We start from the raw sequence: 55,408 nt of genomic DNA on the forward strand, positions 1-55,408 counted from the left end.
CCCAATAATAGATTCACACTCTCGAAAAAGCCGGAAGACGGTTCTGATATCAGACAAAAAAAGCAAACCTTTAGCATGAATACTAATAATAATCTGCTGGCACCACAGGCGGAGGATACTCCCAAATGGTTTGGAAAAGATAAAGATATCAAGGACGAGTATAAAAGTGATCAATATTTAGGAGATTTCAGAAATAATGGAAAATTTGTAAGTCTCGTATATAGAGATCATGAGCAAGTAGATGGAGACATCGTTCGAATTTTTGTAAATGACGATGTTATCGCTCCACGAGTATTTTTAACGGCCAATTTCCGAGGAATTAAAATTAATTTGATCAAAGGATTTAATAAAATAGATATACAAGCTTTAAATCAAGGAGAATCAGGACCTAATACCGCTCAGTTTCAGTTATATGATGAATTAGGTAATTTAATCACAGGCAATGAATGGAATCTTACTACAGGTGTAAAAGCTTCTTTGATTGTAGTGAAAGATCAATAATACATAAAATCAATAATAGTAAAGAAAAGAGCATAGTGATATGCTCTTTTTTTATGCCTCTTTTTCAACTTTTCATTATTTTTTTGAGGGCATTTGTGATTTTTTGAAAAGATCCTGTACTAATAGTTTAAATACGAGCTCAAAATGCAAAAAGAGAGTGAATTTACTCAGATTGTTAAAGAACATGAAGGAGTAATCTATAAGATTACTTCCATATATACCGATACTCATGAGGACAAGAAAGATTTATATCAGGAAATTGTGTATCAATTATGGAGAGCATATGACAGTTACAGAGGAGAAGCTAAAATCAGTACCTGGATGTATCGCGTAGCCTTAAATACAGCGATTACCAGACTCAAAAAAGAAAAAAAACGAGGAGTTCAAATACCTATGGATTCCTTGGTTAAACGCAAAGTGGAGCCCTATGATGAAATATTTGAAGAGCGATTACAACTCGTGTATTCACACATAAAAAGACTCAATGAACTAGAAAAAGGACTAATGCTTTTGTTGTTAGAAGGTAAAAAATATGAAGAAATAGCATTAATTACGGGATTGTCGCCAACCAATGTAGGGACTAGAATTTCCCGAATCAAACAAAAACTGAAAACACAGATCATAAAATAAAGAAGTATGGAACTAGAAGAAATGCAGGCTGTTTGGTCTGAACTTAGCGACCAGTTAGAAACGCAAAAAAAGTTAACCAATAAAATGATCATTATGATGACTAAAGAAAAATATAGAAGTAAAATTAACAAGATTGCTATTCCAGAAATTTTGGGAACAGTAATTTGTTATGGAACTATTGTATTGATATTAGCCAATTTCAGTAGACTGGATAATTGGTACAACATGTTATCTGGATTGATATCTATGGCGATTCTTTTAATCTTGCCCGTTTTATCTTTACGATCTATTCATAGAATGAAGCGCATAGATATCGCAAAAAATAGTTATCAACAAACTCTTTTGTCTTATACAAAAGCGAAGAAAAGATTTCAAACTGTGGCTAAATGGGGATATTATTTGAGTTTTGTTCTAATGTTTGCCATTCTTCCCGTAAGTGCTAAAGTTTTGAATAACAAAGATCTGATAGCCGATTCCAAATCTGTATGGCCATTCGTAATAGCAATTCCATTAGCAATCGCTTTTGTAATCTTCTTTGCAAAGTGGGTAATGAGATCTTATAATAGCAGTATTAATGCGGCAGAAAACTTGATCAAAGAAATAAGTGAAGTTGATTAATAGTTGTTACACTCTATCTTTTTTGCGTATCTTGTTTCTAGAAAACAAAGTCACGCTGCATGAATAAAGAAAATGCGATTAAAGAATACAATCTTGAAGTTGGAAAAGTGACTTTTTATGACAATTACTTAATTATTGAAGTGGCAGAAGGCGTCTCTTTTGATTATCAAAAAGCTAAAGAACTCTCTAGGCTAACTAATCTACATTTTGAGGGTCGTCCTTTTGGTTATATATCGCACAGAATCAATTCGTATTCTATAGAAGCTACAGATTATACCAAAATAAAAGAAGTGTTCCCTAATCTGGAAGCATTTGCTGTAGTGGTTTTTAATCGAGTTCAAGAATCCAGTGTTCGAATAGAAAATATGTTCTTCGAAGATGGAATCATGACATTTGATGACCTTGTTACAGCAGAAGCATGGATTAGAGAACAACTCTCTTAAAATGGAATCTATTTTTACTGTTCGTTTTTGGTGTCCAGATAATTACCAAGATCGGTGATGGCATTATCCCAGAACTGTTCATAAAAATGTAACCATTGATTGATTTCTTTCAGCGGATTAACATTTGCATAACAAAACCGTTCTCTTCCTTGGGTATCGATATGTACCAACCCAGCTGTTTCTAGAGTTTTAAGATGTTTTGTAACTCCTTGTCTGCTCATATCAAACTGGCTAGAAATTTGTGTAATCGGTAATGCCGTAGCAGCAACTACCAAAGCATGAAAAATTTCTCGTCGAGTAGGATCTGAAACCGCTTTCAATATCTTAGTGATCTTATCCTGCATGTACTTCTTGAATTAGATATTTTTCTAGTTCGTTAACACAGTTTGTCCAACCACCGTCAAAACTACTAAACATCTTTACTGCGGTATCGCCTGGATAATTAGATATTCCAGAGTGTTTGAGGGATAATTTGGTTCCGCTATCAGTAGTTTCTAATTGCCATTTTACCAAAGTTTCTACCTCCGTGTCCTGCACTATCCATGTATATACTAAGGTATAAGGATCAGCCTCTTTCACCACACCAGAGATTTGAGTACAGTCTTCTCCAGAAGAGTAGAAGGTGTATTGGTATCCTGCTTCGGCTTTAAAATCTGCTTTAATAAACCAAGTAGATATTTCCTCGGCTTTGGTAATGGCGTTCCATACCTTGTCTATGGTATGAGTAAAAGTGTGTTCTTTGATGATGAAATCTTTCATTGTAATTTGATTTTAATTAAAAATGCAACTATATGGTTGCAAATATAAATCAATTCTATTAAAACGCAACTTTTCGGTTGCTTTTTTGTTTAAAACACATGATTTTAGAACTATAATGTTCACTAAAGTTTTGTCAAATACAGAAAAATAGAATATTTTGTGCTTATGGAAGAGATAATAAATTACTTTGAAACTATTCCCTCATCACACCGAAGCCTGATATTGGTAGGAGGGATCGCCTTTTTTTGGTTGATAGAATATGCAGCACCATTGTTTAAATTTAGTTACAAAAAGTTTAAACATGCCTGGCCTAATATTTTCTTTACGCTAACCACTATTTTGGTCAATTTTTTCTTGGCTTTTATTTTATTAAAAACTAGTGATTGGACGGTAGAAAATCAATTTGGCATATTGCAATGGTTACAATTACCTTTGTGGGCAACTATTTTGCTGGGTGTAGCCTTATTAGATTTGATAGGAGCGTGGTTGGCACATTATGTACAACATATGATCAAACCACTTTGGGTGTTTCATTTGATACATCATACCGATAATCATGTAGATACTACTACAGCAAATAGACACCACCCTGGCGAAAGTTTGATCCGTTTTATATTTACCACTTTAGGAGTATTTATCGTCGGCGCACCAGTAGGGATTATCATGTTGTATCAATCTATATCGGTCGTGCTGTCTCAGTTTAATCATGCCAATATATCCTTACCTAAAAAATTGGATGATGTTATCAGTTGGATTATTGTATCACCAGATATGCATAAAGTACACCATCATTATGTGCTACCGTATACAGATACTAATTATGGTAACATTTTCTCAATTTGGGATAGGGTATTTGGTACTTTTGCTAAGATTCGTAATGAAGATTTGGTATACGGCGTGGATACGTATCCTGATGTAGATTCTAATGCCAAAATTGGAAAGTTATTGAAACTTCCATTTGAAGGGTACCGAGCACCTGTTGGGGCAAAGTTTGAAACAGACAAAACAGAGTAATATCGAATGTATTAGCTATCGAGCATAAAAAAAGCTGAATGTTTTTATAGCATTCAGCTTTTTTACTAACTAACTCAACTTACTCTTATGCATATAGTTTCACTCGTTTCTGCATTACATATTCATATGCATACTCATTCGATGTCTGATCTAAAATAGTCTTGGGATTTCTAACCGCAATACTTATTTTCTTTCTTATATTTCTTAATGTCTTCATGGTAGATCTTTTTTGATTGTTACTGTTGAAATAATTACCTGTACCTTCTTTTAGTATTCCAAATGTATCCTTTGGTTGTTGGTAATTTTTTGCTGATTTGATTGTTATCTAAAGTTCTCATGATGTATATATTTTGATTGATTGATGAATGATTGTTTTTTTGATGATGATTATCTATATCTTCTTTTTGTATTCCAGATATATCCTTTTGTTGCTGGTAATTTCTTACTAATTTGATTGTTGTCTAAAGTTCTCATGATGTATATATTTTGATTGATTGATGAATGATTGTTTTTTGATGATGATTATCTATATCTTCTTTTGGTATTCCAGATATATCCTTTTGTTGTTGGTAATTTCTTGCTGATTTGATTGTTGTCTAAAGTTCTCATGTTATGATGGTTTTATGATTGATAAATATTTTTGATGATGATTATCTGTATCTTCTTTTCGTATTCCAGATATATCCTCTTGTTGCTGATAATTTCTTGCTAATTTGATTGTTGTCTAAAGTTCTCATGTTGTACTGTTTTATGATTGTTGTTTACCTGTAAGACAACGAAACTTTAATTTTGTTACAGTACTATGCATAAAAAGGTACTATTTTAACATTAATTAACAATTTTTGGGTGAAATTCCTCGAAAACAGGGGAGTAAGAGGCTTTTAAAAGTTTGTAGTTAGTGTCTTCTTCTGTATATATTCGAACATAATTAGCGTGATTAACACAAACTTTTCATAAAGTATATACAAGCAAAACGATTAAATGTTACATTTTAGAATGCAAAACTTTTGTTATAAAATAAGTATATGAAAAAATGGAGATATGGAATACTGCTTTTGTTCTTTATGACTTTAGGAAATTTCTGTTTTGCTCAATATAAAGAATCTGATTGGGCAAAAAGAGATACTTGGATGAAGGTAAATGAATTGATGAAGTTGGCTCACGTAGATCAGAGAAGTGTCGTAGCGGATATCGGGTGTCATGAAGGATATTTATCCATTCGTCTAGCAAATGAAGTTGGAAATTTGGGTAAAGTATATGCAGTAGATGTTCGACAAGACCGATTGGAACGATTAGATGAACATCTTAAAGACAGAAAATTGACAAACGTTCAAACAGTTTTGGGGGATTATGACAACCCAAAATTGCCATTGGGACAACTAGATAGCGTAATCATTATGGATACCTATCATGAAATGGAATCCTATATGACCATCCTCGAACATGTGAAAAAAGCACTGAAACCAGGAGGATATATTCTTATTCTTGAGAAATTGAAGAAGAATATGCGCGATAAGTCTAGAGACGAACAAACAGATGCACATACCTTATCGTCACAATATGTAAAAGCTGAACTAGAAGAAGCTGGCTTTGCGATTTCAGAAGAAATTGAAGATTTTGGGAACTGGAAAAATGAAAAAGATAAACAGATGTGGATTCTTGTCGCTACATTACCAGAGTAGTTAGATCTCGTTATTTATACTTCCATTTTATACCCTACACCATGAATGTTTGTGATTTTGATAGAAGTATCTCCATTCAATTTTTTCCTCAATTTCGAAATAAACATATCCAAACTACGTCCAACAATGACCCCTTGATCTTCCCACACCAATTTGATCAGTAGTTCTCTTTTGATAATTTGATTAGGGGTATCTGCAAAAATCTTAAGCAGTTCCGCTTCTTTGGTAGTAAGTTTTGTGACTTCATTGTTGTATTCGAGTAGTTGTTGCTCATAGAAAAAAGAGGTGTTACCTAATTGAAGCTTTCTTTGAGTGTCCTTCTTTTTATCTACAATCGTATACTTTATCCCTAGACCTATGGCAAGTAGTAATCCTATACCTATTAGTATCCATAATACAGGTGTAGTAGTAGCATCTGTATTATTCGTAGAAACTAGCTGTGCTTTGGGAAAGATAACTCGAATTTCATAACAATTCCTGGGTATTTTACGACCTATACACGGAACTATATTCTGTTCCTGTACACCACTGATCTGATAACTGTATACCACTTCAGAAGAGCGGCATTCGATAACCTCGATGATATGATCTTTCCAAACTTCTGAATTTGAGGTTAACCGTTTTGACTTTTCGGTTAATACATCTGGATCTATAAAAAGGTTTTCTTGAAAAGATAAACGATATTCTTGATCATTAATTTTTGTAATAGGTAGTATTCTGGATACCGAATCTTGATTAGACAAGAGTAACTCATTACCTAATTGTCGTAAACTAATTTTAATTTTCTCCGGGATATACTGATTTTCTTCTTGTGCATGATTGATCAATATTCCTGATAAAAAAAACAGGATAAAGGCTAGTCTATTGATAATTAGTTTTTTATGGAATGTATAGAGCGTCAATGAATATGTTTTTACAATTTGGTTACACTTTTTTACAATTGATTTGAAAAGTATACACCTTTCCAATTTTATATTGAAAAGGCGTTCAAAATTCTCAATCAAATTATAATAAAAAATGAAACTAAACACAGAAAACATGAAGAATTTAAAAATAGCATTGTATACGATAATTATGGCTGTATTGATATCTGCATGTAAGAAAAGCAGTACTATTAATCCATACATTACTACCACATCTGGTCTTCAATATATGATACTGAAACAAGGTATAGGAGCTTCTGTATCTTCTGGACAAGAAATTTTGATTCACGAATCCACAAGGTATCAGAATGACTCGTTAGTCTTTTCCTCAAGGGATAATGGAGAACCTTTAAAAATTTTGGTAGGAGGTAATCAGGTAATAAAAGGTCTTGACGAAGGCGTAGTAGGCATGAAAGTAGGAGAGGTACGTAAACTTATAGTACCACCAGCTTTAAGCAAAAGGACTGGTGAAGTTCGTTTTCCACATCCAGATTCAACATTGGTGTATGAGGTGGAGTTGATCGATATTGTGCAAAAACAATCCATATTGCCTGAAAAAGGTCAGGAGATACCTATTGATACCCTGGAAAGTAGTATTAAATGGACAGGCTTTTATGCATTAAAGCTGGATAAACATTTTGGTACGGTAAAATTCAAAAAAGGCAATTGGATAATGCACGAAGGAATGATCACAGGAGGGGAGTTCCTAATGGATATGGAAACGATTACCAACACCGATGGGAAATACAATGAAATGCTCGTAGATCATTTAAAAAATGAAGATTTCTTTGAGACTTCGGTTTATCCGTTATCAAAATTGAAAATCAATCGGATTGATTATTCGTTGCATCCAAAATTTAATATTGAAGCAGAGCTGACCATAAAAGGAATCACACAACCCATAGAATTTACCGGAGAATTTAATGTCATAAAAGGACAAACCGTATTTACTTCCAAAATATCGATTAATCGAACACGCTGGAATATCAAATACGGATCCGGTAGTTTTTATGATAATCTAGGAGATGATGTGATATCAGACACCATAGAATTTGATGTAATCATCTATGGCACCCCTAGGGGATGTTAATATCTTGATTCACCTCGTTTCCCTTTTTGATGGGACTTAGTTGCTTCATCTCTGTTTCATCATATATTCTTGATTTAATCACAAAACGAACACCAAGGGGGATTTCCAGAGAGAAACTAGCACCTCGGCCGGGAGCAACATCTACAATAAGTTGTGTGTGTTTCCAATATTCAAACTGATCACTAGACATGTAAAAATCACAGTTATGGATAGTTCCCAACCAAATGTCGGTTTCATTGATCAACAATTCACCCTTTTCAAAACACATCGGGGAGGAGCCATCGCAGCAACCTCCGCTTTGATGAAACATCAACTCCCCGTATTGTTTTTTCAGGGTATCCACTATGGCAATAGCAGCATCACTAATAAGAACCCTTTTTATCATTTTTTAATAGTTTAGAAAAAGCCTAATGCTTTTTTATCATAAGAAATCAACATATTCTTGGTTTGGCGGTAGTGACTGAGCATCATTTTATGATTCTCTCGCCCGATTCCAGATTTCTTATACCCTCCAAAAGGAGCATGTGCTGGGTAATTATGATAACAATTTACCCAAACTCTACCGGCTTTTACCGCTCTGGATATTTGATAAGCCTGGTGCATATCCCGTGTCCAAACACCTGCTCCAAGTCCATACAAAGTATCGTTGGCAATTTCTATGGCTTCAGCCTCGTTTTTAAACGTAGTTACACAAGCTACCGGACCGAATATTTCTTCCTGGAAAACGCGCATTTTATTGTTTCCTTTAAGTAAGGTCGGTTTTACATAGTATCCTTTTTCAAGTCCTTCAATATATGCTTCCTCACCTCCGGTTAGCACTTCACAACCTTCGTCTTTACCAATATTGATGTAGTTGAGTATTTTTTCGAATTGATCATTAGAGGCCTGAGCTCCCATCATGGTTTGAGGGTCTAGCGGATGACCTAATTTGATAGCTTCAGTACGTTCGATAATGCGCTCAATAAACTGATCATAAATATTTTCTTGTATCAATATTCTGGAAGGACAAGTACATACTTCGCCTTGATTCAATGCAAACATTACGGCGCCTTCAATAGCTTTGTCAAAGAATTCATCATTAGCATCCATGATACTCTCAAAGAAAATGTTCGGAGATTTCCCTCCTAATTCTAGCGTAACTGGTGTAATATTTTTAGATGCGTATTGCATGATTAATTGCCCAGTAGTGGTTTCCCCTGTAAAAGCAACTTTATTGATTCTAGGGCTAGAGGCAAGAGGCTTACCTGCTTCTGGACCAAAACCATTTACCACGTTCAATACACCAGCAGGGAGGATACCTTCTATAAGCTCCATCAATATCATAATCCCTACGGGAGTTTGTTCGGCAGGTTTCAAAACAATACAGTTACCCGCTGCGAGTGCAGGAGCAATTTTCCAAGTGGCCATCAGGATTGGAAAATTCCATGGAATGATTTGTCCAACCACACCCAAAGGTTCAGGAATGTTAATGGATACGGTTTGGTCATCTAATTCGCTGGCAGAACCTTCTTCGGCGCGAATTACTCCAGCAAAATACCTGAAGTGATCAACTGCTAGTGGCATATCCGCAGCCAGAGTTTCTCGTACGGCTTTTCCATTATCCCAGGTTTCTGCTCGTGCAAGGGTTTCCAAATTTTCTTCGATAACATCGGCTATTTTCAGAAGACAATTACTTCTAAAGGTTGCCGAAGAGTTATTCCAGTTGGGTGCCGCCTGCCATGCAGCATCAATAGCAAGTTCGATATCTTCTGAGGTGGATCTGGCAATTTTAGTAAAACTGGTGCCGTCTACCGGAGAGACATTATCAAAATATTGTCCTTTTACCGGTGCAGTCCATTTACCATTGATGTAATTGTCGTATTGGTCTTTAAAATTAGGCTTTTCTATCCTGCTTTTGGGGGATGCCTGAGAAATACTCATAGTTTTGATTTTAGAGTTGAAGATGAAGTAAGAAATGTAATATGTGTGTGTTTTGCCAAAAAAAGTGAAGCTTCCTGACAAGAAAAGGTCTATGCTTAAATATACATTTTTTTAAAGGATTTATAGTTAAGAATGCTGTTAATATTATGCCTTAATTGTGTTATGTAATTGTTTAGCTGAAGTTGATATTAATGAGTATTGTGTTAAAATAATCTTAGAGTAGATGTATTTATTTGATATATCAAATATATTTGTATCAAATAAATATGTATGAATATTGAAATTCCGACTCAGGTAGTTTTTTATAAAATTGAACGTGCTATAAAAGAGTACAGGAAGTACGCTCAGAAAAGAATATCAGAAACAGTAAGTGACATCACTGTAGATCAAGGTTTAATCTTATTATTTCTGAAACATTACCCAGAGCTATCACAAAAGGAAATTGCTGCATTGGTATTTAAAGATAATGCCTCTATGACCCGTATGATAGACTTGATGGTGAAGAAACAATACTTAGTTAGATCGCCCCATAGTGAAGATAGGAGGAGATATAACATTGAAATTACTACCAAAGGAAAACAAATATTGGAAAAGTTGCCTCCTGTTATTATAAAGAATCGGACAACTGCCTTAGAAGGAATAACAAAAGAAGAAATTGATCAAGTCGAAAAAATATTAGATAAAATCATTACCAATTGTACAACAAATCAATAGTATTAACCTAAAAAAATAGTATTATGCAAAGAATTCTTGCGCTTGCAAAACTAGCTTCACTTTTAATAGCGTTTTTATATCAATCAATCAATTACGGACAGACACCATATCACCAAACAGTAGAGAAAGTTCAAGAGCTACTGGAAGCGAACTATATTTTTTTGGATAAAGCAAAAGAAACCAATGCCCATCTTGATAAATTAATGAAGAATGGTAGTTTTGAGGGAAAGACACCTAGTGATTTTGCCAGCTTTCTTACCCAAGAAATGAGAAGTATAACCAAAGATAAACATCTCCGTTTTGTATGGAATAAAGAACCTCGTAAATCAAGTAAAGAAGAGCCTTCTTTTAAAGATAATTTTAGTCGGTATAGAACTCCTATGCTAAGAGGCTTTAAATTGATGAAAGGAAATATTGGATATATAGATTTGGCCTATTTTGGCGGTGCTCCTTTTCATACTTCTAAGATAGATCAGGTAATGAATGAAATGCAAATTGCCGATGCTATAATTATAGATATGAGAAGAAATGGAGGAGGGAGCCCAGTAACCGTGAACTACTTGTCCAGCTATTTTTTTAATGAAAAATTGTTGTTGAACACGATATATTCTAGGGCTAATAATCATTCTGAAGAAATGTGGGTAGTAGATACAAAGGGGTTAAAACGTCCAAACGTTCCCGTTTATATCTTAACTAGTAGTTATACTTTTTCGGGAGCAGAAGACTTTTCTTATACCATGCAAAGTAGAAAAAGGGCAACCGTTATTGGTGAAGTGACGGGTGGTGGAGCACACCCAACCAGATATCATGGTATTGACGGGACGGATTTTGGAATACGTATTCCTTTTGCCAGAACCGTAAATACGGTTACCAAAACCAATTGGGAAGGAACGGGAGTAACTCCTGATATCAAAATGAATGCAGATGAAGCATTAAAGAAGGCGGAAGAACTAGCCAAACAAGAAGCTATAACATATAGTAATACACTTTTTAATCCTTTGGAGAATGCTATTACCACGCTAGAAAAGGATAATAAAGAATTGATTAAACAATTGGAATATTTAATCACCTCAGGAATTCTGGATGAGTTCGAAATCAATGGGTTAGGATATTCTTATTTGCTAAGAGGTCAAAAAGATACTGCTATTGCAATATTTAATGCAAACACCGTATTATTTCCGGATTCAGCAAATGTTTATGATAGTTATGCAGAAGCATTAGCAACAAACAATCAAAACGATTTAGCATTAATTAATTATCAAAAGGCTGTAAAAACTGCAGCCAAAAATAATGATGACCAATTAGAGTTGTTTCAAAACAATTTAAAAGCATTTCAAGAAAAAGCGAATTAGACAAAGTGCCTACCCCATTGAATTGCGAAGACCAGGTTTTACTTTAAATCTGGTCTTTGTTTTTATAAGGAATTTGCTATTCCATTAGTATATTTATAGGAAATATATTTTATGATACAAATTGATCTCGATCAGAAGGTGATTTTGGTCACGGGAGCATCGGACGGAATTGGTAAGGCTATTGCAGGGTTTTTGATGAAGATGGGAGCTACCGTTGCTGTGCATTATAATACCAATAGGAGTGCTGCAGAAGCTTTGGTAAGTAGCTATAACACTAATTCTAAGGCTTTTCAAGCAGATTTGGCAAATCAAAATGAGGTGATATCCCTTTTTGAGGCCGTAGAAAGCGCATTTGGTAGCATTGACGTAGTAGTTCTAAATGCGGGCGTATTTCAAGCACATTCTACCAATTTGGATACAGAAGAGTGGTGGAGTATCTGGAAAAAAACTATAGCTATTAACTTACATGCTGTAGGGTTATTGACCAAGCTTGGGATTGATCATTTTAAAAAGAATGGAGAGGGGAGATTTATATTTATTGGGAGTAGAGCAGTATTTAGAGGAGAAACCGAAGAGTTTTTGGGGTATGCAGCTTCAAAAGGAGGGCTCGTTTCTTTAGCCAGGAGCGTGGCCAGATCTTTTGGAAAGGATAATATCAAGTCTTTTGTACTCTCACCTGGTTTTACAAAAACACGAATGGCGGAGGATTTTATAAAAATATACGGAGAAGAGAAAATATTAAATGAAATTTCATTAAATGAACTCACCACACCCGAAGATCTTACCGCCTTGGTTGGATTAATGTGCAGTGGTTTGATGGATCACGCTACAGGCGCCACCATTGATGTCAACGCTGGGAGTCACATACGATAACTCAACAAAATTTTCTTTACCACCAGGTTTTTCTGAAAATAGATTTTCTATTTTCCCAAATACTACGGTTTTGCATTTTGATGAATGAGGCACTGTAATCTTCTAGTTTTAATAACTCTATACCGAATTGCGAAAATCCAGGAATAAGTAAAGGGTTAGCCTGAAAATGCCACCATTCTGAGCTTAGATATTTTTTGTTGCTTGGTCTGGTGTATCCTCTTCGAGGTGGGATTGGATAGAAACCATATTTCTTTGCGGTACTCGTAAAATCAACAAACCGATCCTTAATTTTAACTTTTTTATCCTTACCAGATCCCCAGCTATCCCAATAGGTAGCTTCAATTTCAATAAGATCCCCTCCGCTGGCACGACAATATACTTGCCAATAACTTTCAGGATTAGCACCTTTGTTTTTTACCATTACAAAAGGATCTGTCTTTGGAGAGAAAAAACCAGAGTTAACAGACAAATCAAAGGCAAGTCCTGGGTAATGCATCGATTTGGCAGATCTATGACTGCTTACACCTGCGGTTAATGATCTTTTACCCCCACTACTGGTAATTTTACCGCCACGATCTACAATTTCTCGTCTTAATAGGTTGTATTGTCTTGCAGCATCTTCTCGTAATATAAAATGATCAAAACCTTCAATACCTCCAATTTTGTCAGCGTCGCATCGCACCCAATTTAATTTATCGGTATTGGTTACATAAGGATACTGTAGCTCCCAAAGTGTTTCTGGACCGATGATACCATCGGTATAAATACCCGCTTTATCTTGAAAGTCAATAATATGATTTTTTAAATTTCGGTTTGTCACCGATTCATCGTCCTCAATGATCTTATGAAATAGTAAATGTTCTTGTACTGCAATGAGAAAAATATCGTCGTAAGCCATAATATATGTGTTTCAAAAGTTGGTTGTCTGCACCGCCCAATAGGACATGCAAAATGTGAGGTAATTTGACTCTTCTAAGATAACTATTTTGATCGGATATTTTTTTGCCAGGGATGTGATGTTTACACTTATTCGTAGTATTTGTTTTAAAGTCAATCGTTTAAATCATATTTTTTATTCTGAAGAATTCACAGTACCTTTAGTATTAACAATATTTTTACACAATTAAAACCAATTTTTAACTCACTTAATTCACTCTTAAAACCATGAAAAAAAGTGCAATTCTGTTGCTTATGGTGGTATTTACCATAAGTAGCACACTATTCGGGCAACAAAATAACCAACAACTCGCAGAAACGTATTTAAAGACCAAAGGAGAAGTTATTTTTGATTTTGTAATTGCTGACAAATCAGAACTCAGTACAATCACCAAAGAACTAGCAATTGTTCATTATGACGATTTCACAAGAACCGTGAAGGTAATGGCCGATGCTGATCAGTTTGCTGCTTTTTTAGCCAAAAAAGTTCCTTTTACCTTACATTCAGAGGATAATGTAATAGGGTATAGGACCATGACATCGGATCTCTCTGTAAAGGCGGCTACCTTTCCTCTTACAGCCTATCCAACATATGCTGACTATGTGAGCATTATGAATGATTTTGCTACAAATAATCCAACGCTATGTCAGGTAGAGAACATAGGAGCTACAACAGAGGGCGATAAATCTATATTATTTGTAAAATTATCAGATAATGTAGCCAGTAATGAACAAGAACCTAGGGTTATGTACTCGGCAACGATGCATGGAGATGAACTGGCAGGATACCCTATCATGCTAAATCTTATTGATTTGTTGTTAACCGCTTACAAAGATACTTCGCATCCTCGTCATGCAGAGATCAAAAATCTTTTGGACACTAGCGAAGTATGGATCAACCCTTTAGCAAACCCAGATGGTACATTTAGAAATAGTCCTAACAACACCTCTGTAGCCAATGCGACTCGGGGTAATGCAAATAATGTAGACCTCAATAGAAATTATCCAGATCCAGATGATGGTCCAAACCCGGATGGGAATGCCTATCAAGTCGAAACCTTGGCGTTTATGAATTTTGCAGATTCTAAACATTTCACACTCTCGGCAAACTTCCATGGAGGTATAGAACTTATAAATTACCCTTGGGACACCTTTGCTGGAGCACATCCTGATGAGGATTATTTTATACATATTTCAGAAGAATATAGGGACTATAGTCAGGCAAATAGTCCAGCAGGGTATTTTGACGCCTTAAATAATGGAATTACCAATGGATACGATTGGTACGAAGTACAAGGAGGGCGACAGGATTATCAAACCTATTTCAAAAAAGGGAGAGAGGTAACTGTCGAGTTGTCTAATGCTAAGACGCCTCCTGCCAGTCAGCTAGTGAACTTTTGGAATTATAACGAGGATGCACTTATTGCATACTTAAAACAGGTTACCTACGGAATTCGTGGTGTAGTCACCGATGCGATTACTAATCAACCCTTGGATGCCAAGATCACTATTATCGGAAAAGAAGGTTTCGAATCCTGGGTACCTACCGAATTACCTGAAGGAGACTATTATCGACTAATAAAAGCAGGAACTTATGATATCAAATACGAAGCAGATTGTTATGAGCCTCTTACCGTTACTGGGGTTGCTATAGCCGATTTTGCAACTGTAGTGCAAGATGTACAATTGAATCCTATTGCAGGCCAAGCTCCAGATGGTTTGCAAGCAACCAGTATCCAAACTTCTACAGCAACTTTAAACTGGAATTCTAGCACTGGTGCTACCTACGATGTAAGATATCGAGAAGTAGGAACCACAAACTGGACTACAGTTGCTACGGCTACAAATAGTTTGGCACTAACTAATTTGAATGCTATTACAGATTATGAGGCTCAGGTACGAAGTAATTGTTCAGGAGGAGTGAGTTCTCCTTACAGTGCTTCTGTTACATTTACTACTACCGATGTTCCTACCTGCGCTGGAGTTAGTATTTTTCCTTACACAGAAAGTTTTGAAACCGATCTAGGAGTGTGGACCAATGACACAGGAGATGATATAAATTGGACCAGAGATTCTGGGGGAACACCTTCTCAAACCACAGGACCGTCTTCTGCTCAGGATGGTAATTTTTATTTATATCTGGAAGCTTCTACTAATGTGTCTCCGCCAGGAAGCCCAAATAAAACAGCAATTTTGAATAGCCCATGTATAGACTTATCCAGTTTATCGGGAGCCACTTTAGAATTTGGATATCATATGTATGGAGCTACTATGGGAAGCCTTGAAGTATTGATCAGTAATGATGATGGAGTAAATTATACTTCTTTATGGTCCCAAAATGGAAATTTAGGAAATTCATGGAACCAGGCTTCATTAGATATTTCATCATATACGGGATCTGTAGTAAAGGTTCAGTTTAAAGGAGTAACAGGATCAAGTTGGCGTAGTGATATGGCTATAGATAATATACGTGTTATATCTTCTACAGTGGATACCGAAGCACCAACTGCACCAACAAACCTGGTTTCTTCTAATATTACTTCCAATAGTGTTACCTTATCTTGGGAAGCAGCAACAGATAATATTGGTGTTACCGCCTACGAAGTATATCAGGGAGCTAATTTAATCGCTACCGTGGATGGTCTTGTTCATATAGCCAGTGGATTGGCACCAAATACTGCTTATAGCTTTTCTGTTATTGCCAAAGATGGAGCAGGAAATAGTTCACCTTCAAGTAATGTCATTAACGCGACTACGATCGATGGTGGAATCACGTATTGTAGTTCACAAGGGAATAATGTAAACTATGAATATATAGATTTGGTGGCCTTAAATCAAATTAATAATCCTACGGGAGCAAATGGAGGGTATGCGGATTTCACTGCTCAAATAGCAGATGTACCCTATGGTTCTAATTCAATTACTTTGAGTGTTGGTTTTGTGAATACTGCCTACACTGAGTTTTGGAGTGTTTGGATCGACTATAATAAAGATGGAACCTTTGATGCTGCAGAACAGGTTGTATCAGAATCTACTAATAGTAGTGCTGATCAAACCTATACTTTCTCAGTACCAACAACTGCATTATCGGGTAATACCAGAATGCGTGTGTCTATGAAATACAATTCAGCACAAGGACCATGTGAAACCTTCACTTATGGAGAAGTAGAGGATTACACCGTAAACATTGGTGGTGTGGTGTCTAAAGGAAATGACATTGCACAAATACCTTTATCAAATAAGGTTAATCTTTATCCAAACCCAATCTATGGCAATACGCTACATATTGGAGGTTTACAGCAGTTAAAGGATGCGAATTATCAAATATTTAATTATGTGGGACAAAATGTACTACAAGGTCGAATGATGGAAGTGAAACAGATAGACGTATCCACATTGCCTAATGGAGTATACGTTATCGAAATCAGTAAGGAAAAAAATAAATGGACGAATCGATTTATTAAAATGTAACGAGCAATATAATTATGTAGAAAACGGGCTTTGATAATACTTCAAAGCTCGTTTTTTATTGAACCTCAAAACTCAGCGAGTATTCGCTAACTGCCGAAGAAGATAATTCTCCTACTTTTCGATCAAATAATCGATCCAAATTATTTCCTGCAAGATCTTCTAGTTTAGGATTAAACAAAATAATGTAACTTTCTTTAAACCAGTTTTTTAAAGGGTTGAAAGATAATGTAGATTCTTTGTTTGAAAATTCCCAATCTCCTTCGATTGGGTTATTGTTGCTATCCACAATTTGCATGCTTTCTATGGTGCTTCCGTAATCAAGAGATTCTTTACAATCAATGATTAATTTTGACTTCGTGTTGTGCTTTGGAGGGGTAATTTTCCAGCTATTAATATCAGGCTGTTGGCGATCTGCTTTAACAACTCGAAATTGTTTAGTAAAATGATCCTTCATTTGTACTCCAGCTTGATCTTTTATTCCGGAAATGACTAATGTATACATTTTGCCCTCTTCAAAGACAGGGCCTAATTCCTGATTAGGAATTAGATCTCGTTTTTGCCTGCCTGGTTCTATCCAAACGGTAAGAAGTTTACTATCCTCACTTATCAACGCATTGGTAAAATCTAATACCGCTCTTGGTATGGTATCTCCGGATCTATTCAGAAAATGAATATGATCATAGATAGCAGTTTCATTAATGGGTTTTGAAAACTGAACATACCATTTCAAAAGATTTGCGGGCACTTTATCGGCTGATGGATAAACCCCTTTTACAGATAGAAATTGATAGTCATCCGGGATTTTCAGGTGAAAATATGTATAGGTTCCATTATACACAAGGGTATAATCTTGTTCCCAATTGAATGGCACAAAAGGAGTAAAGCGAATTTGACTCTTTTCTTGGATAGTTTTGCCCAAAATAGCTGTCCTAGTCTTCGTTATCTCATCTTCTGGAAGATGACCGCGGTATACTTTTAGCACTTTGTTGGGTTCATCAATTTCCTTTATGATAATATGATTTCTGCTAAAACTAAATTCCGGAGATGCTTGAGAAAACATCTCCGGAATAGAACAGATTATAAATAACAATAGAAGTAGTAATGCTTTTTTAAAATGAGTTCTCATTGGCGTTTTTATTTTGATAACCACCAAGGACTCCCATGTTTTAGAGCTAAGTTGCCCGAAGACTCTCTTTGAATCATAACAAATCCTTTATCATAGGCATCTAATTGTTGTACATTCACAAACGGCATATTTACATAATCTACACCTACTGCAGCTCCTTTTATGGTTACAGGCTCTGTCAAAGAAGCCTTAAAAGATTCTAAATCATCAAAATCTAATCTCATCAAAGGTCTATTCGAATTAGAGATCAATAGATAATGGGCATTATCACTTTTTACTTCAACAATATCTAAAGGAGAGTTTCCGCTACCTAATTCGGCAATTGTTCTTCCTTTGGTGTGTTCTCCTGGCTTAACATCGCTCATAGGGAAAACTACAAGAGGAGTGCAAGTGTAAGCTGCAACGATATGTGGAACTCCAGCAATATCAGCTGTCAAAAATGTTTTGATAGGAGCGTGGGTTTCATATTTTCCATGTGCTGCGTGATAAATTTCTAAAGAACCGTAGTTCTGTTTTTTGTTAAAAGGAAAATCAATAGAGCGAAACGTAGAAGCAAATTCCTTATTACTTAGTCCGGATAACAATACTTTTCCGTTGGTATACTTGATATCGGCTACTGCCCATCTGCGAAGTTGTCGTCCGCGACGATCTTTTGCTTCATTAGATACAGGATCTGTAATTTCAGATTTGGTAAAAGATACATTATCCAAAGCAACCGCTTTTAATGCATTGTTCTCAACTCTTAGAAGTAGAGGGTTTCCAGATCCATGCATTACAGAAATGTAAATGTTGTTGTTTTCTGGATTAACCACCATATCGGTGATTTGTATCTGATCTATTGCGGCACCCAGCATGTCTGCTATTTGCTGATCAAGTTTGTCTATTCTTACTTTAGAATTGTCTGCCTTTGCATGAGCGCTAAGATCTATAGCAACCACCTGAGCAGATTTACTATCTCCAATAAATAAAATTCCTTCAGGACCAAAAGTCATGGCATTGATAGCAGTTACTTCTGGATTGCCCGCTGTAAAACCAGCTTTTAAAGGAGAGGTTTCATTTGCAAAAATAGAAGTAATAGAAAGTAATAAGGAGATAATAATGACGAGTAATGTTTTCATGATATAGTAATTAGAGAGTGACGAATTTCTCTAAAAGTATATAAAATGAACCGGGGCTAGAGTTAAAGAAATACCAAAAAACGACTTGCAGCAGTATTAAATATATCTTAAAGCCAACAGGTTACTGTATAAAATAGGAGTAGGGTGCAGTAAAATATGGATCAAATCATAGAAGAAATACTGAAGAGATCTATTGCTCTTTAAAATCTATAATGTCTTTAATATCCACCTCCATATAATCCGCAATTCTTTTAAGACGAGCAAAATCTTTGGCTAGGTCTTTTCGCTTTACAACATAGTCTCCAGCTTGAGGACTTACACCAAGTGCCTTCGAAATTCCGTAAACAGTTTTCGAACCTTTACTTCTTTTTAGCAGTTTATTTAATTTTTTGTTAGCCATTATTATATATGATAAAAGGAATCAAATATACAAATAAATTTTTATTAAAAAAATATTTGATTATTCAAATAATCTTTGTATATTTGAAACATAGAAATTCAAATCATCACAACTATGAAACTTGTACTAACTATTGCGCTATTTTGCTTGACTTTTGGAAATGTATTTGCATCAAATACTGAAAATGAGAAAGAGAAGACGGAACGTAAAAAGAATGAAGGAGAAGATAGCTACAGAAAGAAAAATGCACACTCTGTTAAAAAGTGGAAAATAAGTATTGAGTATACTAATGGAGGAGTGATCTCAAAAACAATTTCTGTAGATGCAAACTCTGAGATAAGTGCTTTAGAAGCAGCTTTTGAAGAGGCTGATAAGTACTTGAAAAAAGAAAGAAAAGTAAAAGACTACACCATCACACCAGTAACCGATTCTTATGTACTATTAGCTGGATACTAACAATATAATTAATACCCTGAACTTACCTATATTCTAAGGAAAATGACTCCCCGTTGTTTTCCTTTTTTTATTCTAATTAATTTGCCCAAACATTAATGAATTGATACTTTTAGATAACTAAGAAATAATCTATATAAGTTCACACATATTATTTATTAACCATGGATAGCGTAGAAAAAGGAGTAAAAGAGGTTATTGCTCAAAATAGCCGATATGCTTTTGACGAGATAGAATTAACAGATCCAATCGATAAGTTTATTTCTTCATTTATGGCAGATCGTTTAGCCAGGGAGCTAAAACGAAAGTTTTCGCAGGTAAAAACTACAGAACTCACTAATGATTTATTTACCGTTCTGAAAAGAATACAGGATATAGTAACCAGAATTAACGCATATTCCAATTAGTTATGAAAATCTTAAAATCGATTTTGATATTGTTTGCAATTGGATGTATTGCGAACACCTATGGACAAGAGCGCCTTTTTTCTTTAGGGTATGGTAAAACTTTTGTATCCAACGATTCAACTACGGTGAGTTTGACTTTGGACTTAAATAGAATTCCTGGCCAAAGCGAAAGGGCAGGAGGGTATTATTTTGTAAACGAAGTATTGGGAGAAAAAGGTTGGGGATATTATATCAAACCCTCTATAGATGTAAACATCGGAAGTGGCATCTCTAGTGCTCCAAACAATGTTTCTTTAGGGATTCCTGTAGGGTTGGTATATGATTTCAAAAAAACTACAATTGGTTTGTTTTCATTATATCTAGAGGGAGCTCCAGAAATGATAGCCGACAAAAGCTTTAAAAACAATTTACATTATCTTTCTTTAAATGCATATATCAAATATGAATTTCTAAATGATGCTATTTTGATCAATTTCCTGGCTGGAGTGACCAATGCAAATGGATTTAGAAATCAAATAGAGGTAGATAGTGAACAGTATGGCAGGATAACTTTACCCTTGTTTTTGAGAGCCAATTTTTGGAATGCAGTTTCTCCAAAGGATCGAAAATACAAAAGGATCAGCTGGATCAGTACTTTTAAATTTAATCATGTTTATGCCGATGACTTACTGGCTTCAGAGGATGATACGTATTTCTATTTTAGTAGTAAATTTGATGTGTATGTAACTCCGAATATAGGATTTAATGTTACCTACTTTAATGGTCAGGAAGAACCATTATTCAGGCGTAACAATGCAATAAGTTTTGGGATCACACTGGCTCGATAATTATATTTTTTCATCTTCGTTCATAAATTCACTCCACATGGTGTTTTCCAAAGCAATAATATTTTCAACTCTGGTCACCAATAGATGAAAAGGATCTTTCTCATCTCGGTAATTTCCGGATAAGGTCATAAACATATATTTTTCGCGGTTCAGTGCTTCAGCTGTAGAACGGTATTTGACCCACTTTTCCTGATATTTCATTAAAGCGGATACTCCTGCAATGATAGCCACCAACATTCCTAATACTCCAATCAGATAATTCAAATACAGCTGATCAGGATGTGTTTCAGAAAAACCTGCTGCAAAGGGAATAAAGGCAGAAAAAATAATAACCAATCCACGAGTCCCTAAGTGCATTTTTTTATTGATCATGCTTTTTGCGCTATACCAATGCAATTGATTATCAACTCGTTGTTTAATATATTCTTCTTGGTTCATATCTAGGTTTTAAGAGGTTTGTTTTTAAGAAAAACTAAAATATAAATATAAGGCTATTATCGATGATTTGTTTTGTTTTATTTTAACAGAAATCTAGTTACTTTTAGCTACTCATATCGTCAGTCATTGTAATAACTTTTAAATATTTATGGATACCATATGGTGTCCAAATTATTAACCATACAAAATCATAATGAGTAATAGGCAAGGTGTTTTTATTAGTTACAGCAAAAAAGATGCAAAATGGCTCGACCTGCTGAGGGTACATCTTAGTTATCTGGAACGAGAGTATCAATTTACGATTTGGGAAGATTCCAAAATTGAAGTTGGTGCGGATTGGCGAGATGAAATATACAAAGCACTTAGCAATACCAAAATAGCCATCCTTATGGTAAGTGCTAATTTTATTGCTTCCGATTTTATAAATAATGAAGAGCTTCCTGCATTACTAACAGCAGCAGAGCAGGAGGGAGCTTACATATTTCCCATCATTATTAGTCATTGTATGTTTTCTGATATAGATGCCATATCAAAGTTTCAGACCGTTAATCCTCCCACAGAACCTTTGGTTGCGATGGATGATGGTCAAAGAGATGCGCTTTTTGTAAAGGTAACTCAAGAAGTAAAAAGAGTATTATCGCTTCCTACAAATGATTCTTCTTCTCCGATCGTTGATAACCTTCCTTCATTAGAAGAATATCAAGCAGCACTAGTAAGAGCCAGTGTTATTTCTGTATTTAGAACGTATGCTGAAGAATTAGGATTAACTATTAAACAAGTATACGAACGCTCTAAAATAGAAAGAAGAAAAAATGTTGTACGTGTCATCCACGAATTGGAAGCACTAGGTATCCTAACTAAAACTAAGGTAGAACAACTTTCGTATTATAAAATAACCGATTTTGGCACTACTTTTATAAAAGAATACTATACTATTTGAGTCTTGTTTACAATACTTGGTTGGCTCGCCTTAATTACTCCTGTTTTACGTCCTGAGCGAGACGGAACATAAAGCAAACCAACTCAAATACAAACTTACGTGGCCACCAATGGTCATTAAACTTCTCTTTACCAAATCTGTAAACTTTTCTGTTATAAGGGTATTAATAATCCTTCGCCAGACGGTACGGTAAATTGAAACAGTCAATGACTGATGTACTGCCAACGTCCCAGGATCATCACCTAGTTTAGTATGTAAGATTGGTTTGTACATGATTAAACATTTAAAAATTAATATTCCTTTTTTTTAGAGCAAATCTTGTGCCGAAAATCACAATCTATTTAGGGGTATACATTGTTAATTTCTTAACTATGAATGGTTTATCTAATATCAACTTGTGAAACGTACTTTTTTGCTCACTATAGAGCATTAAAAACAATTGGTTTTATTAGATAATTTATAGCAATGAATTTTGATCGTACCCTTCTAAAAATGGGCACTTTGGAACTATGCCCTGAAGAAAGGATGGAACAAAATAGAATCAAGAAATAATGGATACATTTGTTCTAAATTTTATGTTGCAAATTTACGATTTTAACAAGAAAAATAAAAGAGTATAAACCGCCAATCTTTTGTGGATTTACAGTATAAAAATTTAGAAATCAGAGGGCTTATATTTTAGAAAAATGGTCTTGTAAAACGATTTGATTGGTTTTTCTATCGGTTATTGTAAGTTCTTTTATTGATCCTGCACCTAAAAAACGATATCGGATACCTACAAATTTCCCTATAGGCTCATGATAGTTATTACTATACACTTCCTGATCTTCAATGTATACAGTAACTTTATTATTTTCAACGTTTATTTTTAGTTTTTTGAAATCGGATAAATCTGTTCCTAACGAAGATAAATCATGTTCTTTTCCTGTTACATAAACATCGTTGAGCATAAGATTAATATCAGACACACAACCAGGTATAGAAAAAGGAATTATCATAGCGCCAGAACTTCCTAAGACTACGATTCGAAGAGTTTGACAAACTGCCCACTTTTCGTTATATATATTTTTCACCGTAGTTTCAATAGTCATATCATCTCCAGACATATTAAAATCTTTAACCAAGTGGAAGGTAGAGACAATTGGATTCTTATTATCACTTATTTCATTAATAAAAGTATCGGAAAATGATAAAGGACGATTCACGGTATCGTTAACATCGATATATTTAGGAATGGGTTCGTAATCTATCGTCCCCATCCATTCATCTAAAGCGATAAACAAATCATGTTCTTTAATAATTTTTCCATCGACTAGTAATTTCGCTCTAAAATATCCTGGATAATAATAGATCCCTGTGGCTTGTTTTTGTTTAGGTTTTACTTTTACGGTTTTGGTTCTGTCCCAAAATTGTTGAATATAAATACTATCTGATGTGATTTCATCCAAATTCAGATCAAATACTACAGAATTAGGTAATCCTTTGGAAATAGGTCTGCTTTTGAAATGGATTTTTGAAAGGTCTAACGGTGGGATATTATCATTTTCGGTACTCACCATAGAGAAGAAAGAAATAAAGGCAAAGGTCATAATCCCCGCAGCTGCAACAATAATTCCCATATTTTGAAACACCTTGTCTTTTATCCAGGATGGTTTCTTCTTTGGCTCTTTCTTGTTTTTAAAGGCTCTCCAGTTTTCATATCCTGCAAACTTGGATAAAGTATTAAGTGTACTAATGCTAGGGGCGTTTTGATATTTTACTTTACCCCAAACTCGTTTTAAGGTGGTTGTACTGAGGTTAACCTGAGTCTCTTTTTGAATATGCTCACTCAATTCAATAAATACATCATTATGCCAAGAATCTGAAGACCCCCAATCAAGACGGTTCTCAATCTCTAGCAGACATTGCTGTACTAAATGATATTCTGGATACCTATTCATAGACACTAACAAAATTGATCAAAATTTATGACTTGAACAACATTGAACGAACTTGTACGAACTTGTTTTCGTAGTGTACATCTAATCTTCGAATTTTGAGATCAACAAACAACAAAAAATGATGATACGAGCAATTTTAATTTTGATTTTAAGTACTTTCTTTTCTTTTAACATATACGGACAGCAGAAATTTCCCTTGGATACCGTAAAATGGGAGATTAATGCTCAATCTTATGTGCTAGAAAGCTATAAAGGGAAAGATGCATTATATATGCAGCGAGGTATGGCTGCATTGAAGGATGTTACTTTTTTGAATGGTACAATAGAATTTGACGTGTTTCTGACCGAACGCCAAGGGTTTCCGGGAGTTCGATTTCGGGCAGTGGATGCCAATAATATGGAGTCTTTTTATATACGAGCCCATCTCCCGGGTAAACCAGATGCTAATCAGGGTACTCCAGTGATTAATGGTCTTTCTCCTTGGCAATTGTATTTCGGCCCAAGTTACTCTGTTCCCTACGAGTATAATTATAATGATTGGACCCATGTAAAATTAGTGGTTAATGGGAAAAGAGCACAAGTGTTTTTTGACTATTCAGAAAAACCTCATTTATGCTGGAATTTGGTCAGAGAACCCAAAGAAGGAAGGGTTGCTATTAGTGGAGGTGGTCCGAATCCTATGCATTATGCCAATTTTACTATTGACAAGACAGCTACTCAATTGGTGGATTTCAAAGTACATGAAAGAAAACCTATAGATGGATTGGTCCCGGCATGGGAAATTTCAGATAAGTTTGAAGAAACACAGTTGGACAATTTAGCTAACATAAAGGGATTGATTACTTCTCGAAAGTGGTTAGGAAAAGTACAAATAGAAGAAGGTATCGCTGCCAACATCGCAAGAAAAGTATTGCTAAGAGATGGGACCAAAAAGAATACAGTTTTTGCAAAACTTGAGATCAACTCAGATAAAGAGCAAACCAAACTATTCGAATTTGGATATAGTGATAGGGCAGTGACTATACTCAACGATCAACCTATTTATAAAGGAAACAACAGATGGCGGTCAAGAGATTACCGATATCTAGGAACTATTGGCCTTTTTGATACTGTATATCTAAATCTAAAGAAAGGAAAAAATATTCTTCTACTGGCAGTTTCCGAAGATTTTGGAGGTTGGCTAGTAACGGGTAAGTTTACAGATCCTTCGGGTGTTGTGGTGAACTAATTTTCTTATTATAAGGCAAAAAAGGATGACTCTTTGGAATATTAAAAACTAAAGCCTCGACGAATCGAGGCTTTATGATGGAGTACGGATACTTAAGATCGCTAGATACATATCCGTACAGGCAATGGGGCAAACAGGCCCTTACTTCTAGGATCTCCCAAATATATCTTTTGGTGGTACTATAGCTACTTTTTGTTGATAATCAAACCAATACAGTTCTGTATTCGATACTGCACATAGTTCATTGTTTGAATTAAAAAAGCGACTTTTTACATAAATTTTTGATAGATCTTCAGCAGTACTTAAAAATTCCATGTTTAGAAAAAAGTCCTGAGTAAACATGAGATGTTTTTGATAGGTAAATTCTTCCTTACATTTTTGAAGTCTAACTTTCAAATGATCTAGTTTTCTTTTAGAATACCCTTTTTCGAATAGAAAACTATCCAAAATAGCATATATATACGCTTGATAGGCACTACCATGCATGATCATAAAATCATCAACATCTTTTCCCGTTACTTTGTATTTTTTTCTGATCATAATAGGTGGTTTTACTCATTAGATTCTTGAATGGCTTTCAGTTTCTTTTTCTTGTTTTTTCCGAATTGAAATGCTCTAGAAATATTAAAACCTAAATGCACATCTCCCTCAAAAAAATCGTCTGTAGATTCGGTAATAAAACTTTTCTCGATCATAGTAATAGAATTGGAAAGAATGATTTGAAATACGTGTCCACCAGTTTCTATATCTATTCCAAATGCCAATGAGTTAGTAGTATCTATAGATTCTAAAGGATTAACGGTATAGTGATATTCACCATTTAGGGAAATTCTTTTGGTTAATTTGACACGTCCACCAATTCCAACAGCAAAAATACCATGAGGATCTTCTTGTATAGCTACTGAGTTTCTATAGACGAAGCTTGGCATAATTTGTAAAGAAAATGCAGGACTAAATTTTCTTGCTAAAAGAAGCTGAGAGGTATAAAACAAACGATCAGTCTCGCTAGGTTCGTTTCCTGGTTCAAAATCGTCGACACTTCTGTATACGACACTCCCAAATGCAGATACCGAAATCGGGAAGGCGTTTTTACCAATTCCTTGCTTGAGGAGTTTGTATTTGAAAAATGCATCATAGGCCTTTTCGAAACTGCTTCTACCAACTCCTATCATTAAATCGTCTGTAAGACCGTACTCAAAGCCAAAGCGTATATTGGATTGATCCAAACCAAATAATTCATCAAAACCTGAGTTTACTCTTCCAAAACGGTGAGATATGATAAACTCGAGAACACCTTTCTTTCTATTTTCGACAGAATGCCCATTAAGTATTCTTGTCCCCTTAAAAGTAGCAGTAGCATACTCTTTGGTTTGCGGAGTCTCTTCATCAAGTATGTCAAAGAGGTCTTCTTGCGCATGCATCATATTACCAATACTAAGAATGGTAAAAAGAATAATTAGTTTTTTCATATTATTTGGTATACGGTTGATGATCTAAGTTGAAGGTTACTTTTATGGTTTTTGCAATGTTGTTGACTACCACCGATGGAATTTCAATGTTGAAATCCGCTACCTTTACAGGAAAATCTCCCTGTAGAGAAATATTGCCCTCTGTCTTTTTAATTTTCGCTTTGATGACTGTTGGTTTGGTAACACCATGAATGGTTAAATTTCCTTTGATGGTAACTTCTGCATTATTCTCCAATGTGTTGAAATTGCTTAGCTCCCCTTTGAAGGTGGCTTTTGGGTACTTATCTGATTCTACATAATTTTCATTAAAATGTTCTTGCATTAATGCCTTCTCGAACAGGAATGATTTCATTAATATGGAGATAGCAATTGCTCCGTTGTTGGTGTCAATAATACTAAGTACCTGGTCATTTTCTGCCTCGATATCTTCTATGGGAGAATGGGAGAAAAAAGAAACATGCCCACTTTTTGTAAGAAACTTTTCTTGTCCATAGCTCATTACCGTAAACAAAAGGCATACTAAGGTTGTTATAATTGATTTCATTTGTTGTGAATATTGGTTTTAATTAATAATGATACTTTTTACAAGAATGACGTCCATTAAAAATCCAGTACAAACACCTTTGATTTGTATGGATTGTCCTTTTTGTAATTGCGTTATTTCGTGATTTTTGTCCGTGTCCAAATGACATAGAACACTACCAAATGCATCTTCACTTGTTAGTGCTATGATACTTTTGTCCTGTGCGATATTGATATCTTCTATAGTACCGGTTACCTGAATGATTTGTTCCAAATATTTGGTGTTAGCTTCAGTTTCATTAGTTAAAAAGTCTTTGAACAAATCGTTAGAATCGATAACGATTTGAGCATCGGTATTACTAATATCCAAGTGTGGTTTGGAAAACATAGAGATGCTAATAACAATTCCAATCGCGGATATAAAAAGAATGACACCGAAAACAACTTTACCCTTACTTATCATATTGATGTTTTTTTAATTGTTTAATGCGCCGCTATCGATCCAGCATCTGATAATTTCTATTTCTTCATTACTTAAAGAACCGCCAATGGGCATTCGTCTGCTCACCACCTGGGCTCTTACTCTTGCAGCATTATTTCTAATACTTTCAAAATTGCGTAGATCAGGAAATTGATTTCCGTTATGGCATTCGATACAATTGTTGTCTATTATTGGTTTTACCTGTGTGGCAAATGATGTATCTGGATTACACTCAACTATTGTTTCTGTAATTTCCTCTTCTACATTATTATCACAGGAAACTAGGATAAGACTAGTGAGTACTGCTAATAGCAGTCTATGTATTTGTAAATAATTTTTCATGATTAAGATTTAAGAAAAAGAGGAAGAAAAAAACTCGTTCTTCCTCTTTCTAATCAACTAACTAACTACTAAACTAAATATGAACTCTTCTTAATTTGCTGGTGCGGTAGGAGTATCCGCGTTTGCGATTGGCCATACCCCTGGGGCAGGAAAATTGATTCCAAAATTATCCCCCCTGGTCACATCCTGCCCAAAGTAGTATAATGGCCATCCTTTATATGTTATTTGCTGAGAACCGTGAACATCTATGGTTCCAAAATCGTCAGCATTCAGAATACTTGGTAATCTATCAATGTCGATGTTAATGATCGGCCACACAGCATTGTTTGAAAAGTCTTGGGCCGTGAAATTATTAACACCATTGGTGTCATTCATAAAGGTATATATTGTTCTTCCTGTGAAATTGGTCATGTAAAAGGTAAGTCCATCACCAGGTGTATAATCACTTGTGAAGTTGATCAAATTTCCATCACTATCTCTCCCTACCAATTGAGCTTCGGCGTACATTAGAGAATAATCAGGCTTTGCGATGTACCAATTGTTACCTACTTGATCTCCGTTGGTATCTCCGGCGGCATTATCATTTGCAAAGTAATATAATGGCCATCCTTTGAATGTAGTTTGCTTTTCTCCATCTTCTCTGGTGATTTCTCCAAAGTCTGAAGCTTCCAGGCCGTCATCAAGAGTTAAATCGGCTGCATAAAAAATTGGCCATGCTCCTAAACAACCATCCAAACATCTGGAGTCTCCTTTTACATCTCTGGAGAAAAAGTATAACGACATACCTTCAGAATCGGTAAGGATATTACCAAAAGTTGCATCTGTTGCAAGTCGAACTGCATTTTGCTGTGCAGGTGGGTTTGGTTGCTCATCAGAGTCATCACTACTACAACTAAACAGTACAGAAATTGAAGTGAACAATACTAAAATACGATTTTTCATTTTTATTCGAGTTTTAAAGATTTTGTTCAGCAAAGTACCGTAAACACTGGCCCTATATTCAAAATAATATATGCGAAAGGGAAAATTTGGCGTTGAAAAAGGAAAAAAAAGCATTGAATAAAACGCTGTTTTTTCACTTTTGAAATAAATGAATGGAAATGATTAAAATTGAAATGAAGAAAAAGAGAATCCGTAAAGAAATTTGGTTATATGCTTAACCATTGTCTAAATTCCGCTGCTTTGTTTTTGCTAATCACAATTTCTACATCTGCATCTCGGATCAAAATTTTGAGTTGACTATTACCATATTTAATAATCTTTTCGATAGCAGCAATGCTGATAATAAATTGCCGGTTAGCTCTAAAAAATAAAGAGGCATCAAGACTAGAAAACATATCATCCAGGCTGGTGTTGCTGGTGGATTTTTTCCCATCAAAACAAATTACATAGGTAATGGTGTTTTCGGTATAGATATAAGAGATTTCATTGATAGCCGTCGGGATCAGTTCATTTCTTAAATAGGTTAAGATTCTCTTTTTACCAGTTTCTAATGTAATATCAGGTGATTCTTGAGAATCGTCTTCGTCGGTTTCTTCTATTTTACGTTGGTAGGCTACCAAATCACTATTCAGTTTAGAAAGATTTACCAACTCACTTTCTAAATTGGTGTTTTTCTCCTCCAACTGCTTTTCATAATAACTACCTATCATACGGACAGCAAAAAAGGAAGACAAGATGATCAATCCTCCCATAATTGCAAATATGGTATAGAAACTGGTTTTAAGTTTTTTTATTTGTGTAGAGATCTCATTAAGGTTTACATGAGCAGCAACGATCAAATCCGAATCTTTTACCGGAGAAATATATACGATTTCAGAATTAAAACTATTTAAAACTTCGTCATCTACTGTACTTTCACTTTTAATATTGGTGAGTAATTCATATAACTTATCAGAGCTATTTTCTTCGTTCAATGAATTCAAAAGTGATTGATCTGAGCTTACTTTTTGTCCGACTTTAGTTTTATCTGGGTTACATACTTCTTTACCAGACCAATTAAAGACACATATAAATGAAGCTTCGGTATGTGTGTTTTCTATAGTGTTTTGAATATTGTTTATTACCACATTTCTATCAATACCCCCTGCAAGTTGATAGTTAATCAATTTAGAAATTTCATTTGCTTCTCGTTTACTAGACTCTAATTGAACTTCTATTAATTGATTTGCGCTTACTTTTATAAAGTATTTGATACTTAGAGAAGCAATGATCAAGAAAATGACCGATATAGATATAAAGGTTAAAAAATATAATTTGTCTTTTCTCATTTATCAGGTTTACGAATCAGGGGTAATATCCTGGCGGTCTGGTTTAGTTTTTTATTGAGGTAACTAAAATAGTATAATTTTTCAGGTGTTTTTTCTAAACGTCAAATAATTGTATTTGACTTAAGGACCTTTTTTCCTTTTTTAAAAGGATTTTTTCTACTTGACAAAAGTTTATAACACCACTATATGATCTGGATTGTTCTTTTGTACTCAAAACAGATTTTTAATTATAAGCTAATCCTATGAAATCCATACTTCTTTGTAACCCTTCCTTAATTTATATGCTGCTAAATTATATTTTAGTAGTACATTATCGTAATTTTACTGGTAGAATCGACCTTATATCCTTCGATGAATAGAAAGCTAAGTATTATTGGTTTTATTTCAGTACTCTTCTTGTTACTGATATTGTATCTGGTTTTTACAAACTCGAAAGACTCTTATATGGAGATGAATGCCGTTTCTGCGGATATAACAATAAGCTCAGAAGAATTGGTATCATCCTTTATGATTGATGAGAGCACGGCAAATTCAATGTACAGGGGAAAAGTAATAGAAGTAGAGGGAATTGTAAAAGATGTTACGTTTCTAAACAACAGAAATACAGTTTTTTTGTACGGAGACAACAAATATTCTAGTGTTATTTGTGACATGTTTCCGAATCAGGAAAGTGAAATTAGAGATTTAAAAAAAGGTCAAAAAATAAAGATAAAGGGAGTTTGCAAGGGATTTCTGAAAGATGCTATTTTACTTAATTGTATGCTGATTAACACAACAAATCAATGAATAAACTGATCATTCTGATATTCTTATTTATCAATTTTACCAACTTTGATACCGAGTCGGATCAATTTATTACCCGACAGGGGCAGGTTTCTTTTTTCTCATATACATCGGTAGAAAATATAGAAGCCAAAAACAATCAAGTTCTCAGTATAATTGATATTTCTAAAAATGAAATAGCAGTAAGCATGCTCATGAATGCTTTTGTATTTAAAAAATCACTAATGCATGAGCATTTTAATGAGAGCTATATCGAATCGGACTTATATCCTAAAGCTACTTTTGAAGGAAATATTGTTGATTTTGATCCTTCAGAGTCCGGGATACAAACGAGAATGGTTAAAGGAAATTTAACCATCCATGGTATTACTAAAGAGGTAGAGATTAAAGCTACCATCGAACGAGTAAATAATGTGTTTGTTTTGAATGGTGATTTTGAAGTGGCGGTCAAAGATTTCGATATCAAGATTCCGCCCATATTAGCGCCTAATATCGCAAAGGTTATATCCATTAAATTCAAATTTGAATATCAACATTATGAGAAGTAATATCCATTTTTTGATACATATATGTGTACTGTTCTGTTTGAATGTATCTATCCAGGCACAGGATTTATTGGATAAACTGGAACAGGAATATCCAAACGCTCCTCAATATCAGTTAGCCACGTTTAAAGCGAGTCGTATTTCTATTGGACATTCTGTAGAAACCAGAAAAAAGGGAGTGTTAGAGCTGCAGGCGTTTACGAGATACTGGAATATTCCGAACTCTAGCGGTCAAAGTTTTGTAGCTGACAAAATGGGAGCTCGAATAGGATTAGAGTATGGTATTTCGGATAAACTGACTTTTGGTGGTGGTTGGAGTACGCTGGACGGTATTTTTGATAGTTTTTTGAAATACAAACTGATTAGGCAACGTAGTGATGGCAAAGGTGCACCAGTGAGTCTCTCTTTGTTTCAGAATATAGCTTACAGAAGTGAGCGTAATCCACCACTTATTGATATCAATCGCTTTGATAATTTTCAGGACCAACTAAGTTTTACAACACAATTATTGTTAGCCAGAAAATTTACTCCTCAATTTTCTGCACAAATATCGCCAACATACATCCATAGAAACTCTTCGGCGTTTGCAGACGATCCAAATAATCAATTTGCCATTGGAGTAGGAGGACGATACAAAATAGGAGGGCATGTTTCTATTGTATCCGAATATTACTATCTGATTAACCCATTAGAATCTATTACTACCTACGATGCTTTTGCTCTAGGTGTGAATTGGGAGCTAAGTGATGTAATGCTACAATTTAAATTGACCAATACCTGGTTCTTTTCTGAGGAAGCATTTATTACTCAAACCCCTAATAATTTCAATTTCAATGATGGAAATTTAACGTTTGGGTTTAATGCGATTTTTGTTTTACATCTAAATCAAAAGGACAAAATAGATACTGACTAAATCTCTGAAATCATCAATTTTCATTCAACCCATTTCTTCCAAAAGATAAAGGGCGATAAAAAACAAAACAAAAATTACGGTGGTAATAATTTTCAAAACGTCTCCATTATTTTTTTTCATAGCTCGTGGTGTGTGAATTAAAAAAATGTGACGTTGCGTTTACGTACTGAAATATATTAGTTTATAGTCAAATAGCCAATTATTTATGGTTAATAAATAGTTGTCTATACCTAAGAATATCAATATTGAGGTAAAATCATGGTTTTAGTTGAGATGCTTTTAGTTCAAGAAACACCTCAATAGCATGTAATTCTTCTTGGGTGATAGGACTTTTGTTTTCGATTCTATTCTCAATCCCTTCGATATGATCATGAATTAATGTAGCATGCCAATCTTTCCCTTTATCCAAATCAAAAATGGCAATTGCTGCAGGTTTATGAGATTCTAATGAGCTTTGATGACAACTACCACAAAAGGTGATCAGAACCTTTCGAGTAATTTCTGAAGATTCTTCAAAAGAACCTTTGTTGGTTTTGATAGTTTCTGTTTTTGCAGGAATAGTAACCAAAACTGGTTCCGTTTCAGCGGTATTCATATCTCTAATACACCTATGTAGAAGAAACAAACTAAGAAAGCAAAGAAGGAATGATATTTTGATGTGTTGAAACATGTCCTAAACTATTGATATATAGTATGATATAATTTCTTAAACTTATCATAATTAACATTGCATTATTGCCAAAATCCTCATAATTATTCCTTTAAAAAAAGGAAACAGTTATTGGGAATTGTAAAATTGATCTAAAGGTTTTTGGGTATAATTATGCCAGATTTATTAATAATTTACTATTTTTAATACATATTGAACAATATAAATGAATCTTAAGCCCCTCATTTTGAGTTCAAACTTCATATCGTCAAAGCTTAAAATTACCCCGATTAAGTTTTTTAAAATTTTTAAACCTACTTATATATGAAGAAGATTTTAGCTATTGACGATCAGCAACTTATTTTATTATCCCTTGAGAAACATTTGACCGATTTAGGTTTTAGCATTCAGTGCGCAAGCAGTGGAGAAGAAGGATTACAAATTTTTGATACTTTCGACCCTGATATGGTCATTGTAGACATTAACATGGATGGAATGTCTGGTTTGGAGGTGATTAAAAATATTAGACACGATAAAAACTCAGATGTTAAAGTACTTGTACTTTCTGGTAACACCAATGAAGATACGATTATAGACGGATTTGATTTAGGTATTGATGATTATATGAAAAAACCATTATCACTCAATGAAATGTCGGCTAGAATTTCGAGAATACTTGGTATAAAACTTCAAAAAAAATCAGAATCAGATGCTAAAGGAAAAATGCTACAAAGAAGATGCGTTGGTGTGGTAATTCCTTGTTATAATGAAGAAACTCGTATATTGAGTAAGGAGTTTACCGACTTTGTACATAGTAATTTGGGATATCATCTTTGTTTCGTGAACGACGGAAGCACAGATAATACCTTAGAAGTACTCCAAAATTTGGCAAAAGGTAGAGAGGATCATATCAGTGTATATAACTGTGAAAAGAATGGGGGTAAAGGAGAAGCTGTACGACAAGGCGTATTGCACCTTTCGCAAGACACGCAATTAGATTATATAGGATATTTGGATGCTGATTTATCTACTGATTTTCAGGATTTTGATGATCTGGTAAAAACGATAGAGACTTCAGATTTTAAAATTGTTAGCGGATCTCGGATGAGTAGAATGGGAGCCAATATAACCAAAGAATCGGCTAGAAAAATCATAAGCAAGACCATTAATTTGATCATTCGAAATATCTTGGGGATGTCTTTTAATGACACTCAATGTGGTGCCAAGATTATGGAGCGGGAAATCGTAAGCGAAATGTTTAGAGAAAAGTTTATCACCAAATGGCTTTTTGATGTAGAGATCTTTATGAAGATGAGAAAGTACTACGGCAAGGACAAAGCGATTTCATATATCTGCGAGCAACCTTTAAAAAGATGGATACATGCGGATGGATCAAAATTATCCATGAAAGATTCTGTTAAGATTGTTGGGCAATTAGCTCAAATAGCATATTACTACAATTTTAAAACAAAAACAGTCGTCATTCCGGCTACCTGACAAATTAGGATTATATAGTTTTTAGATACTCTGTGATCACTTTCAAGATACTTTCAAAGTCATCTTGTAGTTCATAACTGTTTTCTTTTAAATGATTTTCGTAATCAGTTGCTATGTTGTATCCTTTTTCTAAACCCAAGAAACCAATTTTATGCTTCAATTTATGTACATCTTCTGCAGCTTTTGTAATATTTCCTGCTGCTAAGTTGAGAAAATATTGTTCTTTTTCTACGGGGAATTCTCTTTTGATAACACTGAAAATTTTTTCTTCAAAGACTGGATCACCACCAGATAATTTTTGAATTTCAGAAAGATTGGGTTGTTCCATGGATAGGTTTTTAGATATACTTAAAAATACAATTAAAATTGAAAAGGAACTACCAAAATAAATGAGATTTAAACAGATCACAATTATTGAATTATTTTATATCATTTCCAGGATACCGTTTGATTTTTTAGTCTGACGGAATGATCATTTCGACATTAATTGCCTTAGTTTTTAACGTATTTCGTTGAATAATCATAAAACGAAGTACGATGAAAAAAGTGTATAAAATATTAAAGTGGGTAGGAGTTACTATCCTAGGTCTGGTTATTATATTAATTAGTTTTGGTTTCTGGTTCAAAGGACTAATTCCTCCTAGAGATCAAAATTTGAAAACTACCAATGTTAGTGACTTAGCATATCTTTCAGAAAATGTAATCCCAAAAAGAGGTAAAATTTTAGCTGTAGTTACTAGTATAGATAAGATGGGAACGACCGAGAAAGAGACAGGATATGAATTAAGCGAACTTTCTAGAGCTTATTATGTATTTACTGCAAATGGTTTTGAAGTGGACATTGCTAGTACATTAGGAGGAAAGCCTCCGGTAATTATAGATGATGAAGATATGGGAGCATACGATTATGCTTTTCTAAACGATTCTATCGCACAGTACAAAACAAGTAATACGATCCCTATTGAAAGGGTGGTTCCAGAAGATTATGAAGCCATTTTTTTTGCAGGAGGGAAGGGGGCTATGTATGATTTTCCTGATAATCCCTATATCCAATCTATAGTGAGTAATTATTACCAATCAAACAAAGTAGTTGGAGCCGTATGTCACGGACCAGCAGCATTGGTAAATGTTACCTTGGATAATGGAGAATCCTTATTGAAAGGTAAAGAGGTAAGTGGGTTTACCAACGATGAAGAGTTACTATTGATTTCTGATGCAAAAACTATTTTTCCATTTCTTCTACAGGATAAAATTGAGGAACAAGGAGCAAATTTTGAAGAAGGAGTTATGTATTTGGATAACGTTAGTCATTCAGGTAATTTGATTACAGGACAGAATCCATGGTCTACCTGGACACTAGCAGAAACCATGATTCAACAAATGGGATATACACCAAAGCACAGACAAATTACTGATGAGGAATATGCGGTCCAGGTATTATTAGCTTATCATACAGATGGAAAACAAAAGGCTAAGGAAAAAATAAACACACTTATAGTGTCAAAACAGAAGCCTATAAATCGAGTTTTGATTGCTAAGCATAGCATTTTGGCAGCTATGAAAGGAGAAGTAGGGAATTTTTATAACCTATTGAATTTGGTATCGTATGTTAAAAAATGTGAAGCAAAAACTAACAAAATATAAGTACATTTGATAAAAATGATCTATTGGATTTCTTAGATATTCTCCTTATCATCATTAGCAGTGCAGGACTTTTGCATGGTCTGTCCTTTGCCGTATACTTATCTTTTTTCAAAAAAAAGAAGACAACAGCCAATCTATTACTTGGGCTGTTGTTGGTTTTTATGGCGTTCAGGATCGGAAAATCAGTGTTGTTGCATTTTGGAGATGATCTGGAACCCATATTTATTTTTATCGGTTTGGCTTTCTTATTGTTGATTGGTCCTTTGTTGCGTTGGTATGTAATTGCAATGACTCGTCCCAATTTTTTGCTTCCCAAAACCTATTTTCTAGAATTGATTCCGTTTGTATTGGTGTTTGTTTCTAGCTTTATGGTCACCAATAGTTGGTTTGATGAAAATAACAGAACTGCAGTTATCGTATTTGGAAGTGTTCTTATAAGTATCTATCTGCATTTTGCTTTTTATATTATTGCTTCGGCTATATTGATACGACAAATGAAGAAAAAACATCAGCATACTTTACTCACTAAATTTCAAAAATCAATACTTCAATGGTTATCATTGTTGATTGTTGGTTTTGTTATTATTTGGATTTCTTATGTTTTAAATATCATAGAGAATACAGTCCCTTATATTGTTGGACCTATTATGTATTCTGTGGTTATCTATTTTTTAAGTTATAAAGCTTTTCAATTAAAAGCTACCGATGTAGACGGAAATGTGTTTAAAGAAAACAAGGATATTCAGTTATTTGATCAACTATCACAATTTGTAGTGAAAGAAAAAAGGTATCTCGAACCAGATTTTTCATTATCCATTTTAAGTAAATTGATAGGGAAGAGCACTCAGAAAACTTCAGAAGTCATTAACCAATATGCGAATCAGAATTTTAATGATTTTATCAATTATTACCGCATACAAGAAGCTAAAAGCTTGTTGAAAAAGGATAAGGATCAACTGTTAAAAATAGCTTCTATTGCATTTGATGTAGGGTTTAGTAGTTTGTCTTCATTCAATGCTGCTTTCAAAAAATTCGAAGGTGTGACGCCCTCAGCATATAGAAAAGAGAGTGTATAAAAAGAAGGATTATGTGTTTTTTTCAGATGGAAATAGACTGTATTTAGTTGAGAGTTAAAAAAATAAATTTGGAACATACCCCATAAAAAACATTTCTTTGTACCACAAAATGACACAAAATAGCATACATATCGCGCCGAAATCACTGTTTAGTCAGTGTGATTATCGAGGGATTAATGAATTATCCATTCGAAACAGGACGTTATGTAGCCATTTTTATAAGTGATTTAAAGTAAAAACTAGATATAACTACAGGCGTCCAAGAAATTGGGCGCTTTTTTTATGAATTTTTTTTAGCAAAATGAATAAAAGTTAATTAGCACATAAAAATTAGCCTTTGGAAAGTAAGCATCAGGGAGACAGACTATTGCGAAAATATCCAAAATCCGTTGAAAAACGGACAGGGATTCTTATATCTCATTTTAAACTTAAGTAATTGATAATCAACAAAATAAATCTAAAAAATATTTGGAGATATAAAAAAAACTCTCATCTTTGCATCGCAATCAAAACAAGAAATAAGTAGTAAGATTGCTTAACAGTAAAAACAATTTTAAAAAACAAGAAAATGATACCGAATAGTTCGCAACATATTTTAAATCCGCTCTTTGTTGAGAAAAGAGAGTATTGTTCTGATGCGAACAGAATAGGTGTCTATTTTATAGAAAAAATGATAATAAGGATATAGCTTATTAAACATTGATATATAAAAGAGGCGCCCAAATAAGGCGCCTTTTTTTATACATATCGTTCATTGACATATTGAAAACCAAACACATTGACGTGTAGCTTAATTGGAGAAAGCACTCGGCTTTTAACCGAGGTGATGTAGGTTCAAATCCTACTACGTCAACAGTATGGAGGTAGTCCGGATGGTCGAGGACACTGTCTAGAAAACAGTCGGGTGTAAAAGCTTCAGGGGTTCGATTCCCTTTGCCTCCGCAATAAAGATACTGTAGCTTAATGGTTATCGCCGATGAGCTGTTAACTCTCAAGATGTAGGTTCGAGTCCTACCAGTATCGCAAAGACAAGGTGGCTGAAAGGTTAAGGCTACAGACTGCAACTCTGTTATTTATGAGTTCGAATCTCATCCTTGTCTCAATGATTAGAATAGTATCAAATTTGTTTTAAAAGGAAGTATTGAGCAACTGGTTGGCTCGCCGGACTGTAAATTCGGTCTCTTCGGAGCGTGTAGGTTCGAGTCCTACTGCTTCCACCATTTAAAAGATTTCCCCATTGGGGAATATAGTACCGTAGCACAATGGCTAGTGCACCCGACTGTCTCTCGGAAGGTCGCGGGTTCGAATCCCGTCGGTACTGCAAAGCATACCGATGAGATGAGAAGTTTATCCTGAGTTCTTCAATAAGTTTAGACAATTTTGGTCGAAGGGAATCCCGTCGGTACTGCAAAGCATACCGCGGTATGAGAAGTTTATCCTGAGTTCTTCAACAAGTTTAGACAATTTAGATCGAAGGAAATCCCGTCGGTACTGCAAAGCATAACGATGGGATGAGAAGTTTACCCTGAGTTCTTCAACAAGTTTAGACAATTGTGATCGAAGGAAATCTCGTCGGTAATGCGATACTTATCTGGGGGTATAACAATGGTAGTTTACCCGCCTTGGACGCGGGAGGTTATAGGTTCGAGTCCTGTTCCCCAGACAAATTGCTCTGTTCGTATAATGGTTTAGTACACCTGACTTTCTATCAGGAAATAGGGGTTCGATTCCCCTACAGAGTGCTAGATGAAGTACTGTAAATACTTCAAAATATCAAACGCAAGGATGGCGGAACCGGAATACGCGCCTGATTTAGAATCAGGATTTTGAGAGTTCGAATCTCTCTCCTTGTACATTGACCTGTGATGTAATTGTAGCATCCAAGACTTTGACTCTTGGTGTAAAGGTTCAAATCCTTTCAGGTCATCAAATGGTGTCCCTAGCTTATCTGGTAAAGCATCCCACTGTGAATGGGAAGAACAGGGTTCGAGTCCCGGGGTACACCCAAAACAAAGGTTGTACCTATACTTTTATTGTCTACGCAAAATAATTGCGTAGTGTCGATACATCTTTGTCTTATCAATGTAAACGGAAAACAAATGTAAAGGGAAGAATTAGAAGTTTACTGTAGTTGCCCTACTACCGTTTTGGGGTAGGTAGTAGGGCTAGGATAAAGAACTTCTTTAGCTCAAGACTCAGCGCTGATGGTTACCTTTTAATTATTAAAATGAAAAATTATGACAAATTCATTACTTGAAGATAATAATCTAGATAAGTTTTTGGAAAACAATAGAGAGTTCTGGTCGGCATTAGAAACAGAATGTGTAGCAGAATGTTGTGGTATAGACGCATATGATTTCTCTAAAGAAGCTATTAAAGAAATCATTAAATCTTTTGATTCAAATAGAATATTAGGTGATTTAAATACAGTAATTCAATTTATTGATGTATCAAAATCAGAACATATGCATAGTACTATATTTAATTATTACGCAACGAAAAAAGAAAGTATTGAATTATTTAAAAATATCAAGCAGGTCTTGTTGAGTGTTTCTGTATAGCACCATTGTATGAAGTATTGCATGATTTGTATGATCACTTCATATGCAACTTGACTTGAAGGTTCGACTATCACCAAAAATAGTCCACCATTCTATGGGTCGCGGGTTCGATTCCCGTCTTTAGCTTGAAGTAAATCTTCAGTGGCTAATGTAGCTCAGTTGGTTAGAGCAATAGATCGTTTCTGTGGGTTCGAGTCCCACTATCCTTTGTGGATATGGCGGAATTGGTAAACGCACTAGACTGAAAATCTAGCGAAACAGGCACTTTAATGCCTCTTTTATTTGCACAGGTTCGATTCCTGTCGAGACCACTTTTTAGGTTTCGTAGCTCAGTGGCTAGAGCACTACACTCATAATGTAGGTTATAAAGCTAGGCTAACTTTTAAAAATGGCCCCAGCCGTCTTGCTGTAAAATAGGACAAAAATGATGATGGCAAATCAGTTGTTAGGGTATTCATACCAAAACAACAGTCTGGAACGTACTTTGAACTATTGGAATTGTTAGTATTTGAAATAGCTACTTTTTTGGATTCAGGTTTTAGAAACAAATGATTTTTCTAAGATGATTTCTTCTTTGATCTCTTTTCACAAAACTGGTTGTTGGATGATCTAACACCCCAATATTTCCGTACCGGAAAGACGATTTGCTCTCACTGTTTTTCTTAGAAATTAAAAATTGCGTAAGGGATAGCAGTGGCATCCTTTTTACATAGAAGCCTGAGGCTCTCGAAGGCTAGTATGTAAAAAGATAAATCGAATAGCCCGACCCAAAGGGATACGCCCAAAATATACTTCGAGATAGCGCCATACCCGTAGCTCTGGATTGAAGTAGACAAGGTCTCCGTTACAGGAATTGTCATCTAATAAATGTCTAATTAAAAAATGAAAAAATGAAAAGAGTAAGAATCAACGCGGGCAAAGTAGGTTTGGTTTTCAAAAAGGGAGATTATCAAGGTGTAATCACTAAGGGAATCCACTGGTTAGGATTTAACGAAAGAGTACTTCAGTATGATCTTACCAAACCATTTGCTGCTCCTATAGCGCTAGAACTCTTGCTAGAAGACAAAGCGTTGGAGGCCATGCTATACGTGATCGAAGTAAAAGATAACGAGATCGTATTAATGTATGAAAATGGTAATTTCAAAAACACGTTGGCAGCTGGTCGATACGTATTTTGGAAAGGATTGATGGATTACGAATTTAAGAAAGCAGACCTAAGTAAGATCTACATTACCGAAAAAATCGATAAGTCATTGTTCAGCCACTATGCATTGACCAAATACATTAGAGCTTTTGAAGTAGCTGCATACGAAAAGGCTGTTTTGATTGTAGACGATGTATACGCAAAAACTTTGGAAAGTGGTACCTATCGTTTCTGGAGAAATGATACTTCAATTAAGATTGCAAAAGCAGATTTGCGTCAATTGCAATTAGAAATTGCTGGTCAGGAATTGTTGACCAAAGATAAAGCGGCTGTTCGGATCAACTTTTATACGCAGTATAAGGTTATTGATATTGAAAAAGCGCTTTTGGAGAACAAAGATTACGAAAAGCAATTGTATATCGCAATGCAATTAGCATTGAGAACTTTCGTAGGAAACTACACCCTGGATGAACTGTTGGAGCGTAAAGAAAGTATGGCTAGCTCAGTACTGGAAAGCGTAAAAAACCAGGCAGTTAAACTAGGTGTACGAGTATTGAATTGTGGAATCCGGGATATCATTCTTCCTGGAGATATGAAAGAGATCATGAACCAGGTATTGGTTGCACAAAAGAAAGCTCAAGCTAATATCATTACACGTCGTGAGGAAACAGCTTCTACACGTAGCTTGCTAAACACGGCAAAACTTATGGAAGAAAACGAAATGCTTTACAAACTTAAAGAAATGGAGTATGTAGAGAAGATCGCCGACAAAATTGGTGAAATCAGTGTCTCTGGAGACGGAGGTATGATCAAGCAATTGAAGGATATATTTTCTGTGAATAAGTAATTTTTTAGAAAAGCGTTGATCCAAAGGGATTAGCGCTTTTTTTGTAAAAGAGCATAAATTGATTGTCTTACACCTTCTAATTTTATAAATTTGCGTATATGATACGCCAAAATATAAAAGTAGCTGTAGATGCCGTGGTCTTTGGATACAAAGACAAAACGCTTAATGTGTTATTGATCAAAAGAGATATAGCTCCTTTTAAGGATTCCTGGGCCTTACCCGGAGGATTGGTGTTAGAAAATGAAAGTTTGGAGGAAGCAGTGGAGCGTGAGCTCAAAGAAGAAACCAACGTAAAAGTAGATTATCTCGAACAACTATATTCGTTTGGTACACCGGGTAGAGATCCCAGAAATAGGGTGGTAAGCATTACCTATTTTGCCTTGGTAAAACCAGAACATCACGAGATCAAAGCAGATACAGATGCCCAGGATGTGGCTTGGTTTGATATCCAGAAACTGCCGGATTTGGCATTTGATCATCATCATATTCTGGAAAAAGCTAAGCAACGCTTGCAGAACAAACTCACTTACGAACCCATTGGATTTGACTTGTTGGATGATAAATTCTTGTTTTCGGACCTGGAAAAGTTATATATGACGATACTCGAGAAACAAATCGACAGACGTAACTTCAGAAAGAAAATACTCAGTTTTGATATTTTGGAAGAACTAGACGAGAAAGTATCCGAAGGTAGAGGTAGACCTGCCAACTTATTTCAATTCAACAAAAAACAGTACTTCAAACATCAAAAAGAAGGGTTCCTCTTCGATATTAAGTAATTACTCAATACTTTAAAAGCTTTTAATGTAATTTTTACGCAAAATATTTGGTGGATTCGTTGTGGTGTTTTAAATTTGCGTAAAAACAACACAATAATGAAGTATTTACATCTAGACCCTTCGTTCACACCTTATGAAAATTCTATCGAATTTGATGCTTTTGTTTTCAATGGAGGAGAACCTCATATCAAAATAAAAGAACAACAAATTGGGAATACCGTTACTATTACGCATCGTATTTCTTCGTTTAACGATATGGGATTGTTGCTCATTGCTACAGATGCACTTCGTAGAATGGGAGTAAGGTATATCAATGCTTTTATTCCTTATTTCCCGGCAGCTAGACAGGATAGAGTGATGGTAGCAGGAGAGTCCTTGAGTGTAAAAGTATATGCAGATATGATTAATGCTCAAAAATACAATCAAGTAACCGTATTTGATCCACATTCTGAAGTAACACCCGCATTATTGAATAATGTAAAAGTGATCCACAATTATGAATTTGTGAAGACGTGTATAGAGAAGATCAATGAAGAAGTTCTATTGATTTCTCCAGATGGTGGAGCGTTGAAGAAAATCTATAAAGTTGCAGAATACCTGGGTGGAGTTGAAGTTATAGAGTGTTCCAAAAAAAGAGATGTAAAAACGGGGCAGTTATCCGGCTTCAGAGTGTATGAAGATGATTTAAAAGGAAAGCACTGTATGATAGTCGATGACATTTGTGATGGTGGGGGAACTTTTTTAGGCCTTGCCGAAGAACTTAAAGCAAAGAATGCAGGGGAATTAAGTCTGGCAGTAAGCCATGGTATTTTTAGTAAAGGAGTAGAGGTATTGACAGATCAATTTGATTATGTATTTACCACGAATTCATTCAAGGATTTTGATCATGACAAACTGTATCAATTTTCACTTTAAAAAACTAGGATTATGATCATAGAAGCAGCAATAGGAGACGCATATGGAGCGGGTTTTGAGTTCCGAAAAGATGAGTTTATAAAAACAAACAATACACTCACCGCATATCATTCTCATGGTTTGTATACCGAGATTTATAAAAAGTATACCGATGATACGCAAATGGCCATTGCCATTGCAGAGTTATTGATAGAAGATGATGATTGGACTCAAGAAAAGGTAGCAGATAAGTTTGTAGAAGTATTTCATCGTGATATACGCAGAGGATATTCTAATCGTGTATATGATGCGCTGTACAGCAGCAAAACAGGAAAAGATTTTTTAAAAACCATCAATGATCAGAGTTCTGGTAACGGAGCTGCGATGCGAGCGTATACCTTGGGATATATTCGGGATATTGATCAATTGAAGGCTTTTGTTGAAATTCAAGCTAAAACTTCTCATGATACGCAAGAAGGAATTGCCGGGGCATTACGCATTGCCTTGGCCGTTCATTACTATTTATATGTGAATGAAGGTTCTTTGATCGAGTTTTTGGATGAAACCATACAGGAAAAGGGAAATTATCAAATCGTTAGTCCTATCGATATGCACTCATATCCTACTACCAATGCAGTGATTCCATTGGTAACTGAAGCGACTAGTATGCAATCGTGTTTGCAAAAAGGAATAAATTATGGAGGAGATACCGACACCGTTGCCGAAATGTCTATGGCTATTTTGAGTGTAAAAAAGGGAGCAGTCAATGATTTACCATCTTTTTTATACGATGAGCTAGAAAATGGTAAGTATGGTAGAGATTATCTGTTAACACTAGATAGGAAGCTACAACAAAAGTTTGGTTTTTGAATATAAAGCATACAGGAATACACTATGGGAATACATAATAAAGTGCGTGTCATTACAGCGCCAGAGGATGTAACGAATATCAAAGATTATTCTGTTTTTCTGGCCGGTAGTATCGAAGGGGATACAGCCCAAAAATGGCAGGATAAAGTGATTCAAGCGTTAGAAGGAAATCAAGTTACCTTGCTTAATCCACGAAGGTTGAATTGGGACACTAGCTGGAAGCAAGAAATTACAAATCCACAGTTTAATGAGCAGGTTACCTGGGAATTGGACGCTTTGGAGCAATGTGATTTGATAGTTATGTATTTTGATAAAGGGACCAAATCCCCAATTTCATTGCTAGAACTGGGATTATTTGCCAAAAGTGGGAAACTAATCGTATGTTGCCCAGAGGGTTTTTGGAGAAAAGGAAATGTAGATATCGTCTGTAAACGGTACGGAGTACAACAAGTAGATCGATTAGAAGAATTGATTGAAGTGATTAAAAAGAGAAAGAAATGAAATCGATGTTAGATCGTTTAAAAGGAGGGATACTAGGAGTAGCAATAGGGGATGCACTTGGCGTTCCGGTTGAATTTAAATCCAGAGAATATTTAAAAAATGAACCAGTAACCGATTATATGGGATACATGTGCTGGAATCAACCTCCAGGAACATGGTCTGATGACTCATCGCTAACACTGTGTCTCGTTGATAGTTTGATTAAAGGGTATGATATAGAAGATATCGGACAAACTTTTGCAAAGTGGTATAGCACTGGATATTGGGGTGCTCATCACGAAGTTTTTGATGTTGGCGGTAGCACTAGACATTCTTTGGATAGAGTATTATCTGGTTTATCCGCTAAGTTTTCTGGTAATATGTTCGAACACGATAATGGTAATGGATCCCTGATGAGAACTTTGCCTTTGGTCTATTTTCTTCACAGAGAAACATCAATATCAAAACGTTACGAAATCATAAAAGAAGTATCTTCTGTAACGCATGCGCATCTTAGATCTGTATTCTCTTGTTTTATCTATGTTGAATATGGGTTGTTGTTATTAAAAGGGCAAGAGAAACATGAAGCAAATAAAAATATAAAACAACCGATTTTGGAGTTTTCAAAAACCATGGATTTCAATACGAATGAAATTGATCTCTTTGCACGAATTTTAGAAGGGGATATTTCTAAGGAAAAGGAAAATACCATACAGAGTACAGGTTATGTGCTCCATTCTTTAGAAGCTTCTCTATGGTGCTTTTTGAATAGTGATACTTATGCTGAAGCCGTCTTGAAAGCTGTAAATCTTGGAGGAGATACTGATACTACCGCTGCAATTACAGGAGGATTAGCAGGATTATATGTTGGAGATGGAGGTATCCCAGAGACATGGAAATCTCGATTAGCTAGACTTGAAGATATTGAAGAGCTGATCGATAGATTTAATACAAGTATACAATGAAATTAGAATTAAAAAAATATACAGAACAACTAGATAAATGGCCAGAAAGTGGTTATCACATTATGGCTCAATATAATGAAGAAAAAATAATAGTATATCAATCCTACAGACCTGATATAGGAAGTTTTGCCGCCGAAAATAAATATTTTGGAGGTAATTTTAGTTTAGATCGCATGACTTGGATCAAACCCAATTTTCTTTGGATGATGTTTCGAAACGGTTGGGGTACAAAAGAAGGACAGGAAGTCGTACTAGCAATACATCTTAAAAGAACGGCTTTTGAAAATTACTTAGAAAATGCCGTGTATTCTTCATTCAAACCAGAGTTGTATAAGTCTTATGAAACTTGGCAAAAGGATGTACAACGATCGAATGTACGATTGCAATGGGATCCAGATCATGATCCCTATGGAGCCAAATTAGAGCGTAGAGCAATACAAATCGGTCTTCGGAAAGAGTATATACAATCTTATTCAAAAGATGATATCTTAGAAATTGAAGATATTTCAGATTTTGTAAAAGAGCAATATGAGTTTGTGAAATCTAAAAATTTGAACGAGTTAGTGATCCCTAATGAGAAACCATTAGTTTTTGAAAATGAAGAATTGAATAAATATTTGATGCTGAAATGAAAGAAATCACCTATTTAAAAGGAGATGCTACTGTTCCACAAGCAAAGGGAACAAAGATCATTGTACATATATGTAACAATATTGGTGGTTGGGGAAAAGGATTTGTTCTTGCGATTTCAAAAAGATGGTCAGAGCCTGAAAAATCGTATAGAGAATGGCATCGAAATAGAGCAAAAAATGATTTTGAATTAGGAGCTATTCAGGTAATTCAGGTTGCAGATTATATTTATGTAGGAAATATGATAGCGCAACAAGGAATAAAAACAGGAAGTAATGGAGTGCCAATACGATATGAAGCGGTGAGAGAATGTTTAGAAAAGATTGCAAAAGAAGCTCAACTACTCTCTGCCAGCATTCATATGCCGAGAATAGGGTGCGGACTTGCTGGAGGTAAATGGGAAAAAATAGAACCAATAATACAAGAGACACTAATTCAAAAAGAGTTAGATGTTTATGTATATGATTTTAATTGAAATGAAACCAAACTATAAACAGATCAGTAAATTTTTAAGCTTGATTTTAAGACATGATCCAGGAAAAATTGGATTAGCCTTGGATGATCAGGGCTGGGCGGATGTGCAAACCTTACTGATTAAATTACAAAAGCAGTTTTCTGGTCTGGATCTAAATCTTTTGCAAGAAATAGTATCATCAAATGATAAGCAACGATTTGCTTTTAATGAGGATCATACAAAAATAAGAGCCAATCAAGGGCATTCTGTCGCTATCAACCTAAACTATACTCCAAAACAACCACCGCAGTTTTTGTATCATGGTACGGTGGACAAATTTATAGAAGCTATCAAAGAAAAAGGATTGCTTAAAATGAGCAGACATCATGTACATCTTAGCGAAGAGTTGGATACGGCTTCAGCTGTAGCCTCTCGTAGAGGAAAACCTATTATTTTGACGGTGAGAGCTGGTGAGATGTATAGTGATGGTATTCCATTTTTTCAATCGGATAATCAGGTATGGTTAACGGATCATGTTCCCGCAAAATATTTAGAATTTAAAGAAGTAAAAGAATGAAAGAGCGAATAGAATTACACCCTGAAATTTTTATGGTAAAGAACTTTTTATCTTTTGAGGAATGTAATGAATTTATTGAGAGGGGAGAAAAAGTGTCATTTGAAGAAGCAAAAGTGAGTATCGATAGTAAACAAGTTATGTTTAAAGGAATACGAAACAATAAACGTATCTTGTTTAAAGATGAAGTTTTAGCAACAAAGATTTGGTTACAGATAAAACCGTTTGTTGCGGGAACCTTCGGGAAGTACAAAGCCATTGGGCTTAATGAAATGTTTCGAATTTATAAATATGAAGAGGGAGAACGGTTTAAAATGCATAGAGATGGAAGTTATAAACGAAATAACACCGAATGTAGCTTCTTTTCATTCTTGATTTATCTAAATGATGATTTTGAAGGTGGAGAAACTCATTTTGAAGAAGGAACACTACTAGTACAACCTCAAAAAGGAGATGCTCTTTTGTTTCATCATCCGCTTAGACATGAAGGTAAAGCTATCATCTCTGGAACCAAATATGTGTTACGGACAGATATAATGTACAAAATGTAATGAGAACCCTTGCCATAGGAGACATACATGGAGGTTATAAAGCGCTGCTTCAGGTTTTGGAGAGAGCTGCGGTAACCCCAAAAGATACGTTGCTATTTCTAGGAGATTATGTGGATGGTTGGAGTGAATCGGCTCAAACTATTCAGTTTTTTATAGACTTACAGCAAGAGCAAGAATGTATATTTTTAAAAGGTAATCACGATCTAAAATTAGAAAATTGGCTACAGCATGGAGCTATTTATCCTCTTGAGGATACAGATAAAAGAAATAGTCCTTTCTGGTTAGCTCAAGGTGGAGAATCCACCATTTTTAGCTACGTTAAAACGGGGTATCACAAAAACAAAGCACATTTACAGTTTCTGCAAAACCTAAAGTATTATCATATTGATTCGCAAAATAGGCTCTTCCTGCATGCTGGTTTTACCTCAGTTTTAGGAATTGGTAATGAAAACCGGGTGAATTATTGTTATGATCGTACACTATGGGAGGACGCTATCGCGATACATGAGATTAGAGTAAAAGGAGGAGGAGATGAGTTGTTTTATGATCCTTTGCGGTATAAATTCTATAAGGAAATTTTTATTGGCCATACACCTACACTCCATGAGAATGAGAATATCCCCATGAATCGATTAAATGTTTGGAATTTGGATACGGGAGCGGCATTTACGGGGAAACTGAGTATAATGGATGTAGATACGAAAGAGTTTTGGCAAAGTGATCCGTTAACTGAGTTGTATCCCAAAGAGCGGGGCAGAAATTAGTTGTATTCGATTTTTCTAAAGAAAAGAAGCTAAATGTTTTGTAGAATCAAACTTCTGTTTTATATTTGCGTATAAATAACGCAAAATAATAAATTATGAACCCACTACTTTTGACAGACGGATATAAACTAGGCCACAGAGAACAATATCCACAAGGAACAACCCTTGTATATTCTAATTGGACGCCAAGAAAGAGTAGAGTAGAAGGCGTAAATAATGTGGTGTTTTTCGGATTGCAATACTTTATCAAGGAGTATTTGATCAAGAGGTTTAATGAAGACTTCTTTAATCAACCCAAAGATGTAGTAGTTTCAGAATACAAAAAATACGTAGATCACTACTTGGGTGTGGATTATGATATCCAGCATGTTGAATCCTTACACGATCTGGGATATCTACCTATAGAGATAAAAGCGATACCAGAGGGTACAGAAGTGCCAATTAGAGTACCGATGTTTACTTTGGTGAATACCAAACCTGAGTTTTTCTGGTTAACAAACTATCTGGAAACCCTATTATCTAGTATCATTTGGCAACCTTGTACCTCGGCTACAATAGCTAAACAATACCGAAGAATACTGAATCAGTATGCTATGGATACCGACAAGGATAACTTAGAATTTGTTACTTGGCAAGGTCATGACTTTTCGATGCGTGGTATGTCTGGTACAGAATCGGCTATTTTGAGTGGGATGGGGCACGCTTTGGCTTTTTCTGGAAGTGATACCTTACCCGTTGCTAAGGCTTATGAAACGTATTACAATACCGATGTAACCAAAGAATTGGTAATTGGTAGTGTAAATGCAACAGAACACAGTGTGATGTGTGCAGGTAGTAAGGATGACGAGATTGGAACCTTTAGAAGACTGTTAGAAACCTATCCAACAGGAATATTGTCAGTAGTGTCGGATACCTGGGATTTGTGGAAAGTATTGACTGAATATCTTCCAGAACTAAAGCAAGAAGTGCTGGATCGCGAAGGGAAACTAGTGATTCGTCCTGATTCTGGAGATCCGGTAGATATTATCTGTGGATGCGAACACGAAAACCCAATTGTTGCCAAAGGTGTAATAGAACTACTTTGGGATGAATTTGGAGGAACCATTAATGATCAAGGTTATAAGGTGCTAAATCCAAAAATAGGTGCTATATATGGAGATAGTATAACTATAGAAAGAGCTACTCAAATTTGTGAACGCCTAAAACAAAAAGGATTTGCATCTACCAATGTGGTATTAGGTATCGGAAGCTTTACATATCAATACAATACCAGAGATACTTTTGGATTTGCTATGAAAGCTACTTATGTAGAAGTAAATGGAGAAGGACGAGAAATCTTCAAAGATCCTGTAACCGATGATGGTACCAAAAAATCTGCAAAAGGTTTGATCCAGTTGTATCAACAAAACGGAAGCATAAACTTTAAAGATCAGGTTTCAAAAGAGGAAGAAAAAGAAGGTGTATTGCAAACCGTTTTTATCAACGGAGAACTAAAAGTAGATGATACTTTGGATCAAATCAGAAAAAGAATTATAAAGTAAAGATTAAAAATATAAAATACTGATTTAAAAATATTTAAAATTATTTAATTAACCTTTAAGTTTAAATCGCTTAGAGGTTAATTTGTTTGTAGCATCAGATAGAATCTACATGCGGAAATCTAATATCGTAGTCTGCTTTAAGATGAGTAAGTTTATCAAAAAATGACTTATTTTCTTTATGTGTTCTATTATTCTTGAAGTGTACAAATTTACCCTGAGCATGTATACTTACTCCGTTGGTTTTATACATATAAAACTGATAGTAAGGAATGATCCAGGTAAAATTCCGCAATCCTTTGTTGATGGCTAGTAGAATACCATTAGGGCGCAATTCAATACTACCATAACTCAAATCTGATACCGAATTTAGATACTTACTAAGATTTGGGCTCACATCATCAATAATCATGCGTTTAGACCCAATACCTTTCATCTTAAATGATTGAATCAAAGAAAAAGGTTTCCCTACCAAATCGTTGATAATCTTTTTGTTCTCTTTGCTACTGTATGTGGTTTCTAAAATCATAATTATTCTATTTTAAAAAAGAATACCCTGTTAAGAATCATAAAAGACAGGGTATTCCTCGATTCAAACCAACATCTAAACGCATCCATCATTCCTCATTGCTGGTATTGATAAAATCACTAAACACAATAAATATCTGCTGGGTTACACAGGTAATCCTTTTAATCGTTTTTCAATTTTTCGTTTTTTGGCCGTAAGACGTTTCATCAAATCCATAAGATCTGCATCCTTTGTTTTTTTATAAATCTCATTTATACTTAATATTAGCGACTTGGCTTCTCTGGAAGCGGCTACTCTGTCGCTAGTTGACATATTTGACATCTTACGATTTTCAAATTCCAATGCATCTTGTATCAATTCCATTCGTAATGTTTTTATAATTGTTAGAAAAAATTTTAAAAATATTGTTGTTTCAGAAAAAATTGAAATCAACATCTATTTTGCCTCAAATTTCATACCATAAATATACATGTTGTTTAATTAATTACAATGAACATTAAACAAAAATTAACTATTGTTTGAATAGTTTTATGATTCGGTCAAAATTCTAACCTTACTACAGATTTAAGAACTTTGCAGGGATCAAAAAAATTAATACTTTGTCTATACTATTAAACGGTAAAATATACAATGGAAGAAAATAAATCCCCCTCATTTCAAAACACCTTAGGCATGGTTCCTGGATCTGTGGTCTATGTGGGTAAAAAGCATAGCGGAGACCTATATGTAGATGTATTTGATTATGACAAAAACTTCTTCGACGAAAAAGAGTTGGATCAAATAGAAGAGGCTTATCCGTACATAGATTCTAAACCTATCACCTGGATCAATATTAATGGATTGAACCATACTGAGGCTATCGAAAAGTTAGGGACCCATTGTAATTTACATCCGCTCATCCTAGAAGATATTGCCAATACTGAGCAAAGGCCTAAAATAGAAGAATATCAGGAATATCTGTTCGTCGTCCTCAAAATGCTATACTTTGATGAAAACAATAAACTCTCTATTGAGCATATTAGTTTTGTATTAGGGGATGGGTATGTCATCTCATTTCAGGAAGCTGATGGAGATGTTTTTGAATCCATACGTAATCGTATCCGCTACAGTAAAGGAAGAATACGCTCCATGGGGGCTGATTATTTGTTATATGTATTAATGGATGCCGTGGTGGATAATTATTTCAATATCATAGAGGTGATGGGGGATAAGATCGAAGAGTTAGAAGATGATTTGTTTGAAGAACAATCTAATGACGATATTACTCACGAAATCCAACGTTTAAAAAAAGAAATTCTAAAAATACGCCGCGCTATATTCCCATTACGGGAAGTGGTTAACAAACTAGATAAAAGTGAACATCAATTGATAGACAAAAAGACGCGGTTGTATTTGAGAGATTTGTACGATCATATCCTACAGGTGCATGAAAATGTAGAAATCTACCGGGAGATGATTTGGGGGTTGATGGATATGTATATGACTACGATTAGCAATAAAATGAATGAAGTCATGAAAGTACTCACGATTATTGCTACCATTTTTATTCCACTTACTTTTATTGCGGGTATTTATGGGATGAATTTCGAGAATATCCCCGAACTTCATTATGAATATGGATATTACATTTTGTGGGTGGTCATGTTTGTTATTTTCTTTGGATTAGTATTCTATTTTAAACGAAAGAAGTGGTTGTAGCAAGATTTGAATCGTACCTTTGCCTATTTATAAACCTTATTCTATATGTTAGCATATAAGTTAGAGATATTCTATAGTATTATTTTAGTTGCCATCATGGCTATTGTTCTTTTTCTAACCAAAAGGGCGATTAGGCGATTTGGTTTTATCAAAGCTATAGAGATTAATCGTAGAAAGGTGATCTTTAATTTAAGTTACCTGGTGATCTACATCATTAGTATTTCGGTACTGGCTATTATCTGGGGGGTAGATCACAAGCAATTTGCTGTTTTTATCTCATCGGTGCTGGCTGTACTGGGAGTTGGTTTTTTTGCCCAATGGTCTATCTTGTCAAGTCTAACGGCCAGCGTTATTCTATTCTTTAGTCATCCGGTACGCATAGGAGATCGCATACGTATTTTGGACAAGGATTTTGATTGGACCGGAGAACTCATTGATATTACAGGTTTTTATCTTTTCCTAAAAACAGATGATGGTAAAAATGTAACCATTCCTAACTCTTTGGTGATGCAAAAAGGAATTGAAATATTAGGAAAAAAACCGATTATCATCGAAGAAGAAACATAATATTCTTACTAAAGAATGTAGTATCTTTTAGTTGTCAAGGGCTCAGGAATTTCCTGTTCGTGTAATAATTCTTTTAGATTAATTTCGATGGTTCTTCCTATTGAGGTCATAGCAGTATCTGTAGGCTTGTTTTCAAAAGGGTCTTGCATATTGAAAGCAATTTTCTCCAACATAAAAAATGGAAGTGATATAGCTACTAGGAGGGGAACCTCTATAAATCCCGCCAAGTCTGTTAATGACAAAGATAAAAGCACCAAGAACAAATAAATGAAAAACTTCAGCGTCAATCGATAAGATTTAGGAAAAACGGTATTCTTTATCCTTTCTGCCATGCCCATAGCAGCAGTTAAACGGCTTATGGTTTGATCAATTTGTATTTGCTGATAGCTGTTGATATGGTTTTGATCCAGTAAAAATTTGACATCCATTGCATGTAGGTTGATCAAATGAAGAGGAACATTTTTTAATGTCTTCAATCTTAATAATTCGTCTTCTGAAATAAAAGGTTCCAAATTTTCTGCAGGATCTTGTTTTCTTAAAGATTGGCCAAGACTATAACACCAAGCAATCTGTCTCAAACCTATTTTTCGGTGTATATGATGATCTGCCTTGGAGAAATTAAGTATTTGTATCATTAGGGTTCTGGAATCATTGACAATACTACCCCATATTTTTCTCGCTTCCCACCAACGATCATAGGATTGAGCTAATTTGAACGATAACAAGAGTGTAATAGATGTTCCCAAAAAAGCACCCAATGCAATAGGTAAGTTAATAGGTATGATATGAACTGAAAAAAAATGAATGATGGTAGCGAATAACGCAGTTATAACAACATCCCATTTAATCTTTTTTAAAGTATAGCTAAGAGGAATTCTTTTATTTAAAATCATTTCAAGTTCATATTTATCCTAAAAATAGAACTTTATTCTGAGATTACTTTTCCTTCAGTAGTAAATGCAAAACCTTGTTGGCCAGAAACCCCAACCATTACTCCTTGAAAAATAGGTTTCAGGTTTTTTTGTGCTCCCCAGGTTATCAAAAAGTTAGCGCCGCTTCCCCCAGAGGTATCTTCTTCTTCTATAACATATTCTATAGACTCAAGAGGTTTCAAGTAGATAGGAGATTGAATATATGAACGGACAAAAAGCCCTGAAGTATTGTAATAATCTACATTTTTGATAAATAGTGAATCTTTGGTACTAGTATTTCTAATGCTTAAAGTTGCAGTCAGTTGAAACCTAAAATCCTTTGTCTTATTATATATGTCAGAATAAATAGGAACATAAACCTCTTTTCGGACAGGGTATGAAAAACCATCATCTGAAGGAGGTAGTTTATTTTCTTTCAATATTCCTTGTTCTACTACTTTATTGGGATTTTGTTTTACACAAGCATAACAAAAGAGTAAAGTCAATAAAAAAAGAATAGGTCGTAAGGATAAAGAATTCATGGATGTTTTGTTGAATATAAGTTGATCTTAGTATACAAAAAATGGATCAATTCGTTAGCTATTTTTTCGTTTTTAAATCTTTATTAAGACTTGTGGTACTCCTAAAATATCTGTGA

At 34.9% G+C, this 55,408-nt stretch carries 62 protein-coding genes and 12 tRNA genes (1 of these 74 running past the window's edge); 49 read left to right on the top strand and 25 right to left on the bottom strand.

Annotation, left to right across the window (positions count from 1 at the left end):
* From ACXAGJ_RS01555 to ACXAGJ_RS01570, 4 genes are all read left to right on the top strand, one after another.
* Positions 1-501, top strand: partial view of a hypothetical protein gene (locus ACXAGJ_RS01555; RefSeq protein WP_084549366.1) — the 3' portion only. Its footprint begins 153 nt before the window's first position; only the last 501 of its 654 coding nucleotides appear in the window; its start codon lies off the left edge, out of view; the stop codon is at positions 499-501.
* Positions 502-645: 144 nt separating this feature from the next.
* Positions 646-1,131, top strand: a complete 486-nt coding sequence (locus ACXAGJ_RS01560) for an RNA polymerase sigma factor (RefSeq protein WP_474836506.1) — start codon at positions 646-648, stop codon at positions 1,129-1,131.
* Between the two features lie 6 nt (positions 1,132-1,137).
* Positions 1,138-1,749 (top strand): hypothetical protein, encoded by a 612-nt coding sequence (locus ACXAGJ_RS01565; protein WP_474836508.1) that lies wholly within the window; start codon positions 1,138-1,140, stop codon positions 1,747-1,749.
* Positions 1,750-1,808: 59 nt separating this feature from the next.
* Positions 1,809-2,192: a hypothetical protein gene (locus tag ACXAGJ_RS01570; protein ID WP_473286883.1), complete on the top strand. Its 384-nt coding sequence runs from the start codon at positions 1,809-1,811 to the stop codon at positions 2,190-2,192.
* A gap of 14 nt (positions 2,193-2,206) precedes the next feature.
* Here ACXAGJ_RS01570 and ACXAGJ_RS01575 read toward each other — a convergent pair whose 3' ends face one another.
* The gene (locus ACXAGJ_RS01575) at positions 2,207-2,536 is read right to left on the bottom strand and encodes an ArsR/SmtB family transcription factor (RefSeq protein ID WP_474836510.1); all 330 of its coding nucleotides are present in this window, start codon (positions 2,534-2,536) and stop codon (positions 2,207-2,209) included.
* Positions 2,526-2,951 (bottom strand): SRPBCC family protein, encoded by a 426-nt coding sequence (locus tag ACXAGJ_RS01580; RefSeq protein WP_474836512.1) that lies wholly within the window; start codon positions 2,949-2,951, stop codon positions 2,526-2,528. The genes ACXAGJ_RS01575 and ACXAGJ_RS01580 overlap by 11 nt, the downstream gene beginning before the upstream one ends.
* A gap of 165 nt (positions 2,952-3,116) precedes the next feature.
* On the opposite strand from ACXAGJ_RS01580, the gene ACXAGJ_RS01585 reads away from it, so the two are divergent.
* Positions 3,117-3,965, top strand: coding sequence for a sterol desaturase family protein (locus ACXAGJ_RS01585; RefSeq protein WP_474836514.1), 849 nt, complete (start codon positions 3,117-3,119; stop codon positions 3,963-3,965).
* 85 nt (positions 3,966-4,050) lie between these two features.
* Here ACXAGJ_RS01585 and ACXAGJ_RS01590 read toward each other — a convergent pair whose 3' ends face one another.
* Positions 4,051-4,182 carry a hypothetical protein gene (locus ACXAGJ_RS01590; RefSeq protein ID WP_474836516.1) on the bottom strand — a complete coding sequence of 44 codons (132 nt, stop codon included), beginning with the start codon at positions 4,180-4,182 and terminating at the stop codon, positions 4,051-4,053.
* Positions 4,183-4,990: 808 nt separating this feature from the next.
* Between ACXAGJ_RS01590 and ACXAGJ_RS01595 the strand changes: the two genes are divergently transcribed.
* Complete coding sequence (locus tag ACXAGJ_RS01595) at positions 4,991-5,647, top strand: class I SAM-dependent methyltransferase (protein WP_474836517.1); 657 nt, start codon at positions 4,991-4,993, stop codon at positions 5,645-5,647.
* 14 nt (positions 5,648-5,661) lie between these two features.
* Here ACXAGJ_RS01595 and ACXAGJ_RS01600 read toward each other — a convergent pair whose 3' ends face one another.
* The gene (locus tag ACXAGJ_RS01600; RefSeq protein ID WP_474836519.1) at positions 5,662-6,549 is read right to left on the bottom strand and encodes a helix-turn-helix domain-containing protein; all 888 of its coding nucleotides are present in this window, start codon (positions 6,547-6,549) and stop codon (positions 5,662-5,664) included.
* Positions 6,550-6,685: 136 nt separating this feature from the next.
* Between ACXAGJ_RS01600 and ACXAGJ_RS01605 the strand changes: the two genes are divergently transcribed.
* Entirely contained in the window at positions 6,686-7,660 is a 975-nt protein-coding gene (locus ACXAGJ_RS01605) for a YceI family protein (RefSeq protein ID WP_474836521.1), read from the top strand.
* Here the strand turns inward: ACXAGJ_RS01605 and ACXAGJ_RS01610 are convergent.
* Together ACXAGJ_RS01610 and ACXAGJ_RS01615 are read right to left on the bottom strand one after the other, a co-directional pair.
* The gene (locus ACXAGJ_RS01610; protein ID WP_474836523.1) at positions 7,647-8,045 is read right to left on the bottom strand and encodes a DUF779 domain-containing protein; all 399 of its coding nucleotides are present in this window, start codon (positions 8,043-8,045) and stop codon (positions 7,647-7,649) included. The genes ACXAGJ_RS01605 and ACXAGJ_RS01610 overlap by 14 nt on opposite strands.
* Before the next feature lie 11 nt (positions 8,046-8,056).
* On the bottom strand, positions 8,057-9,580 hold the full coding sequence (locus ACXAGJ_RS01615) for an aldehyde dehydrogenase family protein (RefSeq protein WP_474836525.1): 1,524 nt from the start codon (positions 9,578-9,580) through the stop codon (positions 8,057-8,059).
* Positions 9,581-9,850: 270 nt separating this feature from the next.
* Here ACXAGJ_RS01615 and ACXAGJ_RS01620 point away from each other — a divergent pair, with 270 nt between their 5' ends.
* The 3 genes from ACXAGJ_RS01620 (at position 9,851) to ACXAGJ_RS01630 (ending at position 12,519) form a co-directional block, all read left to right on the top strand.
* On the top strand, positions 9,851-10,294 hold the full coding sequence (locus ACXAGJ_RS01620) for a MarR family winged helix-turn-helix transcriptional regulator (protein ID WP_474836527.1): 444 nt from the start codon (positions 9,851-9,853) through the stop codon (positions 10,292-10,294).
* 23 nt (positions 10,295-10,317) lie between these two features.
* Entirely contained in the window at positions 10,318-11,646 is a 1,329-nt protein-coding gene (locus tag ACXAGJ_RS01625; protein ID WP_474836529.1) for a S41 family peptidase, read from the top strand.
* A 111-nt stretch (positions 11,647-11,757) separates the two neighbouring features.
* Positions 11,758-12,519 carry an SDR family NAD(P)-dependent oxidoreductase gene (locus ACXAGJ_RS01630; protein WP_474836531.1) on the top strand — a complete coding sequence of 254 codons (762 nt, stop codon included), beginning with the start codon at positions 11,758-11,760 and terminating at the stop codon, positions 12,517-12,519.
* 16 nt (positions 12,520-12,535) lie between these two features.
* Here the strand turns inward: ACXAGJ_RS01630 and ACXAGJ_RS01635 are convergent, their stop codons facing one another.
* Positions 12,536-13,417, bottom strand: a complete 882-nt coding sequence (locus ACXAGJ_RS01635; RefSeq protein ID WP_474836533.1) for a hypothetical protein — start codon at positions 13,415-13,417, stop codon at positions 12,536-12,538.
* Between the two features lie 266 nt (positions 13,418-13,683).
* On the opposite strand from ACXAGJ_RS01635, the gene ACXAGJ_RS01640 reads away from it, so the two are divergent.
* Positions 13,684-16,926 carry a M14 family zinc carboxypeptidase gene (locus ACXAGJ_RS01640; RefSeq protein ID WP_474836535.1) on the top strand — a complete coding sequence of 1,081 codons (3,243 nt, stop codon included), beginning with the start codon at positions 13,684-13,686 and terminating at the stop codon, positions 16,924-16,926.
* A 55-nt stretch (positions 16,927-16,981) separates the two neighbouring features.
* Here ACXAGJ_RS01640 and ACXAGJ_RS01645 read toward each other — a convergent pair whose 3' ends face one another.
* The 3 genes from ACXAGJ_RS01645 to ACXAGJ_RS01655 form a co-directional block, all read right to left on the bottom strand.
* The gene (locus ACXAGJ_RS01645) at positions 16,982-18,052 is read right to left on the bottom strand and encodes a hypothetical protein (protein WP_474836537.1); all 1,071 of its coding nucleotides are present in this window, start codon (positions 18,050-18,052) and stop codon (positions 16,982-16,984) included.
* 8 nt (positions 18,053-18,060) lie between these two features.
* Complete coding sequence (locus ACXAGJ_RS01650) at positions 18,061-19,170, bottom strand: hypothetical protein (protein WP_474836539.1); 1,110 nt, start codon at positions 19,168-19,170, stop codon at positions 18,061-18,063.
* Positions 19,171-19,360: 190 nt separating this feature from the next.
* Positions 19,361-19,570, bottom strand: coding sequence for a hypothetical protein (locus tag ACXAGJ_RS01655; RefSeq protein WP_073313560.1), 210 nt, complete (start codon positions 19,568-19,570; stop codon positions 19,361-19,363).
* Positions 19,571-19,684: 114 nt separating this feature from the next.
* On the opposite strand from ACXAGJ_RS01655, the gene ACXAGJ_RS01660 reads away from it, so the two are divergent.
* The 3 genes from ACXAGJ_RS01660 (at position 19,685) to ACXAGJ_RS01670 (ending at position 21,257) form a co-directional block, all read left to right on the top strand.
* Positions 19,685-20,026 (top strand): hypothetical protein, encoded by a 342-nt coding sequence (locus tag ACXAGJ_RS01660; protein ID WP_474836541.1) that lies wholly within the window; start codon positions 19,685-19,687, stop codon positions 20,024-20,026.
* 161 nt (positions 20,027-20,187) lie between these two features.
* Positions 20,188-20,430 (top strand): hypothetical protein, encoded by a 243-nt coding sequence (locus tag ACXAGJ_RS01665; protein WP_073313565.1) that lies wholly within the window; start codon positions 20,188-20,190, stop codon positions 20,428-20,430.
* A 2-nt stretch (positions 20,431-20,432) separates the two neighbouring features.
* Positions 20,433-21,257 (top strand): hypothetical protein, encoded by an 825-nt coding sequence (locus ACXAGJ_RS01670; protein WP_474836544.1) that lies wholly within the window; start codon positions 20,433-20,435, stop codon positions 21,255-21,257.
* Here ACXAGJ_RS01670 and ACXAGJ_RS01675 read toward each other — a convergent pair whose 3' ends face one another.
* Entirely contained in the window at positions 21,258-21,695 is a 438-nt protein-coding gene (locus ACXAGJ_RS01675; RefSeq protein WP_474836546.1) for a DUF4231 domain-containing protein, read from the bottom strand.
* 193 nt (positions 21,696-21,888) lie between these two features.
* Here ACXAGJ_RS01675 and ACXAGJ_RS01680 point away from each other — a divergent pair, with 193 nt between their 5' ends.
* Entirely contained in the window at positions 21,889-22,635 is a 747-nt protein-coding gene (locus ACXAGJ_RS01680; RefSeq protein ID WP_474836548.1) for a toll/interleukin-1 receptor domain-containing protein, read from the top strand.
* Between the two features lie 671 nt (positions 22,636-23,306).
* Here the strand turns inward: ACXAGJ_RS01680 and ACXAGJ_RS01685 are convergent.
* Positions 23,307-24,575: a hypothetical protein gene (locus tag ACXAGJ_RS01685; RefSeq protein ID WP_474836549.1), complete on the bottom strand. Its 1,269-nt coding sequence runs from the start codon at positions 24,573-24,575 to the stop codon at positions 23,307-23,309.
* A gap of 118 nt (positions 24,576-24,693) precedes the next feature.
* On the opposite strand from ACXAGJ_RS01685, the gene ACXAGJ_RS01690 reads away from it, so the two are divergent.
* The gene (locus ACXAGJ_RS01690; RefSeq protein ID WP_474836551.1) at positions 24,694-25,803 is read left to right on the top strand and encodes a hypothetical protein; all 1,110 of its coding nucleotides are present in this window, start codon (positions 24,694-24,696) and stop codon (positions 25,801-25,803) included.
* Between the two features lie 147 nt (positions 25,804-25,950).
* Here ACXAGJ_RS01690 and ACXAGJ_RS01695 read toward each other — a convergent pair whose 3' ends face one another.
* The 7 genes from ACXAGJ_RS01695 to ACXAGJ_RS01725 form a co-directional block, all read right to left on the bottom strand.
* On the bottom strand, positions 25,951-26,343 hold the full coding sequence (locus tag ACXAGJ_RS01695; protein WP_474836553.1) for a hypothetical protein: 393 nt from the start codon (positions 26,341-26,343) through the stop codon (positions 25,951-25,953).
* Positions 26,344-26,354: 11 nt separating this feature from the next.
* Positions 26,355-27,272 (bottom strand): DUF5777 family beta-barrel protein, encoded by a 918-nt coding sequence (locus ACXAGJ_RS01700; protein ID WP_474836555.1) that lies wholly within the window; start codon positions 27,270-27,272, stop codon positions 26,355-26,357.
* A 1-nt stretch (position 27,273) separates the two neighbouring features.
* On the bottom strand, positions 27,274-27,816 hold the full coding sequence (locus ACXAGJ_RS01705; protein ID WP_474836557.1) for a YceI family protein: 543 nt from the start codon (positions 27,814-27,816) through the stop codon (positions 27,274-27,276).
* 18 nt (positions 27,817-27,834) lie between these two features.
* On the bottom strand, positions 27,835-28,257 hold the full coding sequence (locus tag ACXAGJ_RS01710; RefSeq protein ID WP_474836559.1) for an OB-fold protein: 423 nt from the start codon (positions 28,255-28,257) through the stop codon (positions 27,835-27,837).
* A gap of 12 nt (positions 28,258-28,269) precedes the next feature.
* Positions 28,270-28,617 (bottom strand): cytochrome c family protein, encoded by a 348-nt coding sequence (locus tag ACXAGJ_RS01715; protein ID WP_474836561.1) that lies wholly within the window; start codon positions 28,615-28,617, stop codon positions 28,270-28,272.
* Positions 28,618-28,707: 90 nt separating this feature from the next.
* Entirely contained in the window at positions 28,708-29,559 is an 852-nt protein-coding gene (locus ACXAGJ_RS01720) for a hypothetical protein (RefSeq protein WP_474836563.1), read from the bottom strand.
* A gap of 206 nt (positions 29,560-29,765) precedes the next feature.
* Positions 29,766-30,887, bottom strand: a complete 1,122-nt coding sequence (locus ACXAGJ_RS01725; RefSeq protein ID WP_474836565.1) for a LytR/AlgR family response regulator transcription factor — start codon at positions 30,885-30,887, stop codon at positions 29,766-29,768.
* 351 nt (positions 30,888-31,238) lie between these two features.
* On the opposite strand from ACXAGJ_RS01725, the gene ACXAGJ_RS01730 reads away from it, so the two are divergent.
* From ACXAGJ_RS01730 to ACXAGJ_RS01740, 3 genes are read left to right on the top strand one after another with little or no spacing between them, the layout of a single operon-like run.
* On the top strand, positions 31,239-31,673 hold the full coding sequence (locus ACXAGJ_RS01730) for an OB-fold protein (RefSeq protein WP_474836567.1): 435 nt from the start codon (positions 31,239-31,241) through the stop codon (positions 31,671-31,673).
* The gene (locus ACXAGJ_RS01735) at positions 31,670-32,218 is read left to right on the top strand and encodes a YceI family protein (RefSeq protein WP_474836569.1); all 549 of its coding nucleotides are present in this window, start codon (positions 31,670-31,672) and stop codon (positions 32,216-32,218) included. The genes ACXAGJ_RS01730 and ACXAGJ_RS01735 overlap by 4 nt, the downstream gene beginning before the upstream one ends.
* Positions 32,208-33,128, top strand: a complete 921-nt coding sequence (locus ACXAGJ_RS01740; RefSeq protein ID WP_474836570.1) for a DUF5777 family beta-barrel protein — start codon at positions 32,208-32,210, stop codon at positions 33,126-33,128. The genes ACXAGJ_RS01735 and ACXAGJ_RS01740 overlap by 11 nt, the downstream gene beginning before the upstream one ends.
* 256 nt (positions 33,129-33,384) lie before the next feature.
* Here ACXAGJ_RS01740 and ACXAGJ_RS01745 read toward each other — a convergent pair whose 3' ends face one another.
* A complete protein-coding gene (locus ACXAGJ_RS01745; protein ID WP_474836571.1) occupies positions 33,385-33,723 on the bottom strand; it encodes a hypothetical protein in 339 nt (112 codons plus the stop codon).
* A gap of 378 nt (positions 33,724-34,101) precedes the next feature.
* Here ACXAGJ_RS01745 and ACXAGJ_RS01750 point away from each other — a divergent pair, with 378 nt between their 5' ends.
* Positions 34,102-35,274 carry a response regulator gene (locus ACXAGJ_RS01750; RefSeq protein ID WP_474836573.1) on the top strand — a complete coding sequence of 391 codons (1,173 nt, stop codon included), beginning with the start codon at positions 34,102-34,104 and terminating at the stop codon, positions 35,272-35,274.
* A 10-nt stretch (positions 35,275-35,284) separates the two neighbouring features.
* On the opposite strand, the gene ACXAGJ_RS01755 is transcribed toward ACXAGJ_RS01750, so the two are convergent.
* Entirely contained in the window at positions 35,285-35,602 is a 318-nt protein-coding gene (locus tag ACXAGJ_RS01755; protein ID WP_474836574.1) for an Hpt domain-containing protein, read from the bottom strand.
* A 209-nt stretch (positions 35,603-35,811) separates the two neighbouring features.
* On the opposite strand from ACXAGJ_RS01755, the gene ACXAGJ_RS01760 reads away from it, so the two are divergent.
* The 27 genes from ACXAGJ_RS01760 to ACXAGJ_RS01890 all read left to right on the top strand — a co-directional run bounded on the left by ACXAGJ_RS01760 (position 35,812) and on the right by ACXAGJ_RS01890 (position 51,048).
* Positions 35,812-36,918, top strand: a complete 1,107-nt coding sequence (locus tag ACXAGJ_RS01760; protein ID WP_474836576.1) for a type 1 glutamine amidotransferase domain-containing protein — start codon at positions 35,812-35,814, stop codon at positions 36,916-36,918.
* A gap of 23 nt (positions 36,919-36,941) precedes the next feature.
* Positions 36,942-37,994, top strand: a complete 1,053-nt coding sequence (locus ACXAGJ_RS01765; RefSeq protein ID WP_474836578.1) for an AraC family transcriptional regulator — start codon at positions 36,942-36,944, stop codon at positions 37,992-37,994.
* Positions 37,995-38,773: 779 nt separating this feature from the next.
* Positions 38,774-38,847 (top strand) — tRNA-Lys (locus tag ACXAGJ_RS01770).
* 6 nt (positions 38,848-38,853) lie between these two features.
* Positions 38,854-38,936, top strand: a tRNA-Ser gene (locus ACXAGJ_RS01775).
* Positions 38,937-38,943: 7 nt separating this feature from the next.
* Positions 38,944-39,017 (top strand) — tRNA-Asn (locus ACXAGJ_RS01780).
* 4 nt (positions 39,018-39,021) lie between these two features.
* Positions 39,022-39,094 (top strand) — tRNA-Cys (locus ACXAGJ_RS01785).
* A gap of 34 nt (positions 39,095-39,128) precedes the next feature.
* Positions 39,129-39,214: transfer RNA gene (locus tag ACXAGJ_RS01790), tRNA-Tyr, on the top strand.
* Positions 39,215-39,242: 28 nt separating this feature from the next.
* Positions 39,243-39,315: transfer RNA gene (locus ACXAGJ_RS01795), tRNA-Asp, on the top strand.
* A gap of 270 nt (positions 39,316-39,585) precedes the next feature.
* A tRNA-Pro gene (locus ACXAGJ_RS01800) sits at positions 39,586-39,657 on the top strand.
* 6 nt (positions 39,658-39,663) lie between these two features.
* A tRNA-Glu gene (locus tag ACXAGJ_RS01805) sits at positions 39,664-39,736 on the top strand.
* A 37-nt stretch (positions 39,737-39,773) separates the two neighbouring features.
* Positions 39,774-39,847, top strand: a tRNA-Leu gene (locus ACXAGJ_RS01810).
* Between the two features lie 3 nt (positions 39,848-39,850).
* Positions 39,851-39,921 (top strand) — tRNA-Gln (locus tag ACXAGJ_RS01815).
* 6 nt (positions 39,922-39,927) lie between these two features.
* Positions 39,928-39,999, top strand: a tRNA-His gene (locus tag ACXAGJ_RS01820).
* 232 nt (positions 40,000-40,231) lie between these two features.
* Complete coding sequence (locus tag ACXAGJ_RS01825; RefSeq protein WP_474836580.1) at positions 40,232-40,555, top strand: DUF6331 family protein; 324 nt, start codon at positions 40,232-40,234, stop codon at positions 40,553-40,555.
* Between the two features lie 217 nt (positions 40,556-40,772).
* Positions 40,773-40,866: transfer RNA gene (locus ACXAGJ_RS01830), tRNA-Phe, on the top strand.
* Between the two features lie 579 nt (positions 40,867-41,445).
* Positions 41,446-42,546 carry a slipin family protein gene (locus ACXAGJ_RS01835; RefSeq protein WP_474836582.1) on the top strand — a complete coding sequence of 367 codons (1,101 nt, stop codon included), beginning with the start codon at positions 41,446-41,448 and terminating at the stop codon, positions 42,544-42,546.
* A 98-nt stretch (positions 42,547-42,644) separates the two neighbouring features.
* The gene (locus tag ACXAGJ_RS01840) at positions 42,645-43,325 is read left to right on the top strand and encodes an NUDIX hydrolase (protein WP_474836584.1); all 681 of its coding nucleotides are present in this window, start codon (positions 42,645-42,647) and stop codon (positions 43,323-43,325) included.
* A 96-nt stretch (positions 43,326-43,421) separates the two neighbouring features.
* Positions 43,422-44,240, top strand: coding sequence for a ribose-phosphate diphosphokinase (gene prs, locus ACXAGJ_RS01845; protein WP_474836586.1), 819 nt, complete (start codon positions 43,422-43,424; stop codon positions 44,238-44,240).
* A gap of 12 nt (positions 44,241-44,252) precedes the next feature.
* The gene (locus tag ACXAGJ_RS01850; RefSeq protein WP_474836588.1) at positions 44,253-45,089 is read left to right on the top strand and encodes an ADP-ribosylglycohydrolase family protein; all 837 of its coding nucleotides are present in this window, start codon (positions 44,253-44,255) and stop codon (positions 45,087-45,089) included.
* 24 nt (positions 45,090-45,113) lie between these two features.
* Positions 45,114-45,590: a nucleoside 2-deoxyribosyltransferase domain-containing protein gene (locus ACXAGJ_RS01855; protein WP_474836590.1), complete on the top strand. Its 477-nt coding sequence runs from the start codon at positions 45,114-45,116 to the stop codon at positions 45,588-45,590.
* Positions 45,587-46,534: an ADP-ribosylglycohydrolase family protein gene (locus ACXAGJ_RS01860; RefSeq protein ID WP_474836592.1), complete on the top strand. Its 948-nt coding sequence runs from the start codon at positions 45,587-45,589 to the stop codon at positions 46,532-46,534. The genes ACXAGJ_RS01855 and ACXAGJ_RS01860 overlap by 4 nt, the downstream gene beginning before the upstream one ends.
* Entirely contained in the window at positions 46,531-47,166 is a 636-nt protein-coding gene (locus tag ACXAGJ_RS01865; RefSeq protein ID WP_474836594.1) for a DUF4291 domain-containing protein, read from the top strand. Before ACXAGJ_RS01860 ends, ACXAGJ_RS01865 begins: the two co-directional genes overlap by 4 nt.
* Positions 47,163-47,639 (top strand): macro domain-containing protein, encoded by a 477-nt coding sequence (locus ACXAGJ_RS01870; protein WP_474836596.1) that lies wholly within the window; start codon positions 47,163-47,165, stop codon positions 47,637-47,639. The genes ACXAGJ_RS01865 and ACXAGJ_RS01870 overlap by 4 nt, the downstream gene beginning before the upstream one ends.
* 1 nt (position 47,640) lies before the next feature.
* Positions 47,641-48,195: an RNA 2'-phosphotransferase gene (locus tag ACXAGJ_RS01875; RefSeq protein ID WP_474836598.1), complete on the top strand. Its 555-nt coding sequence runs from the start codon at positions 47,641-47,643 to the stop codon at positions 48,193-48,195.
* Entirely contained in the window at positions 48,192-48,743 is a 552-nt protein-coding gene (locus ACXAGJ_RS01880) for a 2OG-Fe(II) oxygenase (protein WP_474836600.1), read from the top strand. Before ACXAGJ_RS01875 ends, ACXAGJ_RS01880 begins: the two co-directional genes overlap by 4 nt.
* The gene (locus ACXAGJ_RS01885) at positions 48,743-49,507 is read left to right on the top strand and encodes a metallophosphoesterase family protein (protein ID WP_474836602.1); all 765 of its coding nucleotides are present in this window, start codon (positions 48,743-48,745) and stop codon (positions 49,505-49,507) included. The genes ACXAGJ_RS01880 and ACXAGJ_RS01885 overlap by 1 nt, the downstream gene beginning before the upstream one ends.
* 95 nt (positions 49,508-49,602) lie before the next feature.
* Complete coding sequence (locus ACXAGJ_RS01890) at positions 49,603-51,048, top strand: nicotinate phosphoribosyltransferase (protein ID WP_474836604.1); 1,446 nt, start codon at positions 49,603-49,605, stop codon at positions 51,046-51,048.
* Positions 51,049-51,142: 94 nt separating this feature from the next.
* Here ACXAGJ_RS01890 and ACXAGJ_RS01895 read toward each other — a convergent pair whose 3' ends face one another.
* Positions 51,143-51,574, bottom strand: a complete 432-nt coding sequence (locus ACXAGJ_RS01895; protein ID WP_073313652.1) for a hypothetical protein — start codon at positions 51,572-51,574, stop codon at positions 51,143-51,145.
* Positions 51,575-51,718: 144 nt separating this feature from the next.
* Entirely contained in the window at positions 51,719-51,937 is a 219-nt protein-coding gene (locus ACXAGJ_RS01900; RefSeq protein WP_474836606.1) for a hypothetical protein, read from the bottom strand.
* 267 nt (positions 51,938-52,204) lie between these two features.
* Between ACXAGJ_RS01900 and corA the strand changes: the two genes are divergently transcribed.
* Entirely contained in the window at positions 52,205-53,272 is a 1,068-nt protein-coding gene (gene corA, locus ACXAGJ_RS01905; RefSeq protein WP_474836608.1) for a magnesium/cobalt transporter CorA, read from the top strand.
* A gap of 45 nt (positions 53,273-53,317) precedes the next feature.
* Complete coding sequence (locus tag ACXAGJ_RS01910; RefSeq protein WP_473279768.1) at positions 53,318-53,839, top strand: mechanosensitive ion channel domain-containing protein; 522 nt, start codon at positions 53,318-53,320, stop codon at positions 53,837-53,839.
* Positions 53,840-53,847: 8 nt separating this feature from the next.
* Here ACXAGJ_RS01910 and ACXAGJ_RS01915 read toward each other — a convergent pair whose 3' ends face one another.
* Positions 53,848-54,732 carry a bestrophin family protein gene (locus tag ACXAGJ_RS01915; RefSeq protein ID WP_474836610.1) on the bottom strand — a complete coding sequence of 295 codons (885 nt, stop codon included), beginning with the start codon at positions 54,730-54,732 and terminating at the stop codon, positions 53,848-53,850.
* Between the two features lie 32 nt (positions 54,733-54,764).
* Positions 54,765-55,292, bottom strand: a complete 528-nt coding sequence (locus ACXAGJ_RS01920) for a DUF3124 domain-containing protein (protein WP_474836612.1) — start codon at positions 55,290-55,292, stop codon at positions 54,765-54,767.
* Positions 55,293-55,408: the final 116 nt, after the last annotated feature.

Source organism: Aquimarina sp. AWH4_224, assembly GCF_056160245.1.

What these genes read in the sequence shown, in the direction of transcription:
- ACXAGJ_RS01560 (WP_474836506.1), top strand. Translation starts at nt 646, where the DNA reads ATGCAAAAAGAGAGTGAATTTACTCAGATTGTTAAAGAACATGAAGGA.
- ACXAGJ_RS01565 (WP_474836508.1), top strand. Translation starts at nt 1,138, where the DNA reads ATGGAACTAGAAGAAATGCAGGCTGTTTGGTCTGAACTTAGCGACCAG.
- ACXAGJ_RS01570 (WP_473286883.1), top strand. Translation starts at nt 1,809, where the DNA reads ATGAATAAAGAAAATGCGATTAAAGAATACAATCTTGAAGTTGGAAAA.
- ACXAGJ_RS01575 (WP_474836510.1), bottom strand. Translation starts at nt 2,536, where the DNA reads ATGCAGGATAAGATCACTAAGATATTGAAAGCGGTTTCAGATCCTACT.
- ACXAGJ_RS01580 (WP_474836512.1), bottom strand. Translation starts at nt 2,951, where the DNA reads ATGAAAGATTTCATCATCAAAGAACACACTTTTACTCATACCATAGAC.
- ACXAGJ_RS01585 (WP_474836514.1), top strand. Translation starts at nt 3,117, where the DNA reads ATGGAAGAGATAATAAATTACTTTGAAACTATTCCCTCATCACACCGA.
- ACXAGJ_RS01590 (WP_474836516.1), bottom strand. Translation starts at nt 4,182, where the DNA reads ATGAAGACATTAAGAAATATAAGAAAGAAAATAAGTATTGCGGTTAGA.
- ACXAGJ_RS01595 (WP_474836517.1), top strand. Translation starts at nt 4,991, where the DNA reads ATGAAAAAATGGAGATATGGAATACTGCTTTTGTTCTTTATGACTTTA.
- ACXAGJ_RS01605 (WP_474836521.1), top strand. Translation starts at nt 6,686, where the DNA reads ATGAAGAATTTAAAAATAGCATTGTATACGATAATTATGGCTGTATTG.
- ACXAGJ_RS01610 (WP_474836523.1), bottom strand. Translation starts at nt 8,045, where the DNA reads ATGATAAAAAGGGTTCTTATTAGTGATGCTGCTATTGCCATAGTGGAT.
- ACXAGJ_RS01615 (WP_474836525.1), bottom strand. Translation starts at nt 9,580, where the DNA reads ATGAGTATTTCTCAGGCATCCCCCAAAAGCAGGATAGAAAAGCCTAAT.
- ACXAGJ_RS01620 (WP_474836527.1), top strand. Translation starts at nt 9,851, where the DNA reads ATGAATATTGAAATTCCGACTCAGGTAGTTTTTTATAAAATTGAACGT.
- ACXAGJ_RS01625 (WP_474836529.1), top strand. Translation starts at nt 10,318, where the DNA reads ATGCAAAGAATTCTTGCGCTTGCAAAACTAGCTTCACTTTTAATAGCG.
- ACXAGJ_RS01630 (WP_474836531.1), top strand. Translation starts at nt 11,758, where the DNA reads ATGATACAAATTGATCTCGATCAGAAGGTGATTTTGGTCACGGGAGCA.
- ACXAGJ_RS01635 (WP_474836533.1), bottom strand. Translation starts at nt 13,417, where the DNA reads ATGGCTTACGACGATATTTTTCTCATTGCAGTACAAGAACATTTACTA.
- ACXAGJ_RS01640 (WP_474836535.1), top strand. Translation starts at nt 13,684, where the DNA reads ATGAAAAAAAGTGCAATTCTGTTGCTTATGGTGGTATTTACCATAAGT.
- ACXAGJ_RS01645 (WP_474836537.1), bottom strand. Translation starts at nt 18,052, where the DNA reads ATGAGAACTCATTTTAAAAAAGCATTACTACTTCTATTGTTATTTATA.
- ACXAGJ_RS01650 (WP_474836539.1), bottom strand. Translation starts at nt 19,170, where the DNA reads ATGAAAACATTACTCGTCATTATTATCTCCTTATTACTTTCTATTACT.
- ACXAGJ_RS01655 (WP_073313560.1), bottom strand. Translation starts at nt 19,570, where the DNA reads ATGGCTAACAAAAAATTAAATAAACTGCTAAAAAGAAGTAAAGGTTCG.
- ACXAGJ_RS01660 (WP_474836541.1), top strand. Translation starts at nt 19,685, where the DNA reads ATGAAACTTGTACTAACTATTGCGCTATTTTGCTTGACTTTTGGAAAT.
- ACXAGJ_RS01665 (WP_073313565.1), top strand. Translation starts at nt 20,188, where the DNA reads ATGGATAGCGTAGAAAAAGGAGTAAAAGAGGTTATTGCTCAAAATAGC.
- ACXAGJ_RS01670 (WP_474836544.1), top strand. Translation starts at nt 20,433, where the DNA reads ATGAAAATCTTAAAATCGATTTTGATATTGTTTGCAATTGGATGTATT.
- ACXAGJ_RS01675 (WP_474836546.1), bottom strand. Translation starts at nt 21,695, where the DNA reads ATGAACCAAGAAGAATATATTAAACAACGAGTTGATAATCAATTGCAT.
- ACXAGJ_RS01680 (WP_474836548.1), top strand. Translation starts at nt 21,889, where the DNA reads ATGAGTAATAGGCAAGGTGTTTTTATTAGTTACAGCAAAAAAGATGCA.
- ACXAGJ_RS01685 (WP_474836549.1), bottom strand. Translation starts at nt 24,575, where the DNA reads ATGAATAGGTATCCAGAATATCATTTAGTACAGCAATGTCTGCTAGAG.
- ACXAGJ_RS01690 (WP_474836551.1), top strand. Translation starts at nt 24,694, where the DNA reads ATGATGATACGAGCAATTTTAATTTTGATTTTAAGTACTTTCTTTTCT.
- ACXAGJ_RS01695 (WP_474836553.1), bottom strand. Translation starts at nt 26,343, where the DNA reads ATGATCAGAAAAAAATACAAAGTAACGGGAAAAGATGTTGATGATTTT.
- ACXAGJ_RS01700 (WP_474836555.1), bottom strand. Translation starts at nt 27,272, where the DNA reads ATGAAAAAACTAATTATTCTTTTTACCATTCTTAGTATTGGTAATATG.
- ACXAGJ_RS01705 (WP_474836557.1), bottom strand. Translation starts at nt 27,816, where the DNA reads ATGAAATCAATTATAACAACCTTAGTATGCCTTTTGTTTACGGTAATG.
- ACXAGJ_RS01710 (WP_474836559.1), bottom strand. Translation starts at nt 28,257, where the DNA reads ATGATAAGTAAGGGTAAAGTTGTTTTCGGTGTCATTCTTTTTATATCC.
- ACXAGJ_RS01715 (WP_474836561.1), bottom strand. Translation starts at nt 28,617, where the DNA reads ATGAAAAATTATTTACAAATACATAGACTGCTATTAGCAGTACTCACT.
- ACXAGJ_RS01720 (WP_474836563.1), bottom strand. Translation starts at nt 29,559, where the DNA reads ATGAAAAATCGTATTTTAGTATTGTTCACTTCAATTTCTGTACTGTTT.
- ACXAGJ_RS01725 (WP_474836565.1), bottom strand. Translation starts at nt 30,887, where the DNA reads ATGAGAAAAGACAAATTATATTTTTTAACCTTTATATCTATATCGGTC.
- ACXAGJ_RS01730 (WP_474836567.1), top strand. Translation starts at nt 31,239, where the DNA reads ATGAATAGAAAGCTAAGTATTATTGGTTTTATTTCAGTACTCTTCTTG.
- ACXAGJ_RS01735 (WP_474836569.1), top strand. Translation starts at nt 31,670, where the DNA reads ATGAATAAACTGATCATTCTGATATTCTTATTTATCAATTTTACCAAC.
- ACXAGJ_RS01740 (WP_474836570.1), top strand. Translation starts at nt 32,208, where the DNA reads ATGAGAAGTAATATCCATTTTTTGATACATATATGTGTACTGTTCTGT.
- ACXAGJ_RS01745 (WP_474836571.1), bottom strand. Translation starts at nt 33,723, where the DNA reads ATGAATACCGCTGAAACGGAACCAGTTTTGGTTACTATTCCTGCAAAA.
- ACXAGJ_RS01750 (WP_474836573.1), top strand. Translation starts at nt 34,102, where the DNA reads ATGAAGAAGATTTTAGCTATTGACGATCAGCAACTTATTTTATTATCC.
- ACXAGJ_RS01755 (WP_474836574.1), bottom strand. Translation starts at nt 35,602, where the DNA reads ATGGAACAACCCAATCTTTCTGAAATTCAAAAATTATCTGGTGGTGAT.
- ACXAGJ_RS01760 (WP_474836576.1), top strand. Translation starts at nt 35,812, where the DNA reads ATGAAAAAAGTGTATAAAATATTAAAGTGGGTAGGAGTTACTATCCTA.
- ACXAGJ_RS01825 (WP_474836580.1), top strand. Translation starts at nt 40,232, where the DNA reads ATGACAAATTCATTACTTGAAGATAATAATCTAGATAAGTTTTTGGAA.
- ACXAGJ_RS01835 (WP_474836582.1), top strand. Translation starts at nt 41,446, where the DNA reads ATGAAAAGAGTAAGAATCAACGCGGGCAAAGTAGGTTTGGTTTTCAAA.
- ACXAGJ_RS01840 (WP_474836584.1), top strand. Translation starts at nt 42,645, where the DNA reads ATGATACGCCAAAATATAAAAGTAGCTGTAGATGCCGTGGTCTTTGGA.
- prs (WP_474836586.1), top strand. Translation starts at nt 43,422, where the DNA reads ATGAAGTATTTACATCTAGACCCTTCGTTCACACCTTATGAAAATTCT.
- ACXAGJ_RS01850 (WP_474836588.1), top strand. Translation starts at nt 44,253, where the DNA reads ATGATCATAGAAGCAGCAATAGGAGACGCATATGGAGCGGGTTTTGAG.
- ACXAGJ_RS01855 (WP_474836590.1), top strand. Translation starts at nt 45,114, where the DNA reads ATGGGAATACATAATAAAGTGCGTGTCATTACAGCGCCAGAGGATGTA.
- ACXAGJ_RS01860 (WP_474836592.1), top strand. Translation starts at nt 45,587, where the DNA reads ATGAAATCGATGTTAGATCGTTTAAAAGGAGGGATACTAGGAGTAGCA.
- ACXAGJ_RS01865 (WP_474836594.1), top strand. Translation starts at nt 46,531, where the DNA reads ATGAAATTAGAATTAAAAAAATATACAGAACAACTAGATAAATGGCCA.
- ACXAGJ_RS01870 (WP_474836596.1), top strand. Translation starts at nt 47,163, where the DNA reads ATGAAAGAAATCACCTATTTAAAAGGAGATGCTACTGTTCCACAAGCA.
- ACXAGJ_RS01875 (WP_474836598.1), top strand. Translation starts at nt 47,641, where the DNA reads ATGAAACCAAACTATAAACAGATCAGTAAATTTTTAAGCTTGATTTTA.
- ACXAGJ_RS01880 (WP_474836600.1), top strand. Translation starts at nt 48,192, where the DNA reads ATGAAAGAGCGAATAGAATTACACCCTGAAATTTTTATGGTAAAGAAC.
- ACXAGJ_RS01885 (WP_474836602.1), top strand. Translation starts at nt 48,743, where the DNA reads ATGAGAACCCTTGCCATAGGAGACATACATGGAGGTTATAAAGCGCTG.
- ACXAGJ_RS01890 (WP_474836604.1), top strand. Translation starts at nt 49,603, where the DNA reads ATGAACCCACTACTTTTGACAGACGGATATAAACTAGGCCACAGAGAA.
- ACXAGJ_RS01895 (WP_073313652.1), bottom strand. Translation starts at nt 51,574, where the DNA reads ATGATTTTAGAAACCACATACAGTAGCAAAGAGAACAAAAAGATTATC.
- ACXAGJ_RS01900 (WP_474836606.1), bottom strand. Translation starts at nt 51,937, where the DNA reads ATGGAATTGATACAAGATGCATTGGAATTTGAAAATCGTAAGATGTCA.
- corA (WP_474836608.1), top strand. Translation starts at nt 52,205, where the DNA reads ATGGAAGAAAATAAATCCCCCTCATTTCAAAACACCTTAGGCATGGTT.
- ACXAGJ_RS01910 (WP_473279768.1), top strand. Translation starts at nt 53,318, where the DNA reads ATGTTAGCATATAAGTTAGAGATATTCTATAGTATTATTTTAGTTGCC.
- ACXAGJ_RS01915 (WP_474836610.1), bottom strand. Translation starts at nt 54,732, where the DNA reads ATGATTTTAAATAAAAGAATTCCTCTTAGCTATACTTTAAAAAAGATT.
- ACXAGJ_RS01920 (WP_474836612.1), bottom strand. Translation starts at nt 55,292, where the DNA reads ATGAATTCTTTATCCTTACGACCTATTCTTTTTTTATTGACTTTACTC.